The following is a 57,671-nucleotide window of genomic DNA, read 5'->3' on the forward strand; positions in this document are numbered from 1 at the left end:
CTTACTGCCCGTTAAGGCTGGGATAAAAGTAAAAGGAAAAAATTTTTTATTCGTTTTACAGTCTCAAGCCTGATTTTTTTAGGATGTATCTGTTATGGGGTATATTGGGCATTTTTTGATATGGACAGGCTGCCAGAAGGAGAATTTCTAACGGAACAAATATCTCCGGACGGGAAATATACGTTAAAAGCCTATGTCGCAAATGGAGGAGCAACAACAGCTTATTCTGTCCGTGGGGAATTAATATTTCATGAAAGAAATAATAAAAAGAAAAATATTTATTGGGAATACCGTGAAGAGACAGCAAGTATCAATTGGATTGATCATGATACAGTTGTTATTAATGGACATAAACTGAATGTGCTGAATGAGAGGTATGATTTTAGAAGAGAATAGTAAAGTGATATAAGTACCTTTGTATGACATAATGCAATGACAATGAACGATTAATAAAATGATTGTTTGAATTTTTTCCCTTCCAGCTTCCTCATTTCCATCTGTGTAATTATTTTTCTTCCTTTACATTTCTCTTTGATGTTATTAGTTCTAACATTGTAACAGCTTAAAATTGCAAAAAATGATGAATAATCTGCATATTTTCCTTTAAGTATTGCAATCTTATTGTATCGATTATATACTACTATTAGTACCTAGTCATAAGATCATGGACGGTGGCACAGCTAATGAGAAGAAATAAAAAAGAGAGACAGAGTTTATTGCAAGAAACGATTCAGCACAATCCGTTCATTACTGATGAAGAGTTAGCGGAGAAATTCAGTGTGAGCATTCAGACGATTCGTTTAGATCGCCTTGAGTTAGCAATTCCTGAATTAAGAGAACGGATCAAAAATGTTGCTGAAAGGCAATTGGATGATGAGGTTAAGTCGCTTCCAGTCGATGAGATTATTGGAGAAATGATCGATCTTGAGCTCGACAGGTCAGCGATTTCTATTTTACAAATACAAAAAGAACATGTTTTCAGCCGAAATCAAATTGCCCGTGGGCATCATTTGTTTGCACAAGCGAACTCACTGGCAGTTGCTGTTATAAATGATGAGCTTGCCTTAACAGCGAAAGCGAATATTCGTTTTACGAGGCAAGTACATGAAGGAGAGCGCGTCGTCGCAAAAGCGAAGGTGACTCATGTAGATAGTCATAAAGGGCGGACCCGCGTCGAAGTATTAAGTTATGTAGGAAATGAGCTCGTTTTTTCAGGTGAATTTGAAATGTATCGTTCAGGAAACGAACATTAAAGGCAGGGAAAGAAAATGAAATTAGCGATTGACGCAATGGGCGGAGATCATGCACCAAAATCTGTTGTGGAAGGTGTTATAAAAGCAGTAGCCGCATTCCCGCAGTTAGAAGTAACATTAATTGGTGATGAAAAGAAAATAAATGAATATTTAACAGATCATAATAGAATAACAATTTTACATACAGAAGAAATAATTGAAGCGACAGACGAGCCGGTAAGAGCAGTCCGTCGCAAAAAGAATGCCTCAATGGTTTTAATGGCAAATGAAGTAAAAGAGGGGCGCGCTGACGGCTGTATTTCTGCTGGAAATACAGGAGCATTAATGACAGCAGGACTATTTATCGTCGGTCGGATCGATGGAATTGAAAGACCGGCACTTGCACCGACATTGCCGACAATTGACGGCAATGGTTTCCTTCTTTTAGACGCTGGTGCAAACGTTGATGCAAAGCCTGAGCATTTGCTGCAATATGGAATTATGGGTTCTATTTATGCAGAGAAAGTAAGGAATGTGAAAAATCCCCGCATCGGTTTACTGAATGTCGGAACAGAAGAGAAAAAAGGAAATGAATTAACAAAGCAGGCTTTTGAATTATTAAAAGAAGCGGACATTAATTTTATTGGGAATGTAGAATCACGTGACTTGCTTGAAGGTGTGGCAGATGTAGTTGTTACGGACGGATTTACAGGGAATATTGCATTGAAGTCAATTGAAGGAACAGCAATTTCTGTTTTTTCTATGTTAAAAACAGCATTAACGAGTAATTTCACATCGAAGCTCGCAGCGGCTGTCCTAAAACCGCAATTAAGAGTGATTAAACATCAAATGGATTATTCAGAATATGGTGGTGCAGCACTTTTCGGTTTAAAAGCACCGGTTATTAAGGCGCATGGTTCTTCTGATGCGAATGCGATTTTCAATGCGATTCGCCAGGCAAGTGAAATGGTATCAAATAATGTAGCAGAAACGATTAAAACATCAATTGAACAAGAGTAGGAGCGAGATTATGGGGAAAATAGCATTCGTCTTTCCTGGACAAGGCTCACAAGCTGTCGGGATGGGAAAAGAATTATATGAAAACAGTGAAGAAGCAAGAAAGATTTTTGACGAGGCAGATAGCAGACTCGGTGAAAAATTGACTGATATTATGTTTGAGGGACCGCAGGAAACATTGACATTAACTTATAATGCACAGCCGGCACTTCTTACAACAAGTATTGCTGTATTAGAATATTTTAAGAAAAATAATATTGAAGCTGATTTCGTCGCAGGTCACAGTCTTGGTGAATATTCTGCGTTGGTTGCAGCGGGTGTATTACAATTTTCTGATGCTGTATATACGGTTAGAAAACGCGGTGAATTTATGGAAGAAGCAGTCCCAGCAGGTGTAGGCGCAATGTCAGCAGTCCTCGGTATGGATGCTTCCGCTTTAAAGGAAGTAACAGATGAAGTAACAGCTGGCGGTAATTCTGTTCAGCTCGCAAACTTAAACTGTCCTGGACAAATCGTTATTTCAGGGACGGCAGAAGGTGTAGAGAAAGCTGGGACGAGCGCGAAGGATAAAGGTGCAAAGCGTGTTATTCCACTTGATGTAAGCGGACCTTTCCATTCAGAGCTTATGAAACCGGCTGCGGAAAAATTTGAAGCAGTACTAAATGAACTGCAGTTTGAAGAAGCGAAAGTTCCGGTTGTAGCAAATGTAACTGCCAAGCCTGTTCATAATGTGTTAGAAATAAAAACATTGTTAGTAGAGCAGCTATATTCGCCAGTCAGATGGGAAGAATCTGTGAAAACAATGGTTGAAAATGGGGTAACGACATTTATCGAAATCGGTCATGGTAAAGTATTATCAGGTTTAGTGAAAAAAATTGACCGTTCACTTGAAGTACTTGCTATTTCTGATCTTGAATCAGTTCAGGCTGCTGTTGAAAAACTAAAGGGGGAATAAAAATGACTCGAGTTGCATTAGTAACAGGTGCGTCACGTGGAATTGGCCGCGCGATTGCGATTGATCTTGCAAAACAGGGGATCAATGTTGCCGTTAATTTTTCTGGGAATGAAGCGAAAGCAAATGAAGTTGTCGATGAAATTAAAGCATTAGGTGCAGACGCATTTGCGATTAAAGCAGATGTTTCAAATGGCGATGATGTACAAGCGATGGTGAAAGAAGTAATCAGCCGTTTTGGAAGTTTAGATATTTTAGTGAATAATGCGGGTATTACTCGTGACAATCTATTAATGAGAATGAAAGACAGCGAATGGGACGATGTTATTAATACGAACTTAAAAGGTGTGTTCCTCTGTACGAAAGCTGTAACACGTCAAATGATGAAACAGCGCAGTGGAAGAATTATTAATATTACATCGATTGTCGGTGCGTCCGGAAATGCTGGTCAAGCGAACTATGTTGCGGCAAAAGCAGGTGTTATCGGTTTAACAAAAACGACTGCAAAGGAACTTGCAGCAAGAAACATTACGGTAAATGCAGTTGCACCAGGCTTTATTGCGACAGATATGACAGACGAGCTTCCTGAGGATGTAAAAGCGTCTCTGCTTACACAAATCCCGCTGGCAGCACTTGGAGACCCTGATGATATTGCAAATGCTGTTACATTCCTTGCATCGGAAAGAAGCAGTTATATTACTGGACAAACGATTCACGTAAACGGCGGAATGTACATGTAATTTCCACATAAAAAAACTATAAATGTTTGCTAGTTTTTTGAATCGAAATACACTATAATACTTTGAGGGGAGGTGAAGTAAGATGGCAGATGTTTTAAACCGCGTAACAAAGATCGTCGTAGACCGTTTAGGTGTTGATGAGTCTGAAGTGAAATTAGAGGCTTCATTCAAAGATGATCTTGGAGCAGATTCCCTTGATGTAGTTGAGCTTGTTATGGAGCTTGAAGATGAGTTTGACATGGAAATTTCTGATGAGGATGCAGAAACAATCGCAACAGTGGGAGATGCTGTTAACTACATAAATAACCAACAGTAATTGGTGAATGTTAAAGTCCCGTTTATACGGGGCTTTTACCTCTCTATTTACCCCTCGAAGTGAATAAATTATCGCTAAAAAGGTTAAAAGAATTATATTAGTGTAGGAAAAAGGGTAGGTTAAACATGTCGCTCCCTAGCAGTTGCATGGTGATGGAGGTACGTAATCTTATGCAAAAGCATGTACATTACAGAGATAGACGGCTATTTTCGAAAAAGATTGAAGAATTTAAGAAATTTCAAGAACGAATTGGCTATTCGTTTGACAACGAAAAACTTTTATATCAGGCATTTACACATTCATCGTATGTGAATGAACATCGCAAAAAGCCATACGAAGATAACGAAAGATTAGAATTTTTAGGGGATGCTGTATTAGAACTTACTATTTCTCAATTTCTTTTCAAAAAATATCCGCTAATGAGTGAGGGTGAACTGACGAAGCTTCGCGCAGCAATCGTCTGTGAACCATCTTTAGTATCATTTGCAAACAGCCTTTCTTTTGGCAGTCTTATCCTGCTTGGGAAAGGGGAAGAAATGACTGGAGGACGTGCACGACCTGCATTATTAGCAGATGTTTTTGAAGCTTTTATCGGTGCATTATATTTAGACCAAGGTCTACATACGGTCGTCCGGTTTCTAGATGAGTTTGTCATTCCTAAAATTAATGAAGGTGCTTTTTCGCATGTGATGGATTTTAAAAGCCAGCTTCAAGAGCTTGTACAACGTGACACAAAAGGTACGCTGGAGTATAAAATTTTACTTGAAAAAGGTCCTGCACATAATCGGGAGTTTGTTTCTGTCGTCTCATTGAACGGGGAAACATATGGCACGGGAAGCGGGAAATCCAAAAAAGAAGCAGAACAGCATGCTGCACAAGAAGCACTATCAAAACTGCAAAAATTAAAGAAATGATGGATGCTCCTAATTTGGGAGCTTCTTTTTTTATATAATAATTATAGGAGTAAAAAAATGCCGTTAACTTTTGCGCATCCGGCAGCTGTTTTGCCGTTCCAGAGAAAAAATAAATATGTTCATTTTCCAGCAATGGTGTTCGGCAGTATGGCCCCTGATTTTGAATATTTTTTAAGCGGGCAGCCTGTCGGTAACTTCGGACATACATTGACAGGTTTTATTTTTCTTAACCTTCCATTAGTGATAGCTGTCTACTTTATTTATAAGTTCTTCATCCGAGAAACTTTATTATATTACTTACCATTTTCTTTGCATGAGTCTTATGTAGAAAAGCAGGATGTAAGTAATATATGGAAAGTAATTATCTTTTGTTATTCCGCCCTATTTGGAATGCTAACACATGTTGTATGGGATTCTTTTACCCATATAGACGGTTTTATCGTCATGAAATTTCCAGTTTTTTCGCATATATTTCATCTATACAGTTTTACAATCCCTTTATATAAATTTTTGCAGCATGAAAGTACATTATTCGGAATAACAGCACTTACTATTTACGTGTTTTATAAAAACAGAATTGAAGAGAATGAGATAAGATCAACTGTTTGCTGGAAACAAAAATTTGCATTTTGGTGTATTCTATTTTTTCTCGCCCTTATTCTTATCATAATATGGTATTTGATAGATTATATACCGGCTGCGAATTACGGTACAGCAGTTGTTAGGATCATCGACTCTATCTTAATAAGTTTGCTGATTGTTTCTGTGCTTTTTAAAAAGAAAAAGTGAAATATAATATATGAGTGTACCTTTATAAATATTAATTCATTGAATACAGAAAACGGTTTATAGTTATATACACTATTTTCGACATAATATGATAAAATACTTATGGAATTTAAACATTTAAGATTACGATGTTAAGGAGAAAAAGTATGTTCCTTAAACAATTAGATATTGTAGGATTTAAGTCATTTGCTGAAAAGGTGACTGTTGAGTTTGGACAAGGAATTACCGCGGTTGTCGGTCCGAATGGCAGCGGAAAAAGTAATATTACGGACAGCGTACGCTGGGTGCTTGGTGAACAGTCTGCAAAATCGATTCGCGGCGCAAAGATGGAAGACATTATTTTTGCGGGCAGTGACTCGAGAAGAGGACTGAATGTAGCGGAAGTGACGTTAACATTAGATAATGAGGATAACTCTTTACCGATTGATTACAATGAAGTAAGCGTTACAAGACGTGTATATCGTTCGGGGGAAAGTGAATTTTTTATAAATAAACAGGCGTGCCGTTTAAAAGATATCGTTGATTTATTTATGGATTCAGGTCTTGGAAAAGAAGCATTTTCTATTATAGGCCAAGGGAAAATTGAAGAAATTTTAAGCAGTAAAGCAGAAGCAAGAAGAACGATTTTTGAAGAAGCTGCGGGTGTTTTAAAGTATAAAACAAGAAAGAAGCAAGCGGAATATAAATTAGTCGAAACAGAGGAAAACTTGAATCGTGTACAAGATATTCTATATGAGCTGGAAAATCAAGTGGAGCCGCTTGAAATTCAAGCTTCTATTGCAAAAGACTATTTACAGAAAAAAGAAGAGCTTGAGCAAATTGAAGTCGCTTTAACTGTTTATGAAATCGAGCAATTACATAAGCGTTATGAACAGCTTTTAAAAACGATCGAAGAAGGAAAAAATAGAGAGCAGACACTTGCGGTAAAGCTTCAGCAAAAAGAAACAGAAGCTGCACAAGCCCGTGAAACTCTCGGAATATTGGATAGCTCGCTCGATGATTTTCAGCAAGTATTATTACGTGCCAGTGAGGAATTAGAGAAGCTGGAAGGACGGAAAGAAGTTTTAAAAGAACGTAAAAAAAATGCTTATCAAAATAAAGATCAGTTGAAAAAAGCGATTGAAGAGCTAAATGAAAAGATAAGTGGTCTAGAGGCTGAGAAGACGAAAAATGAAACGGTTTTAAGGAAATATGATACAGAGGTAAAGGAGCTAAAAGCTGAATTAATAGAGAAACAAAAAGAGCTCGCCTTATACAGCAAAAATTTAGAAGCAGAAGTAGAGAAATTAAAAGGTGAGTACTTTGATCTTTTAAATAGTCAAGCCTCAGCAAGAAATGAACTGAATTATCTTCATGAACAAAAAGAGCAGCAAGGCCGTAAAAATACGAGATTAAAAGATTCTAATCAAAAGTATTTAGCTGAGCGTGATCAGATTTTAAATAATAAAAGACGTCTGGAAGCAAAATACTCTTTAATTGAAAAACAATTATCAGAGCAAGTAGCAGGCTTTCGAAATTTACAGACGAAACTGGAAAAAAACCGGCTTACTTATCAAAAGAAAGAGTCGGCACTTTATCAGGCATACCAATTACTGCAGCAGACGAAATCCAGAAAAGAAATGCTTGAAGCGATGCAGGGAGATTATGCAGGTTTTTTCCAAGGTGTAAAAGAAATATTAAAGGTGAAGGAAGAAATAGGAGGAATTTTTGGAGCGGTTGCTGAACTTCTTACAACAGATAAGCAGTTTGAGACTGCGATTGAGATTGCTCTGGCTGGTTCTATGCAGCATATCGTCGTTACAGATGAAGGAGCAGCAAGAAAAGCGATCGAATTTTTGAAGAGAAATGCATTCGGACGTGCGACTTTTTTACCTTTATCCGTTATAAAGGAAAGAATGATACCCGCAAATGATCTTCAAATATTAAAAAATCATGATGCTTTTGTCGGTGTGGGGGCAGAGCTAGTAAATGTCGATCCGAAATTTAAAAGAATTATTTCGAATCTGTTAGGGACGGTTATTATTACAGCCGATTTAAAGGGAGCGAATGAATTAGCGAGCCGAGTTAACTACCGCTATCGCCTTGTAACACTTCAGGGAGACGTTGTAAATCCAGGCGGTTCGATGACTGGCGGAGCGATGAAGCAGAAAAATAATTCTATTCTGAGCCGAACTCGTGAGCTTGAAACGATTGGTGAAAAACTGACTGTAATGGAAGAAAAAACAGCTCTGCTTGAAGTAGAAGTAAAAGAGATGAAAACTTCTATAAAAGAGGAAGAAATAAAAGTAGATGAGCTAAGAGGAAGCGGTGAAAAGCTTCGTCTTGCGGAGCAGTCTATCCGAAGTGAAATAAGAGAAGTGGAATTGCTTGAGAAAAATGTCAATGATCATTTGAAGCTTTATGATGCTGAGAAGCAATTATATGAAGATGAGCAAATAAAAGTGGAACAACGCAAGATAGAGCTTTATGAAAGGCTGGCAGAGATAACAGAGAAATTAACGGATCTTGATCAGGAAATTGCAAAGCTGACGGCTCAAAAGGAAACAGAGCAGACATCAAAAGTTGATCTTGAGCAAAAGGTGACAGAATTAAAAATAACTCTTGCTAAAAAAGAACAGCTTTTTGAAAATGAAAAAGAAAAACTGGAACGGCTTACAGCTGAATTAGCGGCAGTAAATATGAGTTTAAAAGAGACAAAAGAGGATTACGACTTACTGACCACAGAGATGGATTCCAGTTCTTCAGGGGAACAAAAAATAGAACAGTCTTCGAAGGAAATGCTGAATAATAAAAATGAAACGATTCGCTTAATCGCACAGAAGAAAGAAGAACGGCTGCAATTGCAGAAAAAGCTTGAAGCAGATGAATTTGAGCTAAAAGAGATCATGCGAATTGATAAACAGCTTTTAGACGTTTTAAAAAATGATGAAGTGAAATTAAACCGTCTCGATGTAGAGCTTGATAATCTTCTTCATCATTTACGTGAAGAATACTATTTATCATTTGAAGGTGCAAAAGAAAAGTATACTCTTGAAATAGACGCTGAGGAAGCACGCAGCCGGGTGAGGCTTATTAAGCTTGCAATTGATGAACTGGGAACAGTAAACTTAGGGGCGATTGATGAGTATGACCGTGTGTTTGAAAGATTTACATTTTTAACAGAACAGCGGAATGATCTTACAGAGGCGAAAAATACATTGTATGAAGTCATTGACGAGATGGATGAGGAAATGAAAAATCGTTTTGCCACGACATTTAAGCAAATTCGTGCAGAATTTGAACCTGTTTTTCAATCCCTTTTCGGCGGGGGACGGGCTGAATTAAGGCTTACAGATCCCCATGATTTATTAAATACAGGTGTCGATATTATCGCCCAGCCTCCAGGGAAAAAACTGCAGAATTTAAGTCTTTTATCTGGCGGTGAGCGCGCGTTAACGGCGATTGTTTTACTATTTTCGATTCTTAAAGTAAGACCCGTTCCATTTTGTATATTGGATGAAGTGGAAGCGACATTAGACGAGGCGAATGTTCAAAGAGTTGCCAGATACTTAAAAAATTTCAGTCATGAAACACAGTTTATCGTTATTACACACAGAAAAGGCACGATGGAAGAGGCTGATATTCTTTACGGTGTAACGATGCAGGAATCAGGTGTTTCCAAGCTTGTTTCTGTTAGACTGGAAGAAACGAATGAATTTGTAAAATCCAGCTGAAAGGAAGATTAGAATGAGTTTTTTAAAAAAATTAAAAGAGAAAATTACAAAGCAGACAGATTCAGTAACAGAGAAATTTAAAGAGGGATTAACGAAAACAAGGGATTCATTTGCAACAAAAGTAAATGATCTCGTTGCAAGATACCGGAAAGTGGATGAAGATTTCTTTGAGGAGCTCGAAGAAATATTAATAAGTGCTGACGTTGGTGTAACGACAGTAATGGATCTAATTGATGAATTAAAAACAGAAGTAAAACGCCGTAATATTCAGGATACGGAAGAAGTGCGTGCGGTTATTTCTGAAAAGCTTGTTGAGATTTATGAAGGCGAAGAAGGACAAAAGAGCGAATTAAATATAGAGGATAGCAGATTAAATATTATTCTTTTTGTCGGTGTAAATGGTGTCGGAAAGACGACGACAATCGGAAAACTGGCACATATGCTGAAATCAGAAGGAAAATCTGTTTTACTTGCGGCAGGTGACACATTCCGTGCCGGTGCAATTGATCAGCTAGAAGTATGGGGAGAGCGTGTCGGTGTAGACGTTATTAAACAGTCGGAAGGTTCGGACCCAGCAGCTGTTATGTTTGATGCTGTTCAAGCAGCAAAAGCGAGAAAAGTGGATGTGTTGTTATGTGATACTGCGGGTCGTCTGCAAAATAAAGTAAATCTTATGAAAGAGCTTGAAAAAGTGAAACGTGTAATTGAACGCGAAGTACCGGATGCACCACATGAAGTGCTTCTTGTTTTAGATGCAACGACAGGACAAAATGCGATGAGCCAGGCGAAGCAGTTCTCAGAGGCGACAAATGTATCAGGTATTGTTTTAACGAAGCTTGACGGTACAGCAAAAGGAGGAATTGTCCTTGCCATCCGCAGTGAGCTTGACATACCGGTTAAGTTCGTCGGTTTAGGAGAGAAAATGGACGATCTTCAGCAATTTAATGCTGAACAGTATGTATACGGTCTGTTCGCTGACTTAGTTGACGAAGAAGACTGAAAAAAACAGTTCCCTCGGGAACTGTTTTTTTATACTATAATCTTAATTTCATAAATGGAGGAACTTTTTCGAATCCGATCATGCGGATGTAAACATATAATTGTCCTTTATGATGGATTTCATGGTCACGCATCGTGTGAAGCAAAGATTTCCCTGGCATATATGTGCCGACAAGTCTTGTTGCATCAACAAGAGCTGATAATTTCTCATCTGTTAAACCATCTAATACTTCTGTTGTTTTTTCTGTTACTTCATGTACAAGCTGTTTCAGCTCTTCAGCTGTATTTATTTCTTTTTCAACTGTAGAAGAAACAGTAGTTCCAAGTTGAACAGCTTCCGCGAACTTATGAGTCCCGATAACAGTATGTAAAACAAGTTCCTTTAATGTCATTGCACCATCCCATGGACGGAAATCTAAATGTTCGTCAGACAGCATATCAACGATTTCATTTCCTACGACTCTGTGAAGAAGCCAGATGTTTTTAATAGTTTGTGCTTCACTCATTTATAATCACTCCTAATATGATGAAAATTCCTATATCATTATAAAGCTAATGGCAGGTAAAAATCAAAAAAACTTAACTATATTAATCCTAGTTATTTTTCTAACATAAAATGTTGGAACTAAACTGTTATTTCCAATAGGCATTTTATAGTGAAATCTTATTAATTTTTAACTCATTCATTTACAATCTAAGCTTGCTTTTCTTCTCCGTTTTATATACTTGAGTAGGAAAAATTAGAAATCATGGACTCTACTATGTTTGATTTAATATGCTTCATAATATTAATTCGTATATATACTATTGTACGAAGCTTTTCAGCTTGACAATGGATATTTACGTATGTAAACTATTAACATGTAAAGGTAATTCACTTAACAAGAGATAGGAAGGATCGCGCATGTTGCTTGAAAAGACGACGAGATTGAACTTTCTACTCGATTTTTATCAATCGTTGTTAACGCCAAAGCAGAAAAGCTATATGTCGTTATACTATTTAGATGATTATTCCCTCGGTGAAATTGCTGAAGAATACAATGTCAGCCGTCAAGCGGTATATGATAATATCAAGCGGACGGAAGCAATGCTTGAGCAGTATGAGGAAAAATTATTATTGTTTCAGAAATTTCAGGAGCGCCAAAAAATAATGCAGACGCTAGAAGAAATTGTAGAAAAACAAGGCCAAACTGAAATATTAGAACTTTTAAAAACGCTTGAGAAATTAGATTAGGGAGGCGAACAGTATGGCATTTGAAGGGTTAGCCGACCGATTACAAAACACGATGGCGAAAATTCGCGGTAAAGGTAAAGTAAATGAAGCCGACGTAAAAGAGATGATGCGGGAAGTACGTCTTGCATTGCTCGAAGCCGATGTAAACTTTAAAGTTGTGAAAGACTTTATTAAGCGTGTCTCAGAGCGCGCTGTCGGTCAGGAAGTAATGAAAAGCTTAACACCTGGACAGCAAGTTATTAAAGTCGTTAAAGAGGAATTAACAGAACTGATGGGCGGAGAGCAAAGTCAAATTGCTGTTTCTAATCGTCCGCCAACTGTCATTATGATGGTCGGTTTACAAGGTGCCGGTAAAACGACAACGACTGGAAAGCTTGCAAATCTCCTGCGAAAGAAACATAATCGCAGTCCATTGCTCGTTGCAGCTGACATATACCGTCCTGCAGCTATTAAGCAGCTTGAAACTTTAGGAAAACAGCTAAGCATGCCTGTTTTTTCATTAGGAGATAAAGTAAGTCCAGTAGAAATTGCGAAACAAGCACTGGAATTTGCCAAAAAAGAGCATCACGACTACGTGCTTATTGATACAGCTGGACGTCTTCATATCGATGAAGAATTAATGGGTGAATTAAAGGATGTAAAAGAGCTTAGTAAGCCTGACGAAATCTTCCTCGTTGTTGATGCAATGACAGGGCAAGATGCTGTTAATGTTGCCGATAGCTTTAATGAACAATTAGGCTTAACAGGCGTCGTTTTGACGAAGCTTGACGGTGACACGCGAGGTGGGGCAGCGCTTTCGATTCGTTCTGTAACGAATACGCCAATTAAATTTATCGGTCTCGGTGAAAAGCTCGATGCACTTGAAGCATTCCATCCAGAACGTATGGCATCCCGTATACTTGGGATGGGTGATGTTCTGACCTTAATTGAAAAGGCGCAGGCGAATGTAGACGCTGAAAAAGTAAAAGAGCTTGAGCAGAAAATGCGTACACAGTCGTTTACATTAGATGACTTCCTTGACCAATTAGGACAAGTAAGAAATATGGGGCCGCTCGAAGATTTACTCGGGATGCTTCCAGGAGCGAATAAGATTAAAGGCTTAAAAAACATGCAAGTCGATGAGAAACAGATTGGCCACGTCGAAGCAATTATTCGTTCTATGACAAAAGTAGAAAAAGAACAGCCTGAAATTATTAATGCTTCACGAAAAAAGAGAATTGCAAAAGGAAGCGGTACATCTGTTCAAGAAGTGAACCGTCTTATAAAGCAATTCGATGATATGAAAAAAATGATGAAGCAAATGACAAATATGACAAAAGGAAAGAAAAAAGGCTTAGGCATGAAATTTCCGTTCATGTAATGAGTATATTTCTATCCTGTCGACCGTTTATTTAAAAGGTTTTTCATCTGACAAGAAAAAAACCTTTACAATGTAATATTTATTTGATAATATACTATCTTGTTGAAACATTTTCGGAGGTGCAATATTAAATGGCAGTAAAAATTCGTTTAAAACGCATGGGAGCAAAAAAATCTCCTTTCTATCGTATCGTTGTAGCAGACTCTCGTTCACCACGTGATGGACGTTTCATTGAAACAGTTGGAACTTATAACCCAGTTACACAACCAGCTGAAGTGAAAATTAACGAAGAATTAGCATTAAAATGGCTGCAAAATGGTGCAAAACCATCTGATACAGTTCGTAACTTGTTCTCAAACGAAGGCATTATGGAAAAATTCCACAACGCTAAATACAGCAAGTAATGAACGATCAGAAGATGAAAGAGTTAATCGAAACGATTGTAAGACCGCTTGTCGATTATCCTGATAATATTAATATTACAGAACATGAGCTTGAACGTCATATTACTTTTAAGCTCACTGTTCATAAAGAAGATATTGGAAAAGTGATCGGGAAACAAGGTCGCATTGCAAAAGCGATTCGGACTGTTGTATATGCAGCAGGAACTAGTTCATCAAAGCGAATACAACTTGAAATTAACGACTAAAAAAGGGTGAGGGCAGTTCCTCCCCTTTTTTAATCGTTTATTAAAGTAAAAGATACGAAGGAGGCAAAAATGAAAATACTCCAGCGTGTATCAATTAAACAAGTAATAACAGAGAAAAGCAAAGAACAGTTAGTTACTCAATTCAAGAAAAGAAAACAGCAATTAGAGCGTGAGCGTGACCAGCTTTATTTTGAATTAAAAAAGATAAATAAAACGAAAAAAAATCCTGATATTCGTGCAAAATATACGAAAGAAATTGAAAAAAGATATGAAGATATTAAAAATATTCAATTTCAGCTTGAACAAGTTCATATATTGCCGCTCGGTACGGAAATAAAAGAAAAAGAAATAGATGCGATTATCGAAGTGAATGAAGGCGATAATTGGGATGAGCTTATAAAAGAAAAAACAATTGTTATTAAAGATGGAATTGTTGAGCAAATACGCTAGGGGTGAATAAAATGGAACAGAAATGGTTTAATGTTGGAAAAATCGTCAATACTCACGGTATAAGAGGCGAAGTACGAGTTATTTCAAAAACGGACTTTGCAGATGAGAGATATGAGCCTGGTAATAAGCTTTATATTTTCACAGAGAATAATGATGAACCGGTGGAAGTAATTGTTGACACGCATCGTGTACATAAGTCATTTGATCTGCTGACGTTTGAAGGGATGCCTTTTATTCAAGATGTGGAAAAATTTAAAGGTTCTCTTTTGAAAGTACCGGAGGAGCAGCTTAGTGAGCTTGATGAAGGTGAATTTTATTTTCATGAAATTATCGGGTGCAAAGTTGTCACAGAAGAAGATGAAGAGATCGGTACAATCAGAGAGATTCTAACAACAGGGGCAAACGATGTTTGGGTTGTAAAACGGAAAGCTCGTAAAGATGCGCTTATCCCGTATATTGATGATATTGTAAAAGAAATTGATGTGGACGAAAAGCGAGTAATCATTTCATTAATGGAAGGATTAATTGACTAATGCGAATCGATTTTTTAACGTTGTTTCCGGCAATGTTTGAAGGTGTTTTAGGACAATCTATTTTGAAGAAGGCACAGGAAAAAAACGCTGTTCATTTTAATGTCATTAATTTCCGGGATTATGCGGATGATAAGCATCAAAATGTTGATGATTACCCATATGGCGGCGGCGCAGGAATGGTGTTAAAGCCTCAGCCGATCTTCGATGCCGTTGAAGCAATCAAAAAGGAATCAGAAACAAAACCGCGGATTATTCTCGTCTGTCCGCAAGGTGTGACATATACGCAGAAAAAGGCGGAGGAATTAGCGAAAGAAGAGCATTTGCTGTTTATTTGCGGTCATTATGAAGGCTATGATGACAGAATTCGTGAACATCTCGTAACCGACGAAATTTCAATCGGTGACTTTGTATTAACAGGTGGAGAACTGCCGTCCATGGTTATTGCAGACAGTGTCGTCAGGCTGCTTCCAGATGTCCTTGGAAACGAAGATTCACCTGTGCTTGACTCATTTAGTTCAGGACTGCTGGAACATCCGCATTATACCCGTCCGGGTGACTTCCGTGGAATGAAGGTCCCGGATGTTCTTTTATCAGGAAATCATAAATTTATTGATGAATGGCGCGAAAAAGAATCACTTCGCAGAACAGCTGAAAGAAGACCTGATTTATTAAATAACTACCCTTTGTCTGAAAAACAAAAACAATGGTTAAAAGAGTTTGAAAAATAGCGAAAACTATTGATTCTACTATATGTATATGTTATGATAAATCTCGTGACTTGGAGAGCGGATATTATTCGTTTTACGGTCTTAAAAGGGTGTTCCGCTACGACCAGAAAGGTTTCGTAAGAGCATCTGTTGGAAGGAGTTGAAAAGAATGCAACAATTAATTCAAGATATCACAAAAGAACAGTTAAAATCTGATCTTCCTGCATTCCGTCCTGGTGATACAGTACGCGTACACGTTAGAATTATCGAGGGTACTCGTGAACGTATTCAGGTGTTTGAAGGCGTTGTGATCAAGCGTCGTGGTGGCGGTATTAGCGAAACATTTACAGTACGTAAGATTTCTTACGGTGTAGGCGTTGAGCGTACATTCCCAGTACACACACCAAAGATCGAGAAGCTTGAAGTAATTCGTCGTGGTAAAGTACGCCGTGCGAAACTTTATTACTTACGTCAATTACGTGGAAAAGCTGCACGTATTAAAGAAATTCGATAATAATTACATTTATTATATAAATGTAAAAAAGGGGGGCTTGTTTATTGACAAGTCCCTTTTTCACTTTATTCCCTACATAATACATATGGAACTAACCATTGATATAAGAATAGAAAAATCTCTTTTGTAGAAGTTGTAGAATGATGTCGTATTAATGTATAGTTATACTTAGAAATAAATTTTGATTGTATAAGCAGGTGAAGTTATGACGGAGAAGAAAAAGAGAAACGAGTTTTTGGATTGGGTCATTGCATTGGGAATTGCTTTTCTTGTAGTAGGAGCTATTAGATATTTATTTTTCACACCAATTATTGTGGATGGTGAATCGATGATGCCGACATTACATACGCAAGACCGGATGATTGTTAATAAATTAGGCTATAAAATAGGCGAACCGGAACGCTTTGATATCGTTGTATTCCATGCGACTGAGGAAAAGGATTATATTAAGAGGGTAATCGGTTTACCTGGCGATCATGTCGAATATAAAGATGATACGCTTTATATTAATGGTAAAAAATATGATGAACCTTATTTGGATGAATATAAAAAGGAGCTTTTAGACGGTCCTTTAACAGAATCATTCACGCTTGAAGAGAGAACTGGAAAAACAACTGTTCCTGAAGGGGAAATTTTCGTTATGGGTGATAACCGGAGGTACAGTAAGGACAGCCGTCAAATTGGGACAGTTCCTATCGATGAAGTAATGGGGAAAACTAGTTTTGTCTTCTGGCCTTTATCAGATGTAAGATTCGTAAAATAATGTTGTAGCAAAAGGTGTGATTTAATATGGCAATTCAATGGTTTCCAGGTCATATGGCAAAAGCCCGCAGACAAGTGACAGAAAAATTAAAGTATATTGATATTGTGTTTGAACTTGTTGATGCAAGGCTGCCGATGTCTTCCCGAAATCCAATGATCGATGAAATTGTTTCCATGAAGCCAAGAATTGTTTTATTAAATAAAGCAGATATGGCTGATGAAAAAGTGACGAATGAATGGATCGCCTATTTTAAACAAAAAGATATTCCCGCACTTGCGATCGATTCGCAGACGGGAACAGGTTTAAAGCAGATTATTACACTATCAAAAGTAATACTGCGTGAGAAGTTTGACCGTTTAGCGGCAAAAGGTGTGAAGCCAAGAGCGATTAGAGCGTTAATTATCGGAATTCCAAACGTCGGAAAATCAACGCTTATTAACCGTCTAGCAAACAAAAATATTGCAAAAACGGGTAATAGACCAGGGGTAACAACAGCACAGCAATGGGTGAAAGTTGGCAAGGAATTAGAGCTGCTTGATACACCGGGTATTTTATGGCCGAAATTTGAAGATCAATTAGTAGGGTTGAAGCTTGCGACGACTGGTGCGATAAAAGACACAATTTTAAATTTACAGGAAATTACTGTTTATGCATTGAAGTTTTTGAAGGAAAACTATCCTGAAAGATTAAAGGAACGATATGGAATAGAGCAATTTGATGATGAGGATATCGTCCCATTATTCGATGAAATCGGAAAGAAACGTGGCTGTCTCATGTCAGGCGGTTATATTGATTATGATAAAACGTCTGAGCTTGTATTAAGAGAGCTTCGTTCTGAAAAGCTCGGAAGGCTGACGTTTGAAACACCGGCTGATTTTCATAAGGAAGAATAATAAAGTCTAAAAGTTCAATGAGTGATGAGAGTTGGGTTGAGACCCTCTATGATCATTCGTTGAACTTTATTTATTTTTAAATAAACCGATATAAACAGTAATTGAAAGGTGAGGCATATGACATTATCTTCAAAAGAAATTAAGATGAAATTAGAAAATATTACTTCTATTAACGATCCTTTTTTAAAGGAATGTAAGGAAGACACTCGAAAAACTGTCCAGCAGCTCGTTAATAGATGGATGAAACAATATGAAAAAGACGAAAGTGACCGAAATTTATTTTTAACTATGTCAGAGTACGAGGGAAAAGCTCGTCAGCTTGGCTACCAGTTCATTGCAGGCATTGATGAAGTCGGAAGAGGTCCTTTAGCAGGTCCAGTCGTTAGCTCGGCTGTTATTTTACCTGAAGATTTTTATTTACCTGGATTAACGGATTCTAAGAAATTATCAGAGAAAAAAAGAGAAGAGTTTTTTCACTTTATAAATGAAAATGCTCTTGCCGTTGGGATCGGTATTATTTCATCAGAAGTGATTGATGAAGTGAATATTTATGAGGCGACAAAGCTTGCAATGACAGAGGCAATTAAAAACCTAACAATAAAGCCTGATTATTTATTGCTTGATGCGATGGAATTACAAGTTTCAATTCCGCAGCAGGCAATTATTAAAGGAGATGCAAAAAGTGTCTCCATCGCGGCCAGTTCATGTATTGCAAAAGTGACAAGAGACCGTATGATGCAAGATCTTGCTAAAGACTATCCAGAATATGGTTTTGATAAGCATATGGGTTACGGGACGAAAGCACATTTAGAGGCTTTATATAAATATGGCCCAATACAACAGCATCGAAAAAGTTTCGCACCGGTGAAAAACTTAGTATAGAAGTAGGGAGGGTGTTTAAATGGAACCGATTATGGCGATGAAAAACGTATTTAAACAAGTGGCACAAGAGATGATTAAAAATGATCAGACGCTGTCATTAAAAGAAAATGAAATCGTCATTGGAAAAGTGACAAAGCTTTTCCTCGACCAGAAGGCAATGATTCAAATCGGGCAGACAAAAATGGTTGCTCAGCTGGAAACTGCTTTAAACTCCTTGCAAAATTATTGGTTCGTTGTAAAGGGTACGGATGAAACAGGTGGTATCCAGCTAAAGGTATTAAAAGAAGCAGTAGGAGAAAAATTAACAGCCGTACAGCAGGCGAAAGACCTTCTCTCGCTTATGCAAATTCGTCCAACGAAAGAAAATATGATGCTTGTAACAGAGCTGATGAAACAAAACATTTCTTTTACAAAAGCAGAATTATCAGCGGCGCTCCAACTGCTAAAGTCGATACCGAGAATGGATCAGGAAAAGGCTGTTCAGGCAATTCTCTTTGCTTTAAATAAAAACTTGCCAATGACAGAAAGTGTCATTAAATCGCTTACTGCTGCTCAAAGCGAAGAAGCATTAAATAAAAACCTTCAGTCCCTGCATACTAATTTAAATTTAGAGCGAAGCGGGACAAAGACGATTACTGATTTGAAAAATAACCTTCTGGAAATCTTGCAAAAACCGCTTGAAAACTATAAGGAAAAAATAATTGCAGCATTAATGAAAGAAATGAATAATCCAAAAACAGCGAAACAAGATGTTCAAACCATCGTATCACTCATAAATAAACTTGCACAGCCGGGACAAAATCAATCTTCTATTTTAAATATGCTGCAAGAGGAGTTAGTGAAGATGGAATCAGCAGGGCAGAATAATGCCCAGACTGCGACGTTAACGAATAAAAGCAGTGGACAAGGAATAGTTAACCAACCGGCTCAAGGAGAGCAAATAAGGCTGCAAGCGGGCGTGATGCAGCCTAATGAGCAGTCACCATTACTAATAAATAAAAATATTCAACAGCAAGTGCAAAATCAGGTGGCTGGAGAGAGCCAGGTAAAACCACAAACGAGTTCATCTACAGCAGTGCAATCAAGTGAACAATCTCAAGTGCTAATGAACAAAAATAGTCAGCAAGCGCAAATAGAGTCTGTTCTTGTCCAACCAAGCAGGGAACAAGAAGCAAAAGTACAGGTAAATATAAATACAGGAAGCCAGATAAATGCAGCAAGCAATAAAAGCAATTCATTAGTGCAAAATCAGCTTGTCATTGTCCAATCTGATGGAGGGAATGAAGTAAAATCAGAAGCAACGCTTGCTAATATCCCTAAAGAACAGGCGATAAATGAGAGAGCATTACCAATGACAGCAAATCAAGCAGTAAATAATAGCAGTGAACAGTTTACAAAAGGAGAAATAACTCTGCTTCAACGTGTTATCAGTCAAATCCCTATTATAGAGACGAAGCAGGATGTTTTGCAGCTATTTACAGCTTTGGATGAAAAATTAGGACAGAAAGGGGAAATATCCCTTTTACAGCAGTTAAGTAAAGAAGGCTTTACGAAGGTAGAAGAAAATTTGAACGGACTTAAACAAATGTTAATAGCTGCGCAAAAAGATGTTCAGATTCCAGCTGTACGTGAACAAATTGATCAGCTTATTTTAAGATTGAATGGAAATACACTTCTTCATCAAGATAATGGTCCAACACAGCAAATCATTACACAAATTCCGTTAAACTTAGGTACACATGAAACAGATTTAACGATCCAGTGGAATGGACAAAAACGTGCTGATGGAACGATTGATCCTAACTACTGCCGAATTCTATTTTATCTTGAGTTATTGTATTTAGAGGAAGTAATGATTGATGTTCATATTCAGAACCGGATTTTAACAATATCTGTTTTAAATAATAATGAATATTTAGATGGATTAGTTAAAATGCAGACAGATAGTTTAAAAGAAAGTTTACTAGAAATGAACTATCAATTGTCTTCTATTAAAGTTCGTCCATTTACACAGGAAAAAGACGAAGAAAAAGTAAAATTAACAAGACCGCAAGTATATTCAAAAACTAATGGATACACTGGGGGAGTTGATATTACGATATGAAAGAGGACGTAAAGAAAAAGCGGGCTGTAGCTTTGACCTATGATAAAGAACTAACTCAGGCTCCAAAAGTGATTGCCAAAGGAAAAGGATATATAGCTGAAAATATAATTAAAGAAGCTACTAAAAATAATGTTCATATTCAGGAAGACCCATCCCTTGTCGAAGTATTATCAAAGCTTGAAATCCACCAGCAAATCCCTGAAGAATTATACGAAGCAGTTGCCGAAATATTCGCTTTTATTTATAGGATTGATAATATGACAGGAAAGAAAAAATAGGAAATCCAGCTAATCTTCAGGAGAGATGAAAAAATCCTCCTGAAGGAAGTTTCACTATAGCAATTTCCATGATATGCTAGACAATGTACAAACTATTTAATAAAATGAAAGCGCAGTCTATTTTTTCTTTTAGGGAGGATAAAAAATGAATATCCATGAGTATCAAGGGAAAGAACTGCTAAGAAAATACGGTGTTATGGTACCGAATGGACGCGTTGCTTTTTCGGCTGATGAAGCGGTAGAGGCTGCGAAACAATTAGGTACAGATGTAACAGTCGTAAAGGCACAGATACATGCTGGCGGACGTGGGAAAGCCGGTGGTGTAAAAGTGGCGAAAAATATAGAAGAAGTTCGTACATATGCTGAGGAGATTCTCGGTAAAACACTTATCACACATCAGACGGGGCCTGAAGGCAAGGAAGTAAAGCGCTTGCTTATTGAAGAAGGCTGCGATATTAAAAAAGAATATTATATTGGACTCGTTTTAGATCGTGCAACGAGCCGTATCGTCTTAATGGCATCTGAAGAGGGCGGTACTGAAATTGAAGAAGTAGCAGAGAAGACACCTGAAAAAATATTTAAAGAAACAATTGATCCTGCAATCGGTCTTCAAAGCTATCAAGCTCGTAGAATTGCATTTAATATTAATATTCCTCGAGAATTAATTAATAAAGCTGCAGCATTTATGCTAGGTTTATATAAAGTTTTTATAGAAAAAGATTGTTCCATTGCTGAAATTAACCCGCTAGTTGTAACTGGTGATGGAAATGTAATGGCCCTTGATGCCAAGTTGAATTTTGATTCCAATGCTTTATATCGCCATAAAGATATTTTAGAGTATCGTGATTTAGAAGAAGAGGATGAAAAGGAAATTGAAGCATCAAAATATGATTTAAGCTATATTTCATTAGATGGAAATATCGGCTGCATGGTTAACGGTGCAGGCCTTGCGATGGCAACGATGGATATTATTAAATTTTATGGTGGAGACCCGGCAAACTTCCTTGATGTTGGCGGCGGGGCAACAGCAGAAAAGGTAACAGAAGCATTTAAAATTATTTTATCTGACCAAAATGTTAAAGGGATTTTCGTTAATATTTTTGGAGGAATTATGAAATGTGATGTCATTGCAGAAGGTGTTGTCGAAGCGACAAAACAAGTCGGATTATCGATTCCCTTAGTCGTTCGACTCGAAGGAACGAATGTTGAGATTGGCAAAAAGATTTTAAATGAATCAGGCTTAAACATTACATCTGCTGAATCTATGGCAGATGGTGCTAAAAAAATCGTTTCATTAGTCGGTTAACGGAAAGGGAGGGGACGAATAAATGAGTGTATTTATTAACAAAGATACAAAAGTAATCGTACAAGGTATTACTGGTTCAACTGCATTATTCCATACGAAGCAAATGCTTGAGTACGGAACGAATATCGTTGGCGGAACATCGCCTGGTAAAGGTGGTACAGAGGTAGAAGGATTACCTGTTTTTAATACGGTCATTGATGCGGTACAAACAACAGGTGCGAACGCCTCTGTTATTTATGTACCCGCTCCTTTCGCTGCTGATGCGATTATTGAAGCGGTTGATGCAGAGCTTGATATCGTCATTTGTATTACAGAGCATATACCTGTTCTAGATATGGTAAAGGTAAAGCGCTATATGGAGGGAAAGAAGACACGTCTGGTCGGACCGAACTGTCCGGGAGTTATTACGCCTGATGAATGTAAAATCGGTATTATGCCTGGCTATATTCATAAGAAAGGCCATGTTGGTGTTGTTTCCCGTTCAGGTACTTTAACATATGAAGCTGTTCACCAGCTTACACAGGAAGGAATCGGCCAATCGACAGCAGTCGGTATTGGCGGTGATCCTGTAAATGGAACTAATTTCATTGACGTATTAAAAGCGTTCAATGAAGACGCGGAAACATACGCTGTCATTATGATCGGTGAAATTGGCGGTACAGCGGAAGAAGAGGCTGCTGAATGGGTAAAAGCAAATATGACAAAACCGGTTGTAGGCTTCATTGGCGGACAAACAGCGCCTCCAGGTAAACGGATGGGCCATGCCGGTGCGATCATTTCAGGCGGTAAAGGAACGGCAGAAGAAAAGATCAAAACGATGAATGCATGCGGAATTAAAGTAGCAGAAACACCATCTGTTATGGGTGAAACATTAATTTCTGTTTTAAAAGAAAAAGGGTTATATGATAAATGTAGAACACACTAATGATAAAAGAAGGAACAATGATTGTTCCTTCTTTTCTACTATTAAATATAAGGTGGATAAAATGGAAACGAAAAAACTTTTCATATTGGCACATTGTCGTGGAATGTCGAATCAGATTATTTTGAAACTTATTCAAATGGACCCCACATTGCAAATTATTGATGAGCTAAATGATCAGCATTGGAATCATTATTTTAAATTATCTAATGAAAAAATTAAGTCGTTCCATGCGGATTACGAGTCGATTGATGTGAATAAGCTATTAAAAAAATACGATGATGAAAAAATTTCTTTCCTTCCTTTAACAAATGTCCTTTATCCTAAATTATTAAAAAATATTGCAGATCCTCCACCTTTTTTATTTTGCAAAGGGGATCTAAGTCTTTTTCAATTAAAGAAAATAATTAGTATTGTTGGTACACGGACACCATCGAAAAATGGAATAGAAACTGTCGAAAAATTTATAAAGCCGCTTGTAAGAGAAGGCTGGATTATCGTAAGCGGACTGGCAAAAGGTATTGATACATTCGCGCATAAATTAACACTTGAAAACAATGGGAAAACGATTGCGGTAATCGGTGGTGGCTTTTATCATTTATATCCGAAAGAAAACTGGCGAATAGCCCGAGAAATTAGTGAAAAACATATTCTCCTCTCAGAATTTCCACCAGCAACTATTCCTCAAAAATGGCATTTCCCACTGAGAAATCGGATTATTAGCGGTCTCGGTTTAGGAACAATTATTATCCAAGCGAAAAAAAGAAGTGGTTCCCTCATTACAGCTCATCAGGCACTTGAGCAAAACCGTGAAGTTTTTGCTGTTCCCGGCTCTATTTTTGACGAAAATTATGCAGGGACAAATGAGCTTATCCAACAGGGAGCAAAATTAGTAACGACTGCAAATGATATAACAGAAGAATTTGATCAAATTATTTAAAAATATACGACAAAATTCTATCTGTTTAGTCAATTATTTAAGTGATTTCCTTTATAGAAATGAAAGAAAAATAAATTTACTGTTTGACAAAACGGATATGAATATTTAATAATAGTGGAGATTTACAAACGAATAAACAATTTTTACAAGTGAATAGGAAATGAAAAAGAGAGAGACCTCTTTAAGGAGGAAATAAAAGATGTCTGATTACTTAGTTATCGTTGAATCGCCTGCAAAAGCAAAGACGATTGAACGTTATTTAGGAAAAAAATATAAAGTGAAAGCGTCGATGGGACATGTTCGTGATTTACCGAAAAGTCAGATTGGCGTTGATGTAGAAAAGAATTTTGAACCGAAGTATATAACGATCCGAGGGAAAGGAAATGTCCTGAAGGAATTAAGAACAGCTGCAAAAAAAGCAAAGAAAGTATATCTGGCAGCCGATCCAGATCGTGAAGGGGAAGCGATTGCATGGCATTTGGCACATAGTTTAGATCTTGATGTGCATTCAGATTGCCGCGTTGTTTTTAATGAAATTACGAAAGATGCCATTAAAGAATCATTCAAACATCCTCGCGCGATCAATATGGATCTTGTTGATGCCCAGCAGGCACGCCGAATTCTTGACCGTTTAGTTGGTTATAAAATAAGCCCGATCCTTTGGAAAAAGGTGAAAAAGGGATTAAGCGCAGGAAGAGTGCAGTCTGTTGCTTTACGATTAATCATTGATAGAGAAAAAGAAATTAATGAATTTGTTCCTGAAGAATATTGGACAATCGAAAGCAGCTTTTTAAAAGGAAACCGTGAATTTGAAGGCTCATTTTACGGGATGGATGGTAAAAAGGTAGAATTAAAAACAGAAGAAGATGTACAGAACATATTAAAACATTTAGATGGAAATAATTTCACTGTACAAAATGTAACAAAAAAGGAACGCCGTAGAAATCCTGCCCTTCCTTTTACAACATCTACTTTACAGCAGGAAGCGGCTAGAAAATTGAACTTCAGGGCAAGGAAGACAATGATGATTGCCCAGCAGCTTTATGAAGGAATCGATTTAGGTGCTGATGGAACAGTCGGTCTCATTACATACATGAGAACGGATTCAACGAGGATTTCAGAAACGGCAGAAACGGAAGCAAAAGAATTTATTATTGAGAAATACGGTGAAGAATATACAGCGACTGTTAAAAGAGCGCCAAAAAATAATTCAAATGCACAAGATGCCCATGAAGCGATCCGTCCTACATCAGCAACGCGGGAACCAAATAGTTTAAAAGAGTTTCTAAGCAGGGACCAATTAAGACTTTACAAACTTATTTGGGAACGATTCGTAGCAAGTCAAATGGCACAGGCTATTCTTGATACGATGAGCGTTGATCTTAATAATAATGAAGTTATATTCCGTGCAACAGGCTCAAAAGTTAAGTTTTCCGGCTTTATGAAAGTGTATGTAGAAGGAAGCGATGATCAGGCGGAAGAGAAAAATAAAATGCTTCCAGATCTTGAAAACGGGGATGAGATATTTTCCAAAGATCTTGAACCTGCTCAGCATTTCACACAGCCTCCACCACGTTATACAGAGGCAAGGCTCGTAAAAACACTGGAAGAACTAGGTATTGGCCGCCCGTCGACATATGCTCCAACACTTGATACAATTCAAAGGCGCGGATATACTGCACTTGATAACAAGCGCTTCGTTCCGACAGAGCTTGGGGAAATTGTACTGGAGCTTGTAAGAGAATTTTTCCCGGAAATTATTAATGTGGAATTTACTGTGCAAATGGAAAATAGTCTCGATGAAGTCGAAGATGGCAACGTACAATGGGTGGAAATTCTTGATGATTTTTATAAAGACTTTGCAAAGAGAATTGAAAAAGCGGAAGTCGAAATGGAAAAGGTTGAAATAAAGGATGAACCAGCTGGGGAAGATTGTGAAGAATGCGGTCACCCGATGGTCTTTAAAATGGGCCGTTATGGAAAGTTCATGGCATGCTCTAATTTTCCAGACTGCCGTAATACGAAGCCGATTGTAAAAGAAATCGGTGTGAAATGTCCAAATTGTGAAAATGGAAATATTGTTGAACGAAAATCAAAAAAGCGCCGAATATTTTATGGCTGCGATCAGTTCCCGGAATGTGATTTCCTTTCTTGGGATAAGCCGATTGCAAGAGCGTGCCCGAAATGTGAAAGCGTGCTCGTAGAGAAGAAATTGAAAAAAGGTGTACAAGTTCAATGTATGAAATGTGATTACAAAGAGGAACCGCAAAGTTAGGTGAGCATATAAGCGCTCACCTTCTTTCACTTAGTTTTTTAAATATGGAGGAAAAGATAATGAACAATAGTACGATCGTAAATGTTATTGGAGCCGGCTTAGCGGGAAGTGAAGCGGCATGGCAGCTTGCAAAAAGAGGAATTCAAGTCCGTTTATATGAAATGAGACCTGTTAAACAAACACCTGCACATCATACTGATAAATTTGCTGAACTCGTATGCAGCAACTCATTGCGTGCAAATACGTTAACAAATGCGGTCGGTGTTCTAAAAGAAGAAATGAGAATGCTCGATTCTGTCATTATACGATCAGCCGATGACTGTGCGGTTCCAGCAGGCGGCGCACTTGCAGTTGACCGTCATGAGTTCGCTGATAAAGTAACAGACCGTGTGAAAAATCATCCGAATGTGACAGTTGTAAATGAGGAAGTAACAGAAATTCCGGAAGGGCCAACGATTATTGCAACAGGTCCGTTAACATCTCAAAGCTTATCAGAACAGTTAAAAACATTAACAGGTGAAGAATATTTATATTTCTACGATGCAGCAGCACCGATCATTGAAAAAGAAAGTATCGATATGGATAAAGTGTATTTAAAATCCCGCTATGATAAAGGGGAAGCAGCTTATTTAAACTGTCCGATGACAGAGGAAGAATTTGACCGTTTTTATGAAGCGCTTATTGCAGCTGAGACTGTTCCACTTAAAGAATTCGAGAAAGAAATTTTCTTTGAAGGATGCATGCCGATTGAAGTAATGGCAGGAAGAGGAAAGAAAACGATGCTGTTTGGACCGCTTAAGCCAGTTGGATTAGAAGATCCAAAAACAGGAAAAAGACCACATGCAGTCGTTCAGCTTCGACAAGATGATGCAGCGGGAACACTTTATAATCTTGTCGGTTTCCAAACACATTTAAAATGGGGTCCACAAAAAGAAGTGCTTTCTCTTATCCCGGGTTTAGAAAATGTAGAAATTGTTCGCTACGGTGTTATGCATCGAAATACTTTTATTAACTCACCAAATCTATTAAAACCGACATATCAGTATAAGGGCCGTGAAAATTTATTTTTTGCAGGACAAATGACAGGTGTGGAAGGATATGTAGAATCAGCAGCATCAGGACTTGTTGCCGGGATAAATGCAGCAAATCTTATTTTAGGAAAAGAGCTTATCGAATTTCCGCATGAAACAGCTATCGGAAGCATGTCACGTTATATTACAACGACGAACTCTAAAAACTTCCAGCCGATGAATGCGAATTTTGGTATTATCGCAGAGCTTCCAGAAAGAATTAGAAATAAAAAAGAACGCTACGAAGCACTCGCTAATAGAGCGCTTGAAACAATTCGAAAAATTTCGAGAGATATGTGATATCATTTGCAAGGGCTGCTGAATGTATGATAACATTTAGGAGCCCTTGTGAGGTGTTAAAATGGAGAAATTAAATAAATATTTAACGTTTTTCATCGAATATTTACAAATTGAAAAAAATTATTCACAGCTTACAATTGTAACATATGAAGCTGATATTAAAGATTTTTTTACTTTTATAAAAAAAGAGGCAATTGATACATTGCAGCAAGTAACATATACAGATATACGTTTATATTTAACAGAATTACATAAAAGAAGTTTTGCAAGGAAAACGATCTCTCGAAAAATTTCATCTTTAAGATCCTTTTATCATTTTCTTATGAGGGAAAAACATGTTGCCGAAAATCCATTTTCTCTCGTATCTTTACCGAAAAAAGAACAGAAAATTCCACAGTTTTTATTTGAAGAAGAGCTGGAAAAGCTATTCACAATATCAGATATTGCTACACCCCTCGGTCAAAGAAATCAGGCGATATTAGAAGTTTTATATGGAACAGGAATTCGTGTTAGTGAATGCTGTGGAATCCGTCTTGAAGACCTTGATTTTTCTGTTGGTACAGTTCTTGTTAATGGTAAGGGCGGGAAGCAAAGATATGTTCCTTTTGGCAGTTATGCACATGAAGCACTTGAACAATATATTGCTTCTGGCAGAGAAATATTGATGGCGAAATTAAAGCAGACAGAAAAGCATTCCTACCTTTTTGTTAATAATCGGGGTGGCGCTTTAACAGTTGGCGGTATTCAGTATATTTTAAATGAATTAATAAAAAAGACATCCACGATCGTTCATATTCATCCGCATATGTTCCGTCATACATTTGCGACACATTTATTAAATGAAGGTGCCGATATGAGAAGTGTACAAGAGCTGTTAGGGCATGAACATTTATCGTCTACACAAATATATACACATGTCACGAAAGATCACTTAAAGAGAATTTATATGACACACCATCCAAGAGCATAATTTTTGAAAACGATAAATAAAATTGTACATTTGAAAATATATGATAGAAAGATGATTATATTTTACGAGGAGGTTTCATAGTATGGGAGAGTTCCATGCGACAACGATATTTGCGATTAAGCATAATGGGAAATCAGCGATGGCAGGTGACGGACAAGTGACGTTCGGAAATGCTGTCGTGATGAAGCATACAGCCAAAAAGGTGCGTAAATTATTTAATGGCAAAGTGATCGCAGGTTTTGCAGGCTCTGTCGCTGACGCTTTTACATTATTTGAGCTTTTTGAAGGAAGGCTTGAAGAATATAATGGAAATCTTCAGCGTGCTGCTGTTGAGCTTGCAAAAGAGTGGCGCAGCGATAAAGTGTTAAGAAGATTAGAAGCGATGCTTATTGTCATGAATGAAACAGATCTTTTACTTATTTCAGGAACTGGTGAAGTAATTGAACCTGATGATGGAATTTTAGCAATTGGATCAGGTGGTAACTATGCTTTATCAGCTGGCAGAGCGTTAAAACGTTACGCTGGTGAAACGATGACGGCAAGAGAAATTGCAGAAGGCTCTTTAAAGATTGCTGGGGAAATATGCGTTTATACAAATGAAAATATTATCGTCGAAGAATTGTAAGGGGGATGTTATTTTGAGTACACAATTAACTCCAAAGCAAATTGTTGAACGATTAGACCAATATATAGTAGGGCAGACAGCTGCCAAAAAAGCAGTTGCAGTTGCGCTTCGTAACCGTTACAGAAGAAATTTATTGAATGAGAAGCTAAGAGATGAAGTAGTGCCGAAAAACATTTTAATGATTGGTCCGACAGGTGTTGGTAAAACAGAAATTGCAAGAAGAATTGCAAAGCTTGTTGGTGCTCCGTTTATTAAAGTGGAGGCGACAAAATTTACGGAAATCGGCTATGTCGGACGAGATGTTGAATCAATGGTAAGAGATTTAACAGAAACAGCAATCCGTCTTGTAAAAGAAGAGAAAATGAATGAAGTAAAAGGTACAGCTGAAGAAAATGCAAATAGGCGTTTAGTGGAATTGCTCGTTCCTGGTAAGAAGAAGCAAACAGCTTATAAAAATCCGCTTGAAATGCTCTTTGGTGGAAATGCTGCACAGGAGCAGCAGACAGAAACGACTGCTGAAGATATGAATATAGAAGAGCAGCGCCGAAAAACAGCGCATAAGCTTGCACTCGGTGAATTAGAAGATTATTATGTTGTTGTTGAAGTGGAAGAACAGCAGCCATCTATGTTTGACATGCTTCAAGGTTCGGGCATGGAGCAAATGGGAATGAATATGCAGGATGCGCTCGGCAGTTTAATGCCAAAGAAAAAGAAGAAGCGCAAGCTCACTGTAAAAGAAGCTCGTAAAGTGTTAACAAATGAAGAAGCGACAAAGCTTATTGATATGGATGAAGTGACAGCAGAAGCTGTTCACAGGGCTGAAAACTCAGGGATTATTTTTATTGATGAAATTGATAAGATTGCGAAGAAATCCCAAGGGTCTGGAGCAGATGTTTCAAGAGAAGGTGTACAAAGGGATATTTTACCGATCGTGGAAGGATCAACTGTTGTGACAAAATATGGTCCTGTTAAGACAGATCATGTTTTATTTATCGCAGCAGGTGCATTCCATATTGCAAAGCCTTCTGATTTAATTCCGGAACTGCAAGGAAGATTTCCAATCCGTGTAGAACTGACAAAGCTAAGTGTAGATGATTTTGTCCGCATTTTAGTGGAGCCGAATAATGCATTATTAAAGCAATATATTGCTCTGCTTGAGACAGAAGGTATACAATTGGAATTTTCTGACGATGCTATTTATAAACTTGCAGAGGTTGCATTTGAAGTGAATCAAGATACAGACAATATTGGTGCAAGACGATTACATACGATATTAGAGCGGCTTCTAGAGGATCTATCATTTGAAGCACCTGATATTAACCTGGATAAAATTGTTATAACACCGCAATATGTGGAAGAAAAGCTAAGTAAAATTGCAAAAAATAAAGATCTTAGCCAATTTATTTTATAAGAACAAGATCGGGAGGCAAGTCAATGGTTTTATTAGAAAGAACTCGTAAGATTAATGCAATGCTCCAAAGAGTAGCGGGGAAACCAGTTAATTTCGTAGAAATGGCTGAAAAATTAAGTGAAGTAATTAATGCGAATATTTTCGTTGTGAGCCGCCGCGGGAAGCTATTAGGGTTTGCTGTTAACCAGCAAATTGAAAATGACCGTATGAGGCAGATGTTAAAGGATCGTCAGTTCCCGACTGAATACACGAATAATTTGTTTAATATAGAAGAAACCTCTCCCAATCTAGATGTATATAGTGAATATACAGCATTTCCGATTGAGAATAGAGAGTTATTCAAAAATGGTTTAACAACAATTGTTCCGATCATTGGCGGAGGGGACCGGCTTGGTACATTAATTTTAGCGCGTGTAGACGAACAGTTTGAAGATGATGATCTTATTTTAGCTGAATATGGTGCAACGGTTGTCGGTATGGAAATTCTTCGTGAAAAGGCAGATGAAATTGAAGAAGAAGCGAGAAGCAAAGCTGTTGTTCAAATGGCGATCAGTTCTCTTTCTTACAGTGAGTTAGAAGCGATTGAGCATATTTTTGAAGAATTAAACGGTAATGAAGGCTTACTTGTTGCAAGTAAAATTGCTGACCGTGTTGGTATCACACGTTCGGTTATCGTAAATGCTCTGCGGAAATTAGAAAGCGCTGGTGTGATTGAATCACGCTCCCTCGGTATGAAAGGGACGTATATTAAAGTGCTGAATAATAAGTTTCTTATTGAGTTAGAAAAAATAAAAGCAAACTAACAGAAGAGTATTTTAATGGTGATATTTAAAAAGGCTTACCTAATTAATTTTAGGTAGGCCTTTTTCTGTGGAGGAGAAAGCTTGAGTAGTGTGAAAAAGAGAGAAGAATAGTTCGTTATCATCAGGAATTTTACTATTTTCATGAAGAAAAGGGAAAAATAGATAAGTAAATAAAGAAATATTTTAATACAAAAATCGACAAAATTCTCTCGTGGAAGCAGGTGTTTGTGTCGAAAAAAAGAGGAGTTTTATAGGTCTATACTCACAATCTAAACCTGAATAAGAGATTTTCGACAATAAAAACTATATTTCTACTTTTTAAGAAAAATAAAGATTATTGTCGTATAAAGAAAAAAGAGATAATTCCTAATTTATTATAAGACGAAAGTATGATACTTTATTTAATGTACTCATTCGTAAAAACCTAGAGAAAATGAAAAACAGAATAGTTTATAGGGATAATGTTCATTAAAAACATATAAATACCATTTTTTTAAGTCAAAAGTCATGATTATGAAGATGAAAGGTGATTATAGGGTATAAAAATACAGATAACGACTTTTTTTTACAGCAACTTCATAGACTTTAAGACTATTATTTCTTACAATAGCAGTATATTGAGAAAACGATAGTTAAATATAATACGAAAATAGATTTACTTTTGTGAGGGGAATACGGTGAAAATTTTTTCTAATACGATAAATTCATTAGAACAAGCTTTGAATCAGTCAGCAATTAGACAAAAAGTCATGTCTGATAATATAGCTAATGTCGATACACCAAATTATAAGGCGAAAGATGTAAGCTTTAGCAATATTCTTCAAAAAGAGATAGGAAATTTACAGGCATATCGTACGGATGAACGACATTTTGAATTTGGCAGTCATTCTAAAGAAAACTTTAAAGTGTTTACGAAATCACAAACAAGTTATCAGCAAAATGGAAATAATGTTGATATTGATCAGGAAATGGCTAATATGGCGAAAAACCAAATTCAATATAATGCACTGGTTGACCGGATTAGCAGTAAATTCAATTCATTAAAAACAGTTGTTAAGGGAGGGCGTTAGTAATGGCGATTTTTCAAAATATTAATATTTCAGCTTCCGCTCTTACAGCACAAAGGCTTAGGATGGATGTCATTTCATCTAATATGGCAAATATGGATACGACTAGAGCACAATATGTGGATGGACAGTGGCAGCCATACAGAAGAAAAATGGTCGTTACACAGCCGGAAGGAACGAACTTCGCTAATATGTTAAATCATGCACTTGGGAAACAAGCAAACGTCGGCGGAGGAGTGAAGGTGGCAGAAATAGTAGAGGATGAAACACCGTTTAAACTCGTTTATGATCCTGAACATCCTGATGCAAATGAAGAAGGATATGTGTCGCTTCCAAATGTCGATCCTCTAAAGGAAATGGTCGATCTAATGGGCAGTACACGTTCATATGAGGCAAATGTTACGGTGCTCAATGCATCAAAAGGAATGCTTATGAAAGCTTTAGAAATAGGAAAGTAAAGGTGAGTAGTAAATGATTAATAGAGTTGCACCTCTTAATATGCAAACGATACAGCCGCTTGGACAGAAAGAAGCTGTAAATGAAGTAAAAGCAAATAAAATATCTTTTGGAGAAATTTTAAAACAATCTATTAATGAAGTAAATGCATCACAAGCTATGTCGGATAAAATGACGGAAGCGCTTGCAGCTGGGGAAAATGTGGAACTGCATAATGTAATGATCACAGCTGAAAAAGCAAGTGTGACGTTAACAATAGCAACAGAAGTTCGAAATAAAGCGATTGAAGCATATCAAGAGATGATGAGAATGCAAGTTTAAATTGTTCTTATATTTTAAAGAACGGTTAGTGGTATCCATGTAAAATCAATATCATCATACCGGGGGAATTTACGCAAAATGAACGATAAGTTAGTACAACTAAAAAATACATTAGCTCAAATGTGGAGCAACCGGTCAAAGCTTCAAAAAGCTTTAATAATTGGCGGTGGTACATTATTTATCACCGCTATCATTTTGGTAGCTGTATTTGCCGGGAAAACGAAACTAGTTCCTTTATATAAGGATCTTTCGCCACAGGAGACAGGTCAAATAAAAGAGAACCTTGATGCAAGAGGGGTACAATCAGAAATTAGGAATAACGGAACAGCTATTCACGTACCAGAGGAAATGGTTGATACATTAAAAGTCGAATTGGCTGCTGAAGGCTTACCAGACAGTGGCGCTATTGATTACTCTTTTTTCGGTGAGAAATCAGGCTTTGGTATGACAGATAATGAATTTGATGTTATTAAATTAAAAGCAACACAAACCGAATTAGCTAATTTAATGAAAGGCATCGAAGGAGTAAAAGATGCAAAAGTAATGATTAATATGCCAAAAGAATCAGTGTTTGTCGGTGAACAAACAGAAGGTTCTTCTGCATCAGTTGTCTTAAATTTAGAACATACTTCCCAGTTAGATCAAAATAAGATCAATGCCTTATATCATCTTGTTGCCAAAAGTGTTCCAAATCTTTCTACAGATAATATCGTCATTATGGATCAAAACTTTAACTACTATGATTTAAATAAAGGCGGAAGTTCAGGAACAGTTGCAAGCTACTCTACACAGCATGAAGTTAAAGCGCAAATTGAACGTGATCTTCAAAGAGAAGTTCAAAAAATGTTAGGTACGATGATGGGACAGGATAAAGTCGTCGTTTCTGTTACAACAGATATTGATTTCACACAAGAACAAAGGGAAGAAAAACTTGTTACCCCTATTAATGAAGAGACAGGGGAAGGAATTGCTGTCAGTGTGGAAAGAATAACAGAAACTTATTCTGGTGAGGGCGCCCCAGTTGGAGGAGTTCCAGGAACAGCTGAAAACGATGTGACAACTTATCAAGCCGCTGGTGCCAATGGAAGCGGCGATTATGAAAAAATTGAAGAGCGTGTTAACAATGAGGTAAATCGAATTTCGAAACAAATCGTGGAAAGTCCGTATAAAGTCCGTGATATTGGAATTCAAGTAATGGTCGAGCCGCCGACTGCGGATGATCCAGCTTCATTACCACAGGATCGAGTAAACGATATTGAACAAATTTTATCAACGATTGTTAGAACTTCTATTGATAAAACAGCAGCTGAAGAGCTGACAGACCAGGCTATACAGGATAAAATTGTCGTTTCTGTTCAGCCGTTTGGTTCAAAAGAAGAAGCTCAGTCGCAGGAAACAGCAGTTATTCCTATGTGGATGTACATTGTTGGTGGTGCATTATTACTTATTATTATCATTCTAGTTATCTTATTAATTCGTAAAAAGAGAAATGAAGAAGAAGTGGAAGAGGAAGAAATTACTATCGATGAGCCAATCGTTCTCGATGATATAAATGAAGAAATAGAAACAGAAGCTACTGTTCGTAAGAAACAGCTTGAGCAAATGGCGAAAGAAAAACCAGAGGACTTTGCTAAATTACTACGATCATGGATTTCAGAAGACTAGGAGGTTTTATTTATGGCAAGAGCAAGTAAAGATGATACAAAATTAACCGGCAAACAAAAAGCTGCCATCCTCTTAATCTCGTTAGGACCTGATGTAGCGTCAAACGTGTATAAACATTTGTCTGAAGAAGAAATCGAAAAGCTTACCCTTGAAATATCAGGGGTAAGGCAAGTAGATTCATCTAAAAAAGAAGAAGTAATCGAAGAGTTTCATGATATTGCAATGGCGCAGGATTATATATCCCAAGGGGGTATTTCTTATGCGAAAGAAATTTTGGAAAAAGCTCTTGGTGCTGATAAAGCAACGAGTATTATCCACCGTTTAACATCATCATTACAAGTAAGGCCTTTTGATTTTGCAAGAAAAGCAGATCCAGGTCAAATTTTAAACTTTATTCAAAATGAACATCCGCAAACAATTGCATTAGTTTTATCTTATTTAGAACCAGCACAGTCTGGTCAAATTTTATCTGAGCTGCCGCAGGAGGTTCAGGCAGATATCGCAAGAAGGATTGCTATTATGGATAGTACATCACCTGAAATTATTAATGAGGTCGAGCAAATCCTTGAAAGAAAGCTTTCAGCGACAGTCACACAGGATTATACACAAACTGGTGGGGTCGAATCTGTTGTTGAAGTGCTGAATGGTGTAGACCGCAGTACAGAAAAAACAATTTTGGATGCACTTGCCATTCAAGATCCAGAGCTTGCTGAAGAAATTAAGAAGAGAATGTTTGTCTTTGAAGATATTGTCACGCTGGACAGCCGTGCAATTCAGCGTGTTATCCGTGATGTGGAAAACGACGATCTCATGCTTTCACTGAAAGTTGCGAGTGAAGAAGTTAAAGATATTGTATTTAAAAATATGTCAAAACGGATGGCGGATACATTTAAAGAGGAAATGGAATTTATGGGTCCTGTCCGTCTTCGTGATGTGGAAGAAGCACAATCACGAATTGTCGGTGTTATCCGTCGATTAGAAGAAGCTGGAGAAATTATCGTTGCCCGTGGTGGAGGGGATGATATCATTGTCTAGATTAATAAAATCGAGATTTACCAATGATCAGGAAAAGAAAGAAATTAAAATTCAAACGATCAATCTTCTCGTTGCTGGAGAAGAAAATAGTGAAGAGATTGGTCAGGAATTCTCCTATAGAGCAGCACAATTAATCGAATCCGCACAACATCAGGCAGAAGAAATGATTGGATCTGCACAAAATCAGCTTGCGGAAATTAGGTAGCAAATAGAAGAGGAACAAGCTTTATGGAATGAACAGCGTGAGTTACTGATCGAAGAGGCGAAACGAGAAGGGTATGCGGAAGGGATGGAAATTGGACGCGCGGAAGCACTGGCTGAACACCAAGGTTTGATTGACCATGCAAAGGGTATTATCGAACGTTCAGAAAAAGATTATATTGAAAAAATAGAATCTTCTGAAGAAATGATTTTACAGCTGTCAGTGAAAATAGCAGAGAAAATTATTCTTTCGCAGCTCGCTGAAGATCCAGTAATATTTTTAAATATTGTAAAGCAAGTATTAAAAGAAGTAAAAGAATATGAAAATATTAAAATTCATGTCCATCCATTAAACTATGAACTCGTTTTAAATCAAAAAAATGAACTGATGTCCATTTTAACGAGTGAAACAGATCTTTATATTTATGCAAATGATGAAGTAGAGGAAAATGGCTGTTATATTGAGTCACCGTATGGCCGAATTGATGCAAGTATTGATACACAGCTATTTGAATTAAAAAAGCAATTAATCGAGCTGCTCGGTGAGGGGTGACGTTCGTGAGTATAGCTAGTCTCATTCAACAAGTCGATATGCTAGATCCTTATAAGCGATATGGAAAAGTAAAAAGAGTTGTTGGTTTAATGATTGAATCAAGGGGTCCTGAAAGCTCTATTGGCGACCTTTGCTATATTTATACAGGCACGAAAAAAGAAAAAAAGATTCCAGCAGAAGTTGTTGGTTTTAAAGATGAAAATATACTGTTAATGCCGTTCCTTCAAGTAACAGATATTGCACCGGGAAGTGTTGTCGAGGCAACGAACGATACATTAAAAGTAAAAGTCGGCTCGAGCCTTATTGGAAAAACAATTGATGCATTCGGACATCCGCTCGATGAGATGAATCTTCCTAAAGGATTAACATATGTGCCGACAGATCAATCACCTCCAAATCCGATGAAAAGACCACCAATTGAAGAAAAAATTGAAGTTGGTGTGAGGATGATTGACAGTTTGCTCACTGTCGGCAAGGGACAGCGTGTTGGTATTTTTGCCGGAAGCGGTGTCGGGAAAAGTACATTAATGGGAATGATTGCACGCAATACGAATGCTGATCTGAACGTTATTGCCCTTATTGGGGAGCGTGGACGTGAAGTTCGTGAATTTATTGAACGCGATCTCGGCCCAGAAGGATTAAAGAGATCTATTGTTATCGTCGCGACGAGTGACCAGCCGGCATTGATGAGAATAAAAGCTGCCTACACAGCGACAGCAATTGCAGAATATTTTCGTGATAAAGGGCTTGATGTCATGTTCATGATGGATTCTGTTACACGGGTTGCGATGGCTCAGCGTGAAATTGGGCTTGCAATCGGGGAACCGCCAACGACAAAAGGATATACACCTTCTGTTTTTGCTATTTTGCCAAAGCTCCTTGAAAGAACGGGGACGAATGAATTCGGTACGATTACCGCGTTTTACACCGTTTTAGTGGATGGGGATGATATGAATGAACCGATCGCAGACACAGTGCGAGGGATTTTAGATGGTCATATCGTCTTAGACCGTGAGCTTGCAAATAAAGGGCAATTTCCAGCAATCAATGTATTGAAAAGTATAAGCCGTGTTATGAACAATATCGTAACGAGTGAGCACCGCGAATCTGCAACCAAGCTTCGAAATTTATTGTCAACATACATTAATTCAGAGGATTTAATTAATATTGGTGCATATAAAAGAGGTTCATCACGGGAAATTGATGAGGCAATCCGGTTTTATCCGAATATTATTTCCTTTTTAAAACAAGGTGTGGAACAGAAAATTTCGAGTGAACAAAGTGTTGCTACACTTCATCAATTGATAGAGAAAGGTGAGTTTTAATGGGCTATCAATTTCGCTTTCAAAAAGTACTGGATTTAAAAGAAAATGAAAAAGAAAGATCTTTATCTGAATACAATGAATCTGTTCATGAATTTGAACAGGTTGCTGAAAAATTGTACGACTGTTTAAAGAAAAAAGAAGTACTTGAATCAAATACACATGAAAAATTAAATAACGGGATGTCTGTTCAAGAAATTAGGCATTTTCAACAATTTGTTTCAAACTTGGAAAAAACAATTTTACATTATCAAAATCTTGTAGTAATTACGAGAAATAAAATGAATGAAAAGCAAGTACAGCTCATGGAAAAAAATATTGAAGTGAAGAAATATGAAAAAATGAAGAGTAAACACTTTGATGTTTATGCGAGTGAATTAAAAGAAAATGAGCAAAAAGAAATGGATGACCTTTCAATTCAAACATACATGTTTCGTGGAAATTAGGTGAAAAACAGATGGAAAACGAAGAAAAACGAACGAGTAAATTTCAAATGTTTTTATTTCTAATTTTTATTCCACTTATCTTTTTAATTATTATTGTATACTCTGTTTTAACTTTCGCAGGCTTTAGTCCAGTTGAGAAGACGATGAACTTTGCTAAAACAATTCCATACGTTGGTGATTATTTAAAGCCGAAAGAAGAAAAAGAAAAACAAACAGAAGAAGATAAACTGGTCAGTGTACAAGAAGGTTTTAAGAAAGAAAAGAAGAAATTGAAAGAAACGATTGAAAAACAGAAGGCAGACTTAAAGGTGTTAGAAACTGATGTAACAGCGAAAGAGACAGAGATTCAAAGATTAACACAGGAAGTTAGTTCACTGGAACAGCAGCTTGAAGCGGTAGAGGAAAAAGAGAAAAAGGCTAAAAACAAAGATATTGCTAAAGTGTACAGTGCAATGTCAAGTGGAAAAGCCGCGGAACTTATTCCTAACTTAAGTACCGATGAAGCGATGTACATACTCACTTCATTAAAAGATAAGCAAGTAACAGATATTTTATCAAAAATGTCAACAGAAGATGCAGTGAAGTATACGAAACTGTTAAATGAACAAAACGGACAATGATCAAAGGAGGTGAAAAAATGAATGTCGCAGTACTTATGCAAGCGATGAATGTCGGAACACCTGCTATACAAAGGGCTAATAATGAAGCGCCACCTGTGAGCAGTTTTAAAGATGTTCTAGCGCTTGAACAAAATAGCAGTCAGATGGATAATTCGGGACAAATTTCAGTTGGAATTGTTGAGGAAGAAGTTACAGTTGATCCAATGAAATTATTAACAGAAGATATTGAAGCAATTTTAGCAGCTCTTCCGATGGAAGATGGTATTTTCAAACAGCCGATTAGTGAGGAAGATTTACTACAGCTAAATTTCTTGCCCGAACCGCAACTGCAAGAAGTAGAAAACATCGTTAAAGGCTCTTACTCCCTCGATGAAATTATCGAAAAAATGAATGATGCTTCACCTTTAGCAGGAATTCTCTCATTATTGATTGGGATGGAGAAGCTTAGTGAGCAAACAGATGTTAATTTTAAAGAACCTTTATTGAAAATTAAACAAATGTTTGAAGAGACTGTTCCGACGTTATCAAATAATAAAACTAGTGAAAATATTACTATTACAAACTTCATTAAAGATTTGCAAGCTTTAGATGAAGCGGATTTTACAAAACTTGCTTCACATTTAACAGCAGTGAAACTAGCAGCAATGTATGAACAAAAGAGAGAAAATATACTCCCTCTTTTGAAAAACATAGACGATCTGCCTGATCATGTATCTCAATTTCTTAATAAAACCGCTGGCACGGCTTTAGAAAAAGAAGTTGTACAAGAGATCGTAACACATATTAAAACAGAGCTAAAATCTGGACAGCCAATTCAAAATATCCAAACAATTATTGAATCAGTTATTACAAAGTTTCAAACAGTTGAGCCACGTTCAGAAGTAAAAACGGAAATTACAATTTCATTAGATCAATTCGTAAATAAAGATCAGGCTTTGACCGTCATAAAAGAAAAAGTTGAACCACAAGTAAGACAGGAATTTACGAATCAATTATTAACTGCGATGAAAAACAGTCGATTTGGACAAACACCAAATGGAACAAATCGTCTCATTATTAAATTAAACCCCGAACATCTCGGCCAATTAACTATCAGGCTTACACAGCAAAATGGCGAGATGGTTGCAAGGATTATCGCATCAACACAATCAGCAAAAGACTTGCTTGAACATAGTGTAAACCAATTAAGACATGTCCTTCCGTCTGTCAGTGTTCAAATTGACCGGTTTGAGCTTTTAGCGGAAAATTACCGCGAGCAGCAGGGGAATAAAGAACGGAATGAACAGTCAGACGCACAATCTGGACAGAAGCAGAAGGATGATGAAACAGATGCTTCACAGTCTTTTAAAGAAGTATTTACGACACAAATAGGAAGTGAGGAGGTAGAGAGTGAGTAATAGTACAGCAATTAGTTCGGATTTATATCTTTCCAATAAAGTTGAAACGAGAAAAACAGGGAATTCAAGTCTCGGAAAAGATGAGTTTTTAAAAATTTTAATTGCTCAATTGCAAAATCAAGATCCATTAAAACCGATGGAAGATAAAGAGTTTATCGCCCAAATGGCTAGTTTCTCGTCTTTAGAACAGATGACAAACTTGAATAAAACGATGGAAAACTTTATTTTATCTCAATCGAGTAATGAAATGTTGAGATATTCAGAGATGATAGGGAAGAAAGTAGAATGGCGTGATATCGCTGCGGGCAGTGAATCAACGGTTGAAACAGGTTCAGGTATTGTAAAATCGATTAAGAGGAAAGACGGAATGATCGTTTTAGAACTTGATAATGGGAAAGAAATTATGAGTTATGCTGTTACAAAGATTGTTGATGCTGAAGCTAAGCCTGCTATAGAATCTAAACCAGAGTCAGAATCTAAACTTGAATCAGAAAATACATCAGAAACAGCATAAATAGGGGTGGGATCATGCCATATCGGATTACTCCAATTAACCACCATCCAATAGAATTACTTACTAACAGTAAGCCTAAGGTAACGGAAAAAACATCGTTTAAACAAATATTTCAAGAGATTAAAAACGAACATTTAAAGATCAGTAAACATGCTCAAGAGAGACTGTCAGAAAGAAAGATTGATATTTCAACAGAACAATGGAATTCAATCGAAGAAAAAGTGCAAGAAGCCCATAAAAAAGGTGTCAATGATTCTCTAGTACTTATAAACGATGCAGCACTTATTATAAGTGCTAAAAACAATACTGTTATTACAGCAATGAATCTTGACGAAGCAAAATCACAAATTTTCACAAATATAAACGGAACAATCATTATGGACTGAAAAGGCTGGACCAATTGGAGGCTAAGCGTTGTTGAATGAAGGAAACAACAAAGTCCGATAAAAAGGGAGAGAAATAAATGTTACGTTCAATGTATGCAGGAATAAGCGGGATGAAAAACTTTCAGACGAAGTTAGATGTGATTGGAAATAATATTGCCAATGTGAATACTTATGGATTTAAAAAAGGACGTGTTACTTTTAAAGATATGATCAGTCAGCAAATTGCGGGTGCAGCAGCTGCGACAGGTAACCGAGGAGGAGTGAATGCTCAGCAGGTTGGTTTAGGTTCGCAACTTTCTTCAATTGATACAATTCATACAACGGGAGCAACACAAACAACTGCACGTACATTAGATCTCGCTTTATCAGGTGATGGCTTTTTTCCAGTAGCAACAATTTCTGATTTAGCAAGGGTTGGTATCGATCGTGGTAATCAAATTGGTGATAATAAAATTTCAGGTTCCATTGATCGTGCTATGAGCTTGAATTATACAAGAGCAGGGAACTTTTATTTAGATGATCGAGGATATTTAGTGACAGCTGATGGAATGTATTTAGTTGGAGAAACTGGGGAGAAAACAATACCGACTGACGCTGCAAGAACAAAAGGAAATGCAGCGCTTAGTGTAATTACTGGCTTCGAAGGTCAATTTAAAACAATTAGTGACGAACTCAGTGTTTTTACTAAAAAAGCTAATTCTTTATTAACGGCATTTCAAAACTATGCTGATGCTTATAAAGTATTACAAGCTTCAGCAAATCCAGCAGATACTACTTCAAAAGAGTATAAGGCAATGGATAATGCACAAAAGGCATTGAAAACTGTCTACGATGATTTTAATACAACTGCTGGTACTTTTAAGACAACTATTACCAACTTTAATACGGCGATTGGGCCCTTAAACACAGGGATTAATACCTTTAATACAACTGCTCCAATTGTTGATATTATTAGTCAAGTTAGTACACTTACGGATAAATTAACTACTCAAGGTACACATTATCCTGCTGCTAGTGGTGCTGTTACTACTACTAATACGCCTTTAACTACTGAAATTGATACAATGAAAACATTAATAGATGAAGTTTCAAATTTTACAATGGAGGTAGGGAAAATTGGTCAAGGTGTTGTTCAATTTGAAACAGCGGCAGAGGATTTAGACAAACCACAATGGACAAATAGTTTAAGTGGAGAAGCTGGATTAATACAAATCCCGCTCGATGCACAAAGTTTCTCAATTGGTCCAGATGGTACAGTATCATTTGTAAATAGAAAAGGCCAATTAAATGTTGCTGGACAAATCCGTATTGCTAACTTTGCAAATGCAGGTGGACTTGAAAAGGTTGGTGGAAACTTATTCCGTGAATCAGTTAGCTCTGGTTCAGTTGATAAAAATAACAATGGTATCCAACTTGATGAATTATTTGCTCCAGGCAGTGATGGAGCTGCTACAATTGTTGCTGGATCTCTTGAAATGTCCAACGTCGACCTATCCGAAGAATTCACAGAAATGATCGTCGCACAGCGTGGATTCCAATCAAACACAAAATTATCACAACGTCAGATGAAATTTTACAAGAGTTAATGGGCTTAAAACGATAATTCGTTTAAGGAGGTAGCCGTTACCTCATAATGGTTTGACCCCATAAATTTCACTTATGGGGTCTGACATTTCTGTTAAAAGGGCGGTGCAAAACAAAATGATCCAATTAACAAAACTAAATGGAAAAACATTTTCCCTAAATGCGATTTATATTGAGCAGCTGGAGTCATTTCCTGATACGACTATTACATTATCAAATGGGAATAAGTTCGTTGTGAAGGAGTCAGAGAGTGTAGTAAGGTCAAGAATTATCGAGTTTTACAATGTGATTAATGTTCTATCCGTTAAAAAGGGTCCGGAGGTACTGGAAGATGAATAAGAAGCTGTTAAGTATTATGCTTATTATCCTTATTTCCATTACGTTAATAGGAGTAATTGCTTATTTTGTCGTAATGAAAGTAGCAAATGGAGAAAGCGAAGCTAGTAAGGAGCCGACGATTGACGAAGTCGTGGAGGCATCTGTAGACATCCCGGAAATTACAACAAATCTTGCAACTAATCATATCGTTCGTCTTTCATTTAAAATAGAAACAGACTCGAAAAAAGCGAAAGAAGAGCTTGAAAAACGAGAATTTCAAGTGAAAGATATTATTATAGCTGAGCTTGGCAATATGACGGTTGAGCAGTTAGAGGGCAAAGAGGGCATTCAGAAATTTAAAGAAACGATTAAAAATGATGTGAATGAACTAATGCATGAGGGCAAGGTAATAAAGGTCTACACAACATCCTATATTCTTCAATAATAATTAATTTTTTCTGTTTAGGAGGTGAAGACTTTGGCAGGTGAAGTACTATCTCAAAGTGAGATTGATGCCTTGCTTTCAGCCATTTCGACTGGAGAAATGGATGCTGATGAGCTAAAGAAAGAAGAAGCAGAGCGAAAAGTAAAAGTATATGATTTTAAACGGGCGCTTCGTTTTTCAAAAGATCAAATTCGAAGTTTAACGAGGATTCACGAAAACTTTGCGAGGCTTTTAACGACTTATTATTCTGCACAGCTTAGAACATATACGCAAATAACGGTCGCATCGGTCGACCAACTGCCATATGAAGAATTCATTCGCTCCGTGCCGAAGATGACAGTGTTAAATGTGTTTGAACTTAATCCATTAGAGGGCAGAGTGCTAATGGAAATAAATCCGAATATCGCTTATGCAATGATGGATCGGGTAATGGGTGGAATTGGATCAAGTTACAATAAAATTGACAATTTGACAGAAATTGAACAAAATATTATGTCTGGACTTTTTGAAAAATCGCTTGAAAACTATCAAGAGGCATGGAATACAATTGTTGATGTAGAAGCAAATATGACCGATTTTGAAGTAAACCCGCAATTTCTACAAATGGTATCACCTAATGAAACAATTGTCTTAATTTCATTTAATACGCAAATAGGCGAAGTTAGCGGAATGATTAATTTATGTATTCCACATGTTGTCCTTGAACCGATTATACCGAAATTATCCGTGCATTACTGGATGCAATCAGAACGAAAAGAACCAAAGCAGGCTGAAATGGAGGCTCTGCAAAAACAGATTCGTCTCGCTCAATTACCAATAATTGCGGAACTGGGAGCATCTGAGATTTCGATTCAGGATTTCCTTCATTTACAAAAAGGGGATGTCATTCAATTAGATAGAACCATCGACCAGCCATTAGTAGTAAAAATAGGCGATAGACAGAAATTTACTGGACAGCCTGGAAGGATGAATAAAAAAATAGCAGTTCAAATTATTGACCAATTAGTGAGAGGTGACGAAGATGGTGAGTAATGATATGTTATCGCAAGATGAAATCGATGCTCTTTTAAATGGTGGTCCAAAGAGCGATGAACCGGTTAATGATGCAGATAATGAAGTGAAAGATGTAGAAAATGAAGTGAAGATGGAAGACTATTTTAGTGAAATTGAGCAAGATGCGATTGGAGAAATAGGGAATATTTCATTCGGAAGCTCAGCAACGGCATTGTCCACATTATTAAATCAAAAAGTAGAAATTACGACACCGACTGTTGCACTCATTCAGAAATCGGAGTTAGTAAGTGATTTTCCAGACCCATATGTGGCGATTGAAGTAAATTACACGATTGGTTTCTCAGGAAGTAATTTGTTAGTAATCAAACAGAGTGATGCAGCAATCATCGCTGACTTAATGATGGGTGGAGATGGAACGAACCCTAGTGATATGCTGGGAGAAATTCAAGTAAGTGCTGTGCAGGAAGCGATGAACCAAATGATGGGTTCTGCTGCAACATCGATGTCAACTGTTTTTAATAAGAAGGTTGATATCTCACCTCCAACTGTTGAACTGATTGAGTTTGAACCAGGTGCACCGCCAGAGGCAAATATATTCATTCAAGTTTCCTTCAGATTGAAGATTGGTACATTAATAGATTCTAATATTATGCAGCTTTTACCAGTCCATTTTGCGAGAGAGCTAGTAGATGAATTGATGAATCCGCCACAAGCAGCCGCGGAAGAAGCAGTACAGGAAATGGTACAGGAAGCAGTTGAAACACAGCCAGTGAGTGAGGCACCTGCAGAAAAAAGAATAGGGAAAGCAGTTCAATCTGCACCGCAAGAGCAGTATACAGTTCAATCTGAACCAGTACAAGCTGAACAGCCAGCTTACACAAGACCAGCTCCAGTGAAAACTCAGCCAGTTGTTGATGTGAAACCAGCCGAGTTTGCAGCTTTTGAACCAGTAGAACTTGCACAGCATGAAGCACAGAATCTTGATATGCTGTTAGATATTCCGTTAAAGGTAACGGTTGAGCTTGGGAGAACGAAGCGTTCTGTTAAAGAAATATTAGAAATTTCCTCCGGCTCTATTATTGAACTGGACAAGCTTGCGGGTGAACCTGTTGACATCCTCGTTAATAATAAAATTATTGCAAAAGGGGAAGTCGTTGTTATTGATGAAAGCTTCGGTGTTCGTGTAACAGAAATAGGAAGCCAGGTAGAAAGATTAAATCAACTTAGATAATTTATAAGAGGAGTGGGGAGAATTATGGCACATAAAATTTTAATTGTAGACGATGCAGCATTTATGAGAATGATGATTAAGGATATTTTAACGAAAAACGGCTATGATGTTGTCGGAGAAGCGGCTGACGGTGCTCAAGCAGTTGAAAAGTATAAAGAACTTCAGCCAGATCTAGTAACGATGGATATTACAATGCCTGAGATGGATGGAATCGCGGCATTAAAAGCAATTAAAGAAATCAATCCGAATGCAAGAGTTATTATGTGTTCAGCGATGGGACAGCAAGCGATGGTTATTGATGCTATTCAAGCAGGAGCAAAAGATTTTATCGTGAAGCCATTCCAAGCTGATCGTGTACTAGAAGCAGTCGGAAAAACTTTAAGCTAAAAGGTGGCATCTTACATTGATGCGAAAAAAACTCATCTTGTCTTTATTTCTTTTTTCCGTTTATATGATCGCTCCGGTTGGTACAAATTTTGTATCAGCGGAGCAAACGGATAAAAGTGTGTACGACATAATAAGTGAACAAAGTGAAAAAAAAGAAACAGAAAAGGGTAATGAAGTAAAGGAAGAAAACAAAGCAACAGATGAAAATAAGTCAACGAATAAATCACTGTCCATTACTTTTATGGATGTTTTTAAACTGATAATTGCATTAGCATTTGTCATCTTTCTTATTTATTTCCTATTAAAGTTTGTGACGAAAAGAAATCGTTTTTTTCAGCAGGCGAAATATGTTGAGAATATCGGCGGAACAAGCTTAGGGACAAATAAATCTATTCAATTGGTGAGATTAGGAGATAAAGTACTCATTCTCGGGGTAGGAGAATCTATAACATTAATAAAAGAGATTGATAATGAGGAAGAGAGCAAGAGAATTATCGAAGAATATGAGAGTAAATTTGAGCAAATGACAGAGCCGAAGGATTTACTTCAGAAACTATCCAATAAGCTGGTGAAAAGAAATATACCTATTCCTGAACAAAGGGGAAAGAAATCGTTTTCATCAACATTTAAAGAACAATTGACACAAATAAAAAACGAGCGAAGTGCAGAGATTGAGGATGTAAAGGGAAAGGGTAAACGAAACGATGAATGAATTTATGGAATTTTTTAATGCGAGTGATCCGGGAAGTGTGAGTACATCCGTTAAACTGCTATTATTATTAACGGTACTTTCTATTGCTCCTAGTATTTTAATTTTAATGACATGTTTTACACGAATCATTATCGTGCTTTCATTCGTTCGAACTTCTCTTGCTACCCAGCAAATGCCTCCGAACCAAGTGTTAATCGGTATTTCTCTTTTCCTTACTTTCTTTATTATGGCTCCGACATTTCAGCAAGTAAATGAACAGGCATTAACACCTTTATTTAATGAAGAAATTAATTTAGAAGAGGCGTATACGCGTGCAGCTCTTCCATTTAAAGAGTTTATGAGTAAACATACACGTGAAAAAGACCTTGCATTATTTTTAAACTATGCAAATCTTGAAAAGCCAAAAACAATTGAAGATATTCCACTAACGGCATTAGTACCAGCATATGCGATAAGTGAAATAAAGACAGCTTTCCAGATAGGATTTATGATCTTTATTCCTTTTCTAGTCATTGATATGGTCGTAGCAAGTGTCCTGATGTCGATGGGGATGATGATGCTTCCGCCGGTTATGATTTCCTTACCGTTTAAAATTTTATTATTTGTTCTTGTAGACGGTTGGTATTTAGTCATTAAATCATTATTACAAAGCTTTTAGAATGGGTGAAAAAAATGAGTTCAGAGTTCATTATTTCTTTGGCAGAAAAAGCAGTTTATACCATATTAATCATTTGTGGGCCGTTATTATTACTAGCATTAGTCGTCGGTCTTGCGGTAAGTATTTTCCAGGCGACCACGCAAATTCAAGAGCAAACTTTAGCATTTGTTCCGAAAATAATCGCTGTTTTAGTCGGCTTAATCTTTTTCGGTCCATGGATGTTATCAACACTTCTATCCTATGCTAAAGATATTTTCGGAAATTTAGATCGTTTTATAGGATAAAGATGGCTATATTTGAAAATTTCCCTGCCTTTTTGCTCATTTTTGTAAGAATCGCTTCTTTTTTCGTAACACTACCATTATTTTCTTATAGAACGATGCCAAATATATTGAAAATTGGACTTTCTTTTTTTCTCGCTTGGATTACTTTTTTTGCTATTAATGCACCCGTACTAGAAATTAACGGTCAATATTTTATGTTAATTATAAAAGAAGCATTAGTAGGATTATTAGTAGGTTTCATTGCCTATGTCATTATGTCCGCTATTCAAATTGCCGGAGGATTTATCGATTTTCAAATGGGATTTGCGATGGCAAACGTCATTGATCCGCAAACAGGTGCACAATCACCGATAATGGGTCAATTTTTATATACATTTGCTCTATTGTTAATGCTTGGTTTAAATGCGCATCATCTATTAATTGACGGTATTTATTACAGTTATCAATTCGTCCCGCTTGGCGAGCTTTCATTCGGACTTGGGCAAGAGAGTACGACTGAATTCGTCGTTAAAATTTTCAATGCGATGTTTATCGTTGCTTTTCAAATGGCTATTCCAGTTGTCGGCTCTTTATTTTTAGTCGATATTGCCCTTGGTATTGTTGCTAGAACTGTTCCACAGTTTAATATTTTCGTCGTCGGTTTACCGATTAAAATCGTCGTTAGTTTTATTATGTTGTTTCTCGTCATGGGAGCTTTGTTTGGAATTATGCAAAAAATAATTGAAATGATGATTCGGACGATGCGAAGTCTTTTAGAGTTGCTCGGGGGTATGTAATAGATGGACATGCTTACACTAGATTTGCAGTTTTTTGCAGGGGAAAAAACAGAGAAAGCGACACCGAGAAAAAGGCAGGAATCACGTAAAAAAGGACAAGTAGCAAAAAGTCAGGATGTGAATACCGCCGTTTCTTTACTAACTGTTTTTTTATCTTTTCTTTTTATTGGTACGTTCATGAGAGAGAGAATTATGAATTTACTTACTGGCATAATTCAGGACTTTATGCTGCTCGATTTGACCGTCAATAGTGTTCAAAAGCTTTTTACGACATTGGCATATGAAACAGTGTTCATTTTAGCACCGATCATGGCTATTGCGCTTCTTGCTGGGATAATCGGGAATTATTTACAGGTTGGTTTTCTTTTTGCACCAGAGGCAATTCAAATGAAGCTGGAAAAATTAAATCCGATTCAAGGATTTAAGCGGATTTTTTCCGTTCGTGCATTAGTAGAATTTCTTAAATCAATGCTTAAAATTTCATTTATCGGATTAGTTGCTTTTGCCGTTTTATGGTTTGATATGGATAAAATTTTGCGTTTATCTCATTTAACTGTCGAGCAGTCATTTGCATATATCGGCTCACTCGTATTGAAAATGGGTTTATTCGCGGCAGCGGCGCTTCTTTTCTTATCATTACTTGATTATTTATATCAAAAGTATGATTTTGAAAAAAATATTCGAATGTCAAAGCAAGACATTAAAGATGAATATAAGAAAACAGAAGGTGACCCGCTTATAAAATCGAAAATTAAGCAAAAGCAGCGTGAAGTCGCAATGAGGCGTATGATGCAAGATGTGCCGACAGCAGATGTTGTCATAACGAATCCGACTCACTTTGCAATTGCTCTTAAATATGATGACGATAAAATGGATGCGCCAATCGTTGTTGCTAAAGGTGTGGACTTTGTTGCCCAAAAAATCAGAGAAGTTGCGAAAGCAAACGATGTCATTATGGTAGAAAATCGTCCGCTTGCCCGGGCACTTTATGATCAGGTTGAAATCGGTCGTGTCGTTCCCGAAGAGTTTTTTAAAGCTGTCGCAGAAATACTTGCTTACGTATACAGACTAAAGCACAAAGTGTAAGGAGAGAAAAAAATGTCGTTTAGGGATTTGTCTGTTTTAATAGCTGTTATTTTAATTATCGCTATGTTAATTATTCCTTTTCCAGGATGGATGCTTAGCGTTTTGATCATTATTAATATTTCTCTTTCCTTACTTGTTATTTTAACTTCAATGAATATGAAGGAACCGTTGGAATTCTCGATCTTTCCTTCTTTAATACTATTATTAACATTATTCAGATTAGCATTAAACGTATCGACAACGAGAGCAATTCTAGCAGAAGGTGATGCAGGAAGAGTAGTTGAAACATTCGGAACGTTCGTAACCGGTGGAAATGTGTTAGTTGGACTTGTTGTATTCCTTATTTTAATTGTTATTCAATTCATCGTTATTACGAAAGGTTCTGAACGTGTGTCAGAAGTTGCGGCACGTTTTACATTAGATGCGATGCCTGGTAAGCAAATGAGTATTGATGCAGACTTAAATGCGGGAATGATTTCAGAAGAGCAAGCACGGGAAAGACGTGAGAAAGTTTCGAAAGAGGCGGATTTCTATGGTGCAATGGATGGTGCGAGTAAATTCGTAAAAGGTGATGCAATCGCCGGAATCATTATGGTGCTAATTAATATATTATTTGGAATCATAATAGGAGTGGTACAAAAAGGCCTAGGCTTTTCAGAAGCGGTCTCCCATTATACGACACTGACAGTCGGGGACGGAATCGTCAGCCAAATACCAGCGCTTTTAATTTCGACGGCTACTGGTATCGTTGTGACACGTGCGGCGTCAGATGGGAATCTTGGTCAGGATATTACATCTCAATTATTCGCTTTTCCAAAAATGTTATACGTTGCAGCAGGGACTATTTTTCTTTTAGGTCTTTTTACACCGATCGGTCTGCTGCTTACATTACCGATAGCAGCTTTACTTGCATTTGGCGGATATATGATTTCAAGAACACAGCAAAAGCAGGATGAACTGGAGGAAGTTCTTGAGGAAGAGATAGAAATGGATGAAATGAAAAGTCCTGAAAATGTTGTTGGCTTATTAAATATTGATCCGATCGAATTTGAATTCGGATACGGGCTTATTCCATTAGCTGACACGAACCAGGGTGGAGATTTACTTGACCGGATCGTGATGATCAGAAGGCAGCTTGCAATTGAGCTCGGTTTGGTTATTCCTGTTGTAAGGATTCGAGATAATATTCAGCTGCAGCCGAATGAATACCGTCTTAAAGTAAAGGGAAATGAAATGGCGAGTGGAGAAATTCTTCTTGATCATTATTTAGTAATGGCACCGGGTATTGAAGAAGAGGATTCCATTGAGGGTATTAATACAATTGAACCATCTTTCGGCCTCCCTGCAAAATGGATTACAGAAGATAAGAAAGATCAGGCGGAAATGTTCGGCTATACGGTTGTTGACCCGCCGAGTGTTGTTTCTACCCATATTACAGAAGTGATTAAGCAGTATGCACATGAATTATTAGGCAGACAGGAAACGAAACAATTGATTGATCATTTAAGAGATTCGTATCCAATTCTTGTTGAAGAAGTAACACCGACACCGCTCTCTATTGGTGATATACAAAAGGTTTTAGCAAAATTATTAAAAGAAAAAGTGTCAATACGAAACTTGCCTGTTGTGTTTGAAACATTAGCTGATTTCGGAAAAATGACGACAGATCCTGAAGTGCTTACTGAATATGTAAGACAAGCATTAGCAAAGCAGATTACGAGTCAGTTTGCTGAGCCAGGAGAAACATTGAAAGTAGTAACCATGTCTGGAAAAGTCGAAAAAGCAGTAGCTGAAGGTGTTCAGCAAACAGAGCATGGTAATTATCTCTCCCTTGACCCTGATATGTCACAAATGATTATCGAAGCGGTCGCAAATGAAGTGGAACAGCTTTCATTACAAGGGCAGGCACCGATTTTACTATGTTCACCGGCAATTAGAATGTATGTACGTCAATTAACAGAACGGTATTTCCCACAGCTTCCGGTATTAAGCTATAACGAGCTGGAAGCAAATGTAGAAGTTCAAAGTGTTGGGGTGGTGAATGTCTAATGAGAATGAAAAAATATATTGCACCTACTATGCAAGATGCGATGAAAAGAATTCGGTCAGAACTTGGAAATGAAGCGGTTATTTTAAATTCGAAAGTGATTCACACCGGCGGCTTTCTCGGTCTTTTTATGAAAAAAAAGATCGAAGTTATTGCCGCGCTTGATCCTGATGTACCAGCACCTTCATCAAAGAAAAAAGAGCCTTCCAAAGTGCAGGTTGAAAAGAAACAAAAAGAACAGCCGGTTAAACCGAAAGAAATCGATCAGAATGTTGCAAAGGAACTACAGGAATTAAAAGGGATGGTTCAATCGATATCATCGGCAGAGCAGAGCAAATTTTATCCGGAAGGATTACAAAAGATAAATGAATTATTCATTCAAAAAGATATAAGCCAGTCCCTTCGCGGAGAGATTTTATCTTCACTTCTCGTAAACTACTACGAGGCAGTACATAATCGTTCGGAAGAAGTGCTGCTTCAGAAGGCGAAGGATCTTCTTTTAGAAAAAATATCTCCGCTTGAGTTTGGTGGGATTACTTATGGGAAAAAATATATTAATGTAGTTGGTCCAACAGGTGTTGGAAAAACGACGACATTAGCAAAGCTTGCTGCTGAGTGCATGCTTCAAAAAGAGAAGACAGTCGCATTTATTACGACTGATACGTTCAGAATTGCAGCAATTGACCAGCTCAAAACATATGCGAAAATTTTAGATGCACCGATTGAAGTATGTTATACAGTCGAGGATTTCAGGGCTGCTAAAGCAAATTTAGCAGCATATGATTATATTTTCATAGATACAGCGGGCAGGAATTTCTTGAATTCTGAGTATGTTAATGATTTGAAGGAAATTGTTGATTTTAATCATGAAATAGAAACATATCTCGTATTGGCAGCAACAGCAAAACTGCCTGATATGCTTAAAATTTTCGAACAGTTTTCAATTATTAATATTAATAAGCTTATCATTACAAAACTCGATGAAACGAGTTCTCTAGGCTCACTGCTCAGTTTAATGCTGGATACGAAAAAAGGGATCGCTTATACAACACACGGTCAGAACGTACCTGATGATATAAAGGCGGCATCCAAAGATCAACTATTAGATGAAATATTGGAGCTATAAATAATGGCACATGATCAAGCAGAACACCTCAGAAAAAAATTAAAGCAGCGCTACGAAAAGAAAAATGCCTATTCAATTGCTGTTATGAGCGGGAAAGGCGGAGTTGGAAAATCCAATTTTTCTTTAAACTTCGCTTTAGCTCTTAAACAGCAAAATCAAAGTGTTCTCCTATTTGATCTTGATATAGGTATGGGAAATATTGATATTTTAGTAGGCGGCGGTTCTAAATATACAATTGTTGATTTCTTTGAAAGAAATATCCCGCTTTATGAAATTATTTCGATTGGTCCAGAAGGACTCGCATATATTTCAGGTGGCACTGGTCTTTCTTCTCTTTTTCAACTTGATGAACAAAAGTTTAAGCTCTTTATCGACGAATTAGAGAAGGTTTTTTCAGAATATGATTTTGTTATTTTTGATATGGGAGCAGGGATAACAGAAGACAGTTTGAAATTTATTCTTTCTGTTGATGAAATCTTCGTTATCGTAACTCCTGAACCGACAGCAATTACAGATGCTTATGCAGCAATTAAATATATTTGTATTAATAATGAAACAATTCCTTTTTCTATTATAGTAAATCGAACGACGGGTACGAAGATTACAAATTTAACATTCAGTCGATTATCGAATACAATTCGACAATTTTTAAAAAGAAATGCTCCATTACTCGGTGAGATTCCAGATGATGCGATGATTACGAATGCTGTCTTAGAACAAGTGCCTTTTTTACTATATCAGCCTAAATCGCCGGGAAGTAAAGCAATAGTTAAACTAGCAAATCACTTTTTAAGAGATCGCTTAAAAATAAAATTAACTGCCACTCCATCAAGTACACAAGCATTCGTTAATAAATTTAAGAAGATTTTCATGAAAGGCAGGTAAAGCGAATGGATAAAATAACTGTGCTCGTTGTCGATGACTCAGCTTTTATGAGGAAGTTAATTTGTGACTTTCTTTCGGAAGAGGAAGAGTTTGAAGTTATAGGAACTGCTCGTAACGGTTTTGATGCAATAAAGAAAATTGAGCAATTTGACCCATCTGTCGTTACGATGGATGTTGAAATGCCTATAATGAACGGAATTGAAGCATTAAAAGAAATTATGCAGAGATTTCCTCGTCCTGTCATTATGTTATCAAGTACGACGAAAGAAGGGGCAGAGAATACGATCCATTCGCTGCAGCTTGGAGCGTTTGACTTTATTACAAAGCCATCAGGAGCGATCTCGCTTGACCTTTATAAAGTAAAGGAAGAAATAAAGAAAAAAGTAAGGGCAGCAAAGAGGGCTAATCTCGGAAATAATGAACAAATAAAAAAGACTATAAAAAAATTGTCAACTTATAGTAAAATAGATGTAGTACGTGAGAAAAGACCTATAGTACAGACCGGGGATACGAGTAAACAGAAGGCTTTTATATGTATTGGAACTTCAACTGGCGGACCTCGTGCCTTGCAGCAAGTAATACCAGATTTTCCGAGTGATTTAAATGCACCGATTTTTATCGTCCAGCATATGCCGGCAGGATTTACAAAATCACTTGCAACAAGGCTTGATACACTGTCAAATATTCATGTGAAAGAGGCAGAGGATGGGGAAATCGTCAAAAACGGTGTCGCTTATATAGCACCGGGCGGTTTTCATTTAAAAGTAGTGAAAGTCGGTATGACACTTGCTATTAAACTTGATCAATCTCCGTTAAGAAATGGGCATCGCCCGTCTGTTGATGTGATGTTCGAATCAGTAAGTGAACTGTCAGATTATAAAAAGATTGCTGTCGTTATGACTGGAATGGGATCTGATGGGGCAAAAGGACTGACTGAAATTAAAACTGCTGGAAATGTAAAGGTTATTGCCGAATCAGAAGAGACTTCCGTCGTATTTGGAATGCCAAAAGCAGCCGTTCGAACGAATTTAGTTGATACAGTTGAAAATTTAGAAAATATTACAAAAACTGTGCTGAAATTTTTACAGAGATAATGAAGGACTTATTTTAGATGAAACAAAGTAATCAATAGACAATAACAGATGGTTACAGAGATTCATTTAGTTAATTTGGGGGGATACGGTATGGAAGTGAACCAGTACTTGGAAATATTTATTGAAGAAAGTAAAGAGCATCTTCAAGCATGTAATGAAAAACTATTAGATCTTGAGAAAAACCCCGCAGATCTTTCTATTGTAAATGATATTTTTCGTTCTGCACATACATTAAAAGGTATGAGCGCGACGATGGGGTACGAAGATTTAGCAAATTTAACACATCAGATGGAAAATGTTTTAGATGCGATCCGAAACGAGAAACTTACTGTTTCACCATCCATTTTAGATGTTGTTTTTGCTGCTGTTGATGATTTGGAAGAAATGGTTTTTTCAATTGCTGGCGGAGGAGACGGAAAAAGAGATGTTTCTACAGTTGTGGAACAATTGAAAAAAATCGAAAAAGGGGAAGCATTCGGTGCGGAAGAAGCGAAAAGCAATGATGAAAAGGCACCTGCTTCCAGCCAATCTGAACAGCAATATGATGATTTCGAGCATACAGTTATGCAGCAATCAAAGGAAAAAGGGTATAACTGCTATGAAGTGAAAGTTATTTTAAATGATAATTGCTTATTAAAAGCAGCACGTGTTTTCATGGTATTTGAAATTTTAGAACAAGTGGGCGAAGTTATTAAAGCTGTTCCTTCTGTTGAGTTATTAGAGGAGGAAAAATTCGATTCACAGTTCTATGTCACGTTCATAACAAAGGAAAGTGCAAGTGATATTGAAAACCGTATTATGAAAGTGTCAGAAGTGGAGCTTGTTGATGTAAACGAGATTAATTTAGATACATTGAAGAAAAAAGAACATTTCCAAGAAGCTGCGGCTACAGTCGAGGTGGAGGAAAAACCGCAGGAGAAAGAAAAAACGGTCCGAAAAGCTGCGAAGCAATCTTCTGCAAATAGCTCAAAAACAATCCGTGTAAATATTGAGCGTCTCGATATTTTAATGAATCTGTTTGAAGAGCTTGTCATTGACAGAGGAAGATTAGAGCAGATTTCAAAAGAGCTAAATAACAGCGAGCTTGATGATACTGTAGAAAGAATGACACGTATTTCGGGTGATCTTCAAAACATTATTCTTAATATGCGAATGGTGCCTGTTGAAACAGTGTTTAACCGTTTCCCAAGAATGATCCGTCAATTAGCGAAAGATTTAAATAAAAAAATTAATTTAGAAATTATCGGAGCGGAAACGGAATTAGACCGTACAGTTATTGATGAAATTGGTGATCCTCTCGTCCATCTTCTTAGAAATGCGATTGACCATGGGATTGAGCTGCCGGAGAAACGTCTTGAAAAAGGAAAGCCTGAAGAAGGAAATGTCGTTTTAAAAGCATACCATAGCGGAAATCATGTATTTATTGAAATTGAAGATGATGGTGCTGGAATAAACCGTCAAAAAGTATTGCAAAAGGCAATCGACCGGGGCATTGTAACTGAACAATCTGCACCATTACTTACAGATAAACAAGTGTACGAGCTGATTTTAGCTTCCGGATTTTCAACAGCAGAAACAATTTCTGACGTTTCAGGACGCGGAGTAGGTCTTGATGTTGTAAAAAGCACGATTGAATCGCTCGGAGGAACGATTACAATTGATGCAAAAGAAGGAAAAGGATCATTATTCTCTATCCAACTACCATTAACATTATCGATTATTTCGGTTTTATTAGTAGAATTAGAGAAAGAGAAATTTGCAATTCCATTATCATCTATTATTGAAACAGCAGTCATAAAGAAAGTTGATATATTACATGCTCATAATCAAAAGGTTATTGATTTTAGAGGTAAAATTGTTCCATTAGTTTTCTTAAAGGAAATTTTTGAAGTACCGACAGCTGCTGAAGTTGAAGAGCTGATCTCCATCGTCATCGTCCGAAAAGGCGATAAAATGGCAGCTTTAGTCGTTGACTCCTTTATCGGTCAACAAGAGATTGTCCTTAAATCGCTAGGAAACTATCTAAATACAGTATTTGCTATTTCTGGTGCGACTATTCTTGGTGATGGACAAGTTGCTTTAATTGTTGATTGTAATTCATTAATTAAGTAAAGGGAGTGTATTCATAATGAGCGATATAACTACAACAGATGTAAAGGTTATTGTTTTTCAATTGAAGGATGAGGAATATGGAATTCCAGTACACCTTGTTCGTTCCATTGAAAAAATCGAGCACATTACACGTGTACCTAAAACAGCGCCATTTATTAAAGGTGTTGTTAATATGAGAGGTGTCGTTACACCGATCGTTGAACTTAGAAAAAGATTTCAGATTGAAGAAGTAGAGTATACAGAGAGTACAAGAATTATTATCGTTTCC

Annotated in this window: 63 protein-coding genes (1 of these 63 running past the window's edge); 62 read left to right on the forward strand and 1 reads right to left on the reverse strand. The window is 37.1% G+C overall.

Features of this window, described 5'->3' with window-relative positions; translation table 11 throughout:
* Window positions 1-48 precede the first annotated feature (48 nt).
* The 10 genes from BFA01S_RS02305 (at window position 49) to ftsY (ending at window position 10,673) form a co-directional block, all read left to right on the forward strand.
* Complete coding sequence (locus BFA01S_RS02305; protein WP_066225319.1) at window positions 49-396, forward strand: DUF5412 domain-containing protein; 348 nt, start codon at window positions 49-51, stop codon at window positions 394-396.
* A 287-nt stretch (window positions 397-683) separates the two neighbouring features.
* Window positions 684-1,253 (forward strand): transcription factor FapR, encoded by a 570-nt coding sequence (fapR, locus tag BFA01S_RS02310; protein WP_066225321.1) that lies wholly within the window; start codon window positions 684-686, stop codon window positions 1,251-1,253.
* A 15-nt stretch (window positions 1,254-1,268) separates the two neighbouring features.
* Window positions 1,269-2,252, forward strand: a complete 984-nt coding sequence (gene plsX, locus BFA01S_RS02315; protein ID WP_066225323.1) for a phosphate acyltransferase PlsX — start codon at window positions 1,269-1,271, stop codon at window positions 2,250-2,252.
* 10 nt (window positions 2,253-2,262) lie between these two features.
* Window positions 2,263-3,204, forward strand: a complete 942-nt coding sequence (gene fabD / locus BFA01S_RS02320; RefSeq protein WP_066225325.1) for an ACP S-malonyltransferase — start codon at window positions 2,263-2,265, stop codon at window positions 3,202-3,204.
* A gap of 2 nt (window positions 3,205-3,206) precedes the next feature.
* Window positions 3,207-3,941, forward strand: a complete 735-nt coding sequence (fabG, locus tag BFA01S_RS02325) for a 3-oxoacyl-[acyl-carrier-protein] reductase (RefSeq protein ID WP_066225327.1) — start codon at window positions 3,207-3,209, stop codon at window positions 3,939-3,941.
* Between the two features lie 82 nt (window positions 3,942-4,023).
* Window positions 4,024-4,257, forward strand: a complete 234-nt coding sequence (locus BFA01S_RS02330; protein ID WP_066225329.1) for an acyl carrier protein — start codon at window positions 4,024-4,026, stop codon at window positions 4,255-4,257.
* A gap of 170 nt (window positions 4,258-4,427) precedes the next feature.
* Window positions 4,428-5,171, forward strand: a complete 744-nt coding sequence (rnc, locus tag BFA01S_RS02335) for a ribonuclease III (RefSeq protein ID WP_066225331.1) — start codon at window positions 4,428-4,430, stop codon at window positions 5,169-5,171.
* 57 nt (window positions 5,172-5,228) lie between these two features.
* Window positions 5,229-5,960 (forward strand): DUF4184 family protein, encoded by a 732-nt coding sequence (locus tag BFA01S_RS02340; protein ID WP_066225333.1) that lies wholly within the window; start codon window positions 5,229-5,231, stop codon window positions 5,958-5,960.
* A gap of 146 nt (window positions 5,961-6,106) precedes the next feature.
* The gene (gene smc / locus BFA01S_RS02345) at window positions 6,107-9,673 is read left to right on the forward strand and encodes a chromosome segregation protein SMC (RefSeq protein WP_066225335.1); all 3,567 of its coding nucleotides are present in this window, start codon (window positions 6,107-6,109) and stop codon (window positions 9,671-9,673) included.
* A gap of 13 nt (window positions 9,674-9,686) precedes the next feature.
* Window positions 9,687-10,673 carry a signal recognition particle-docking protein FtsY gene (ftsY, locus tag BFA01S_RS02350; protein WP_066225337.1) on the forward strand — a complete coding sequence of 329 codons (987 nt, stop codon included), beginning with the start codon at window positions 9,687-9,689 and terminating at the stop codon, window positions 10,671-10,673.
* A gap of 34 nt (window positions 10,674-10,707) precedes the next feature.
* On the opposite strand, the gene BFA01S_RS02355 is transcribed toward ftsY, so the two are convergent.
* Complete coding sequence (locus tag BFA01S_RS02355) at window positions 10,708-11,178, reverse strand: DinB family protein (protein ID WP_066225339.1); 471 nt, start codon at window positions 11,176-11,178, stop codon at window positions 10,708-10,710.
* A 398-nt stretch (window positions 11,179-11,576) separates the two neighbouring features.
* Here BFA01S_RS02355 and BFA01S_RS02360 point away from each other — a divergent pair, with 398 nt between their 5' ends.
* The 52 genes from BFA01S_RS02360 to BFA01S_RS02615 form a co-directional block, all read left to right on the forward strand.
* Window positions 11,577-11,906, forward strand: coding sequence for a putative DNA-binding protein (locus BFA01S_RS02360; RefSeq protein ID WP_066225341.1), 330 nt, complete (start codon window positions 11,577-11,579; stop codon window positions 11,904-11,906).
* 13 nt (window positions 11,907-11,919) lie between these two features.
* Window positions 11,920-13,266: a signal recognition particle protein gene (ffh, locus tag BFA01S_RS02365; protein ID WP_066225343.1), complete on the forward strand. Its 1,347-nt coding sequence runs from the start codon at window positions 11,920-11,922 to the stop codon at window positions 13,264-13,266.
* 131 nt (window positions 13,267-13,397) lie between these two features.
* The gene (rpsP, locus tag BFA01S_RS02370) at window positions 13,398-13,670 is read left to right on the forward strand and encodes a 30S ribosomal protein S16 (protein WP_066225345.1); all 273 of its coding nucleotides are present in this window, start codon (window positions 13,398-13,400) and stop codon (window positions 13,668-13,670) included.
* On the forward strand, window positions 13,670-13,915 hold the full coding sequence (locus BFA01S_RS02375; protein WP_174521576.1) for a KH domain-containing protein: 246 nt from the start codon (window positions 13,670-13,672) through the stop codon (window positions 13,913-13,915). The genes rpsP and BFA01S_RS02375 overlap by 1 nt, the downstream gene beginning before the upstream one ends.
* Window positions 13,916-13,984: 69 nt before the next feature.
* Window positions 13,985-14,365 (forward strand): YlqD family protein, encoded by a 381-nt coding sequence (locus tag BFA01S_RS02380; RefSeq protein ID WP_066225347.1) that lies wholly within the window; start codon window positions 13,985-13,987, stop codon window positions 14,363-14,365.
* 11 nt (window positions 14,366-14,376) lie between these two features.
* A complete protein-coding gene (gene rimM / locus BFA01S_RS02385) occupies window positions 14,377-14,898 on the forward strand; it encodes a ribosome maturation factor RimM (RefSeq protein ID WP_066225349.1) in 522 nt (173 codons plus the stop codon).
* Entirely contained in the window at window positions 14,898-15,626 is a 729-nt protein-coding gene (gene trmD, locus BFA01S_RS02390) for a tRNA (guanosine(37)-N1)-methyltransferase TrmD (protein WP_066225351.1), read from the forward strand. Before rimM ends, trmD begins: the two co-directional genes overlap by 1 nt.
* A gap of 148 nt (window positions 15,627-15,774) precedes the next feature.
* Window positions 15,775-16,119, forward strand: a complete 345-nt coding sequence (gene rplS / locus BFA01S_RS02395) for a 50S ribosomal protein L19 (protein WP_066225353.1) — start codon at window positions 15,775-15,777, stop codon at window positions 16,117-16,119.
* A 205-nt stretch (window positions 16,120-16,324) separates the two neighbouring features.
* The gene (gene lepB, locus BFA01S_RS02400) at window positions 16,325-16,882 is read left to right on the forward strand and encodes a signal peptidase I (protein ID WP_066225356.1); all 558 of its coding nucleotides are present in this window, start codon (window positions 16,325-16,327) and stop codon (window positions 16,880-16,882) included.
* A gap of 26 nt (window positions 16,883-16,908) precedes the next feature.
* The gene (gene ylqF / locus BFA01S_RS02405) at window positions 16,909-17,775 is read left to right on the forward strand and encodes a ribosome biogenesis GTPase YlqF (RefSeq protein ID WP_066225359.1); all 867 of its coding nucleotides are present in this window, start codon (window positions 16,909-16,911) and stop codon (window positions 17,773-17,775) included.
* A gap of 117 nt (window positions 17,776-17,892) precedes the next feature.
* Complete coding sequence (gene rnhB / locus BFA01S_RS02410) at window positions 17,893-18,657, forward strand: ribonuclease HII (protein ID WP_066225361.1); 765 nt, start codon at window positions 17,893-17,895, stop codon at window positions 18,655-18,657.
* A 19-nt stretch (window positions 18,658-18,676) separates the two neighbouring features.
* Window positions 18,677-20,761 (forward strand): hypothetical protein, encoded by a 2,085-nt coding sequence (locus tag BFA01S_RS02415; RefSeq protein ID WP_066225363.1) that lies wholly within the window; start codon window positions 18,677-18,679, stop codon window positions 20,759-20,761.
* Entirely contained in the window at window positions 20,758-21,039 is a 282-nt protein-coding gene (locus BFA01S_RS02420; RefSeq protein ID WP_066225365.1) for an EscU/YscU/HrcU family type III secretion system export apparatus switch protein, read from the forward strand. The genes BFA01S_RS02415 and BFA01S_RS02420 overlap by 4 nt, the downstream gene beginning before the upstream one ends.
* 145 nt (window positions 21,040-21,184) lie before the next feature.
* Window positions 21,185-22,345: an ADP-forming succinate--CoA ligase subunit beta gene (sucC, locus tag BFA01S_RS02425; protein ID WP_066225371.1), complete on the forward strand. Its 1,161-nt coding sequence runs from the start codon at window positions 21,185-21,187 to the stop codon at window positions 22,343-22,345.
* A gap of 22 nt (window positions 22,346-22,367) precedes the next feature.
* Window positions 22,368-23,270 (forward strand): succinate--CoA ligase subunit alpha, encoded by a 903-nt coding sequence (gene sucD, locus BFA01S_RS02430; protein WP_066225373.1) that lies wholly within the window; start codon window positions 22,368-22,370, stop codon window positions 23,268-23,270.
* 61 nt (window positions 23,271-23,331) lie between these two features.
* Window positions 23,332-24,207: a DNA-processing protein DprA gene (gene dprA / locus BFA01S_RS02435; protein WP_066225375.1), complete on the forward strand. Its 876-nt coding sequence runs from the start codon at window positions 23,332-23,334 to the stop codon at window positions 24,205-24,207.
* 199 nt (window positions 24,208-24,406) lie between these two features.
* A complete protein-coding gene (topA, locus tag BFA01S_RS02440; protein ID WP_066225377.1) occupies window positions 24,407-26,482 on the forward strand; it encodes a type I DNA topoisomerase in 2,076 nt (691 codons plus the stop codon).
* A 59-nt stretch (window positions 26,483-26,541) separates the two neighbouring features.
* A complete protein-coding gene (gene trmFO / locus BFA01S_RS02445; RefSeq protein ID WP_066225379.1) occupies window positions 26,542-27,852 on the forward strand; it encodes an FADH(2)-oxidizing methylenetetrahydrofolate--tRNA-(uracil(54)-C(5))-methyltransferase TrmFO in 1,311 nt (436 codons plus the stop codon).
* A 61-nt stretch (window positions 27,853-27,913) separates the two neighbouring features.
* Window positions 27,914-28,822, forward strand: a complete 909-nt coding sequence (gene xerC, locus BFA01S_RS02450) for a tyrosine recombinase XerC (protein WP_066225381.1) — start codon at window positions 27,914-27,916, stop codon at window positions 28,820-28,822.
* An 82-nt stretch (window positions 28,823-28,904) separates the two neighbouring features.
* Window positions 28,905-29,447, forward strand: a complete 543-nt coding sequence (hslV, locus tag BFA01S_RS02455) for an ATP-dependent protease subunit HslV (RefSeq protein WP_066225384.1) — start codon at window positions 28,905-28,907, stop codon at window positions 29,445-29,447.
* Window positions 29,419-30,858: an ATP-dependent protease ATPase subunit HslU gene (gene hslU / locus BFA01S_RS02460; RefSeq protein ID WP_066225385.1), complete on the forward strand. Its 1,440-nt coding sequence runs from the start codon at window positions 29,419-29,421 to the stop codon at window positions 30,856-30,858. The genes hslV and hslU overlap by 29 nt, the downstream gene beginning before the upstream one ends.
* 23 nt (window positions 30,859-30,881) lie before the next feature.
* On the forward strand, window positions 30,882-31,661 hold the full coding sequence (codY, locus tag BFA01S_RS02465) for a GTP-sensing pleiotropic transcriptional regulator CodY (RefSeq protein WP_066225387.1): 780 nt from the start codon (window positions 30,882-30,884) through the stop codon (window positions 31,659-31,661).
* 677 nt (window positions 31,662-32,338) lie between these two features.
* Window positions 32,339-32,731, forward strand: a complete 393-nt coding sequence (flgB, locus tag BFA01S_RS02470; protein WP_066225389.1) for a flagellar basal body rod protein FlgB — start codon at window positions 32,339-32,341, stop codon at window positions 32,729-32,731.
* Window positions 32,732-32,733: 2 nt separating this feature from the next.
* Window positions 32,734-33,186: a flagellar basal body rod protein FlgC gene (gene flgC, locus BFA01S_RS02475; protein ID WP_066225391.1), complete on the forward strand. Its 453-nt coding sequence runs from the start codon at window positions 32,734-32,736 to the stop codon at window positions 33,184-33,186.
* A 13-nt stretch (window positions 33,187-33,199) separates the two neighbouring features.
* Window positions 33,200-33,505 (forward strand): flagellar hook-basal body complex protein FliE, encoded by a 306-nt coding sequence (gene fliE, locus BFA01S_RS02480; protein WP_066225393.1) that lies wholly within the window; start codon window positions 33,200-33,202, stop codon window positions 33,503-33,505.
* A 78-nt stretch (window positions 33,506-33,583) separates the two neighbouring features.
* Window positions 33,584-35,170: a flagellar basal-body MS-ring/collar protein FliF gene (fliF, locus tag BFA01S_RS02485; RefSeq protein ID WP_066225394.1), complete on the forward strand. Its 1,587-nt coding sequence runs from the start codon at window positions 33,584-33,586 to the stop codon at window positions 35,168-35,170.
* A gap of 12 nt (window positions 35,171-35,182) precedes the next feature.
* Window positions 35,183-36,205 (forward strand): flagellar motor switch protein FliG, encoded by a 1,023-nt coding sequence (fliG, locus tag BFA01S_RS02490; protein WP_066225396.1) that lies wholly within the window; start codon window positions 35,183-35,185, stop codon window positions 36,203-36,205.
* Window positions 36,198-36,410: a hypothetical protein gene (locus tag BFA01S_RS02495; protein ID WP_066225398.1), complete on the forward strand. Its 213-nt coding sequence runs from the start codon at window positions 36,198-36,200 to the stop codon at window positions 36,408-36,410. The genes fliG and BFA01S_RS02495 overlap by 8 nt, the downstream gene beginning before the upstream one ends.
* Before the next feature lie 3 nt (window positions 36,411-36,413).
* The gene (fliH, locus tag BFA01S_RS02500) at window positions 36,414-36,959 is read left to right on the forward strand and encodes a flagellar assembly protein FliH (RefSeq protein ID WP_082799822.1); all 546 of its coding nucleotides are present in this window, start codon (window positions 36,414-36,416) and stop codon (window positions 36,957-36,959) included.
* Window positions 36,960-36,964: 5 nt separating this feature from the next.
* Entirely contained in the window at window positions 36,965-38,284 is a 1,320-nt protein-coding gene (gene fliI / locus BFA01S_RS02505) for a flagellar protein export ATPase FliI (protein WP_066225402.1), read from the forward strand.
* Window positions 38,284-38,727 carry a flagellar export protein FliJ gene (fliJ, locus tag BFA01S_RS02510; RefSeq protein WP_066225404.1) on the forward strand — a complete coding sequence of 148 codons (444 nt, stop codon included), beginning with the start codon at window positions 38,284-38,286 and terminating at the stop codon, window positions 38,725-38,727. Before fliI ends, fliJ begins: the two co-directional genes overlap by 1 nt.
* Window positions 38,728-38,738: 11 nt before the next feature.
* Window positions 38,739-39,347 carry a MotE family protein gene (locus BFA01S_RS02515; RefSeq protein ID WP_066225406.1) on the forward strand — a complete coding sequence of 203 codons (609 nt, stop codon included), beginning with the start codon at window positions 38,739-38,741 and terminating at the stop codon, window positions 39,345-39,347.
* Between the two features lie 17 nt (window positions 39,348-39,364).
* Window positions 39,365-40,744, forward strand: coding sequence for a flagellar hook-length control protein FliK (locus tag BFA01S_RS02520; RefSeq protein WP_066225408.1), 1,380 nt, complete (start codon window positions 39,365-39,367; stop codon window positions 40,742-40,744).
* Window positions 40,737-41,258, forward strand: a complete 522-nt coding sequence (flgD, locus tag BFA01S_RS02525) for a flagellar hook assembly protein FlgD (RefSeq protein ID WP_082799824.1) — start codon at window positions 40,737-40,739, stop codon at window positions 41,256-41,258. Before BFA01S_RS02520 ends, flgD begins: the two co-directional genes overlap by 8 nt.
* A 14-nt stretch (window positions 41,259-41,272) precedes the next feature.
* Window positions 41,273-41,644 (forward strand): TIGR02530 family flagellar biosynthesis protein, encoded by a 372-nt coding sequence (locus tag BFA01S_RS02530; protein ID WP_066225410.1) that lies wholly within the window; start codon window positions 41,273-41,275, stop codon window positions 41,642-41,644.
* A 77-nt stretch (window positions 41,645-41,721) separates the two neighbouring features.
* Window positions 41,722-43,230 (forward strand): flagellar hook-basal body complex protein, encoded by a 1,509-nt coding sequence (locus BFA01S_RS02535; RefSeq protein WP_066225412.1) that lies wholly within the window; start codon window positions 41,722-41,724, stop codon window positions 43,228-43,230.
* A gap of 115 nt (window positions 43,231-43,345) precedes the next feature.
* Window positions 43,346-43,567, forward strand: coding sequence for a flagellar FlbD family protein (locus tag BFA01S_RS02540; RefSeq protein ID WP_066225414.1), 222 nt, complete (start codon window positions 43,346-43,348; stop codon window positions 43,565-43,567).
* Window positions 43,560-43,991 carry a flagellar basal body-associated protein FliL gene (fliL, locus tag BFA01S_RS02545; RefSeq protein WP_066225416.1) on the forward strand — a complete coding sequence of 144 codons (432 nt, stop codon included), beginning with the start codon at window positions 43,560-43,562 and terminating at the stop codon, window positions 43,989-43,991. The genes BFA01S_RS02540 and fliL overlap by 8 nt, the downstream gene beginning before the upstream one ends.
* Window positions 43,992-44,024: 33 nt before the next feature.
* Window positions 44,025-45,023, forward strand: coding sequence for a flagellar motor switch protein FliM (gene fliM, locus BFA01S_RS02550; RefSeq protein ID WP_066225418.1), 999 nt, complete (start codon window positions 44,025-44,027; stop codon window positions 45,021-45,023).
* Complete coding sequence (fliY, locus tag BFA01S_RS02555; protein WP_412758783.1) at window positions 45,016-46,236, forward strand: flagellar motor switch phosphatase FliY; 1,221 nt, start codon at window positions 45,016-45,018, stop codon at window positions 46,234-46,236. Before fliM ends, fliY begins: the two co-directional genes overlap by 8 nt.
* 24 nt (window positions 46,237-46,260) lie before the next feature.
* Window positions 46,261-46,623 (forward strand): response regulator, encoded by a 363-nt coding sequence (locus tag BFA01S_RS02560; RefSeq protein WP_066225422.1) that lies wholly within the window; start codon window positions 46,261-46,263, stop codon window positions 46,621-46,623.
* A gap of 19 nt (window positions 46,624-46,642) precedes the next feature.
* On the forward strand, window positions 46,643-47,335 hold the full coding sequence (gene fliO / locus BFA01S_RS02565; RefSeq protein WP_235842947.1) for a flagellar biosynthetic protein FliO: 693 nt from the start codon (window positions 46,643-46,645) through the stop codon (window positions 47,333-47,335).
* Window positions 47,328-47,993 (forward strand): flagellar type III secretion system pore protein FliP, encoded by a 666-nt coding sequence (fliP, locus tag BFA01S_RS02570; RefSeq protein WP_066225426.1) that lies wholly within the window; start codon window positions 47,328-47,330, stop codon window positions 47,991-47,993. Before fliO ends, fliP begins: the two co-directional genes overlap by 8 nt.
* 14 nt (window positions 47,994-48,007) lie before the next feature.
* Complete coding sequence (gene fliQ / locus BFA01S_RS02575) at window positions 48,008-48,277, forward strand: flagellar biosynthesis protein FliQ (protein ID WP_066225427.1); 270 nt, start codon at window positions 48,008-48,010, stop codon at window positions 48,275-48,277.
* Between the two features lie 2 nt (window positions 48,278-48,279).
* Window positions 48,280-49,053 carry a flagellar biosynthetic protein FliR gene (gene fliR, locus BFA01S_RS02580; RefSeq protein ID WP_066225429.1) on the forward strand — a complete coding sequence of 258 codons (774 nt, stop codon included), beginning with the start codon at window positions 48,280-48,282 and terminating at the stop codon, window positions 49,051-49,053.
* Window positions 49,054-49,056: 3 nt separating this feature from the next.
* The gene (flhB, locus tag BFA01S_RS02585; protein WP_066225430.1) at window positions 49,057-50,139 is read left to right on the forward strand and encodes a flagellar biosynthesis protein FlhB; all 1,083 of its coding nucleotides are present in this window, start codon (window positions 49,057-49,059) and stop codon (window positions 50,137-50,139) included.
* A gap of 12 nt (window positions 50,140-50,151) precedes the next feature.
* Window positions 50,152-52,188 (forward strand): flagellar biosynthesis protein FlhA, encoded by a 2,037-nt coding sequence (gene flhA / locus BFA01S_RS02590; RefSeq protein WP_066225432.1) that lies wholly within the window; start codon window positions 50,152-50,154, stop codon window positions 52,186-52,188.
* Window positions 52,188-53,312, forward strand: a complete 1,125-nt coding sequence (flhF, locus tag BFA01S_RS02595; RefSeq protein ID WP_066225434.1) for a flagellar biosynthesis GTPase FlhF — start codon at window positions 52,188-52,190, stop codon at window positions 53,310-53,312. The genes flhA and flhF overlap by 1 nt, the downstream gene beginning before the upstream one ends.
* 3 nt (window positions 53,313-53,315) lie before the next feature.
* On the forward strand, window positions 53,316-54,197 hold the full coding sequence (locus tag BFA01S_RS02600; RefSeq protein WP_066225435.1) for a MinD/ParA family protein: 882 nt from the start codon (window positions 53,316-53,318) through the stop codon (window positions 54,195-54,197).
* 5 nt (window positions 54,198-54,202) lie between these two features.
* Window positions 54,203-55,291, forward strand: coding sequence for a protein-glutamate methylesterase/protein-glutamine glutaminase (locus tag BFA01S_RS02605; protein ID WP_066225437.1), 1,089 nt, complete (start codon window positions 54,203-54,205; stop codon window positions 55,289-55,291).
* A 90-nt stretch (window positions 55,292-55,381) separates the two neighbouring features.
* Window positions 55,382-57,403: a chemotaxis protein CheA gene (locus tag BFA01S_RS02610; protein WP_066225438.1), complete on the forward strand. Its 2,022-nt coding sequence runs from the start codon at window positions 55,382-55,384 to the stop codon at window positions 57,401-57,403.
* Window positions 57,404-57,419: 16 nt separating this feature from the next.
* Window positions 57,420-57,671, forward strand: the 5' portion of a protein-coding gene (locus BFA01S_RS02615) for a chemotaxis protein CheW (protein WP_066225440.1). Its footprint extends 201 nt past the window's final position; the window shows 252 of its 453 coding nt (coding positions 1-252); the start codon lies at window positions 57,420-57,422; its stop codon lies beyond the right edge, outside the window.

The sequence above is a fragment of the Metabacillus fastidiosus NBRC 101226 genome (genome assembly GCF_001591625.1).
Taxonomy (GTDB): domain Bacteria; phylum Bacillota; class Bacilli; order Bacillales; family Bacillaceae; genus Metabacillus; species Metabacillus fastidiosus.

Bases quoted from the DNA above. Each gene is read 5' to 3' on its own strand.
- BFA01S_RS02380 (WP_066225347.1), top strand. From the start codon at position 13,985: ATGAAAATACTCCAGCGTGTATCAATTAAACAAGTAATAACAGAGAAA.
- BFA01S_RS02560 (WP_066225422.1), top strand. From the start codon at position 46,261: ATGGCACATAAAATTTTAATTGTAGACGATGCAGCATTTATGAGAATG.
- rpsP (WP_066225345.1), top strand. From the start codon at position 13,398: ATGGCAGTAAAAATTCGTTTAAAACGCATGGGAGCAAAAAAATCTCCT.
- fliQ (WP_066225427.1), top strand. From the start codon at position 48,008: ATGAGTTCAGAGTTCATTATTTCTTTGGCAGAAAAAGCAGTTTATACC.
- BFA01S_RS02415 (WP_066225363.1), top strand. From the start codon at position 18,677: ATGGAACCGATTATGGCGATGAAAAACGTATTTAAACAAGTGGCACAA.
- sucD (WP_066225373.1), top strand. From the start codon at position 22,368: ATGAGTGTATTTATTAACAAAGATACAAAAGTAATCGTACAAGGTATT.
- hslU (WP_066225385.1), top strand. From the start codon at position 29,419: ATGAAAATATTATCGTCGAAGAATTGTAAGGGGGATGTTATTTTGAGT.
- flhF (WP_066225434.1), top strand. From the start codon at position 52,188: ATGAGAATGAAAAAATATATTGCACCTACTATGCAAGATGCGATGAAA.
- BFA01S_RS02535 (WP_066225412.1), top strand. From the start codon at position 41,722: ATGTTACGTTCAATGTATGCAGGAATAAGCGGGATGAAAAACTTTCAG.
- codY (WP_066225387.1), top strand. From the start codon at position 30,882: ATGGTTTTATTAGAAAGAACTCGTAAGATTAATGCAATGCTCCAAAGA.
- rnc (WP_066225331.1), top strand. From the start codon at position 4,428: ATGCAAAAGCATGTACATTACAGAGATAGACGGCTATTTTCGAAAAAG.
- ffh (WP_066225343.1), top strand. From the start codon at position 11,920: ATGGCATTTGAAGGGTTAGCCGACCGATTACAAAACACGATGGCGAAA.
- BFA01S_RS02355 (WP_066225339.1), bottom strand. From the start codon at position 11,178: ATGAGTGAAGCACAAACTATTAAAAACATCTGGCTTCTTCACAGAGTC.
- trmFO (WP_066225379.1), top strand. From the start codon at position 26,542: ATGAACAATAGTACGATCGTAAATGTTATTGGAGCCGGCTTAGCGGGA.
- topA (WP_066225377.1), top strand. From the start codon at position 24,407: ATGTCTGATTACTTAGTTATCGTTGAATCGCCTGCAAAAGCAAAGACG.
- BFA01S_RS02360 (WP_066225341.1), top strand. From the start codon at position 11,577: ATGTTGCTTGAAAAGACGACGAGATTGAACTTTCTACTCGATTTTTAT.
- BFA01S_RS02600 (WP_066225435.1), top strand. From the start codon at position 53,316: ATGGCACATGATCAAGCAGAACACCTCAGAAAAAAATTAAAGCAGCGC.
- fapR (WP_066225321.1), top strand. From the start codon at position 684: ATGAGAAGAAATAAAAAAGAGAGACAGAGTTTATTGCAAGAAACGATT.
- smc (WP_066225335.1), top strand. From the start codon at position 6,107: ATGTTCCTTAAACAATTAGATATTGTAGGATTTAAGTCATTTGCTGAA.
- BFA01S_RS02530 (WP_066225410.1), top strand. From the start codon at position 41,273: ATGCCATATCGGATTACTCCAATTAACCACCATCCAATAGAATTACTT.
- ftsY (WP_066225337.1), top strand. From the start codon at position 9,687: ATGAGTTTTTTAAAAAAATTAAAAGAGAAAATTACAAAGCAGACAGAT.
- fabG (WP_066225327.1), top strand. From the start codon at position 3,207: ATGACTCGAGTTGCATTAGTAACAGGTGCGTCACGTGGAATTGGCCGC.
- fliP (WP_066225426.1), top strand. From the start codon at position 47,328: ATGAATGAATTTATGGAATTTTTTAATGCGAGTGATCCGGGAAGTGTG.
- BFA01S_RS02540 (WP_066225414.1), top strand. From the start codon at position 43,346: ATGATCCAATTAACAAAACTAAATGGAAAAACATTTTCCCTAAATGCG.
- sucC (WP_066225371.1), top strand. From the start codon at position 21,185: ATGAATATCCATGAGTATCAAGGGAAAGAACTGCTAAGAAAATACGGT.
- fliL (WP_066225416.1), top strand. From the start codon at position 43,560: ATGAATAAGAAGCTGTTAAGTATTATGCTTATTATCCTTATTTCCATT.
- ylqF (WP_066225359.1), top strand. From the start codon at position 16,909: ATGGCAATTCAATGGTTTCCAGGTCATATGGCAAAAGCCCGCAGACAA.
- BFA01S_RS02420 (WP_066225365.1), top strand. From the start codon at position 20,758: ATGAAAGAGGACGTAAAGAAAAAGCGGGCTGTAGCTTTGACCTATGAT.
- rplS (WP_066225353.1), top strand. From the start codon at position 15,775: ATGCAACAATTAATTCAAGATATCACAAAAGAACAGTTAAAATCTGAT.
- BFA01S_RS02330 (WP_066225329.1), top strand. From the start codon at position 4,024: ATGGCAGATGTTTTAAACCGCGTAACAAAGATCGTCGTAGACCGTTTA.
- fliR (WP_066225429.1), top strand. From the start codon at position 48,280: ATGGCTATATTTGAAAATTTCCCTGCCTTTTTGCTCATTTTTGTAAGA.
- flhB (WP_066225430.1), top strand. From the start codon at position 49,057: ATGGACATGCTTACACTAGATTTGCAGTTTTTTGCAGGGGAAAAAACA.
- dprA (WP_066225375.1), top strand. From the start codon at position 23,332: ATGGAAACGAAAAAACTTTTCATATTGGCACATTGTCGTGGAATGTCG.
- fliG (WP_066225396.1), top strand. From the start codon at position 35,183: ATGGCAAGAGCAAGTAAAGATGATACAAAATTAACCGGCAAACAAAAA.
- fliE (WP_066225393.1), top strand. From the start codon at position 33,200: ATGATTAATAGAGTTGCACCTCTTAATATGCAAACGATACAGCCGCTT.
- BFA01S_RS02610 (WP_066225438.1), top strand. From the start codon at position 55,382: ATGGAAGTGAACCAGTACTTGGAAATATTTATTGAAGAAAGTAAAGAG.
- rnhB (WP_066225361.1), top strand. From the start codon at position 17,893: ATGACATTATCTTCAAAAGAAATTAAGATGAAATTAGAAAATATTACT.
- flgC (WP_066225391.1), top strand. From the start codon at position 32,734: ATGGCGATTTTTCAAAATATTAATATTTCAGCTTCCGCTCTTACAGCA.
- plsX (WP_066225323.1), top strand. From the start codon at position 1,269: ATGAAATTAGCGATTGACGCAATGGGCGGAGATCATGCACCAAAATCT.
- xerC (WP_066225381.1), top strand. From the start codon at position 27,914: ATGGAGAAATTAAATAAATATTTAACGTTTTTCATCGAATATTTACAA.
- trmD (WP_066225351.1), top strand. From the start codon at position 14,898: ATGCGAATCGATTTTTTAACGTTGTTTCCGGCAATGTTTGAAGGTGTT.
- rimM (WP_066225349.1), top strand. From the start codon at position 14,377: ATGGAACAGAAATGGTTTAATGTTGGAAAAATCGTCAATACTCACGGT.
- BFA01S_RS02515 (WP_066225406.1), top strand. From the start codon at position 38,739: ATGGAAAACGAAGAAAAACGAACGAGTAAATTTCAAATGTTTTTATTT.
- BFA01S_RS02375 (WP_174521576.1), top strand. From the start codon at position 13,670: ATGAACGATCAGAAGATGAAAGAGTTAATCGAAACGATTGTAAGACCG.
- fliO (WP_235842947.1), top strand. From the start codon at position 46,643: ATGCGAAAAAAACTCATCTTGTCTTTATTTCTTTTTTCCGTTTATATG.
- lepB (WP_066225356.1), top strand. From the start codon at position 16,325: ATGACGGAGAAGAAAAAGAGAAACGAGTTTTTGGATTGGGTCATTGCA.
- BFA01S_RS02340 (WP_066225333.1), top strand. From the start codon at position 5,229: ATGCCGTTAACTTTTGCGCATCCGGCAGCTGTTTTGCCGTTCCAGAGA.
- hslV (WP_066225384.1), top strand. From the start codon at position 28,905: ATGGGAGAGTTCCATGCGACAACGATATTTGCGATTAAGCATAATGGG.
- BFA01S_RS02605 (WP_066225437.1), top strand. From the start codon at position 54,203: ATGGATAAAATAACTGTGCTCGTTGTCGATGACTCAGCTTTTATGAGG.
- fabD (WP_066225325.1), top strand. From the start codon at position 2,263: ATGGGGAAAATAGCATTCGTCTTTCCTGGACAAGGCTCACAAGCTGTC.
- BFA01S_RS02520 (WP_066225408.1), top strand. From the start codon at position 39,365: ATGAATGTCGCAGTACTTATGCAAGCGATGAATGTCGGAACACCTGCT.
- flhA (WP_066225432.1), top strand. From the start codon at position 50,152: ATGTCGTTTAGGGATTTGTCTGTTTTAATAGCTGTTATTTTAATTATC.
- fliF (WP_066225394.1), top strand. From the start codon at position 33,584: ATGAACGATAAGTTAGTACAACTAAAAAATACATTAGCTCAAATGTGG.
- fliJ (WP_066225404.1), top strand. From the start codon at position 38,284: ATGGGCTATCAATTTCGCTTTCAAAAAGTACTGGATTTAAAAGAAAAT.